This is a genomic window from Qipengyuania oceanensis, from assembly GCF_009827535.1.
GTDB classification, from domain to species: Bacteria; Pseudomonadota; Alphaproteobacteria; order Sphingomonadales; family Sphingomonadaceae; genus Qipengyuania_C; species Qipengyuania_C oceanensis.
Map to the genome: position 1 here is coordinate 963606 of NZ_WTYN01000001.1, position 56830 is coordinate 1020435.

The 56830-nt window shown below is 65.5% G+C and carries 53 protein-coding genes and 1 tRNA gene (2 of these 54 only partly in view); 38 read left to right on the forward strand and 16 right to left on the reverse strand.

Annotated elements, in window-relative coordinates:
- Positions 1 to 236, forward strand: partial view of a DUF2254 domain-containing protein gene (locus GRI48_RS04685; protein WP_160672114.1) — the 3' portion only. Its footprint begins 1084 nt before the window's first position; the window shows 236 of its 1320 coding nt (coding positions 1085-1320); its start codon lies off the left edge, out of view; it ends in the stop codon at positions 234 to 236.
- 33 nt (positions 237 to 269) lie between these two features.
- On the opposite strand, the gene GRI48_RS04690 is transcribed toward GRI48_RS04685, so the two are convergent.
- A complete protein-coding gene (locus GRI48_RS04690; protein WP_160672117.1) occupies positions 270 to 1151 on the reverse strand; it encodes a DMT family transporter in 882 nt (293 codons plus the stop codon).
- A 30-nt stretch (positions 1152 to 1181) separates the two neighbouring features.
- Between GRI48_RS04690 and GRI48_RS04695 the strand changes: the two genes are divergently transcribed.
- Complete coding sequence (locus GRI48_RS04695; RefSeq protein ID WP_419956943.1) at positions 1182 to 2354, forward strand: alkene reductase; 1173 nt, start codon at positions 1182 to 1184, stop codon at positions 2352 to 2354.
- 12 nt (positions 2355 to 2366) lie between these two features.
- The gene (locus tag GRI48_RS04700) at positions 2367 to 3287 is read left to right on the forward strand and encodes an HpcH/HpaI aldolase/citrate lyase family protein (protein WP_160672120.1); all 921 of its coding nucleotides are present in this window, start codon (positions 2367 to 2369) and stop codon (positions 3285 to 3287) included.
- On the opposite strand, the gene GRI48_RS04705 is transcribed toward GRI48_RS04700, so the two are convergent.
- Positions 3284 to 3631 (reverse strand): hypothetical protein, encoded by a 348-nt coding sequence (locus tag GRI48_RS04705; RefSeq protein WP_160672123.1) that lies wholly within the window; start codon positions 3629 to 3631, stop codon positions 3284 to 3286. The two genes, GRI48_RS04700 and GRI48_RS04705, sit on opposite strands and share 4 nt — an antisense overlap.
- Positions 3628 to 4305, reverse strand: a complete 678-nt coding sequence (gene lipB / locus GRI48_RS04710) for a lipoyl(octanoyl) transferase LipB (RefSeq protein WP_160672126.1) — start codon at positions 4303 to 4305, stop codon at positions 3628 to 3630. Before lipB ends, GRI48_RS04705 begins: the two co-directional genes overlap by 4 nt.
- Before the next feature lie 121 nt (positions 4306 to 4426).
- Here lipB and GRI48_RS04715 point away from each other — a divergent pair, with 121 nt between their 5' ends.
- Positions 4427 to 5197, forward strand: coding sequence for a glycerophosphoryl diester phosphodiesterase membrane domain-containing protein (locus GRI48_RS04715; RefSeq protein ID WP_160672129.1), 771 nt, complete (start codon positions 4427 to 4429; stop codon positions 5195 to 5197).
- On the opposite strand, the gene GRI48_RS04720 is transcribed toward GRI48_RS04715, so the two are convergent.
- Entirely contained in the window at positions 5194 to 5823 is a 630-nt protein-coding gene (locus GRI48_RS04720) for a class I SAM-dependent methyltransferase (RefSeq protein ID WP_160672132.1), read from the reverse strand. The genes GRI48_RS04715 and GRI48_RS04720 overlap by 4 nt on opposite strands.
- A gap of 122 nt (positions 5824 to 5945) precedes the next feature.
- On the opposite strand from GRI48_RS04720, the gene GRI48_RS04725 reads away from it, so the two are divergent.
- Positions 5946 to 7316 carry an MFS transporter gene (locus GRI48_RS04725; protein WP_160672135.1) on the forward strand — a complete coding sequence of 457 codons (1371 nt, stop codon included), beginning with the start codon at positions 5946 to 5948 and terminating at the stop codon, positions 7314 to 7316.
- A 13-nt stretch (positions 7317 to 7329) separates the two neighbouring features.
- Here GRI48_RS04725 and arsC read toward each other — a convergent pair whose 3' ends face one another.
- Positions 7330 to 7674, reverse strand: coding sequence for an arsenate reductase (glutaredoxin) (arsC, locus tag GRI48_RS04730; RefSeq protein WP_160672138.1), 345 nt, complete (start codon positions 7672 to 7674; stop codon positions 7330 to 7332).
- 143 nt (positions 7675 to 7817) lie between these two features.
- On the opposite strand from arsC, the gene GRI48_RS04735 reads away from it, so the two are divergent.
- Positions 7818 to 9974, forward strand: a complete 2157-nt coding sequence (locus GRI48_RS04735; protein ID WP_160672141.1) for a TonB-dependent receptor — start codon at positions 7818 to 7820, stop codon at positions 9972 to 9974.
- Positions 9975 to 9996: 22 nt separating this feature from the next.
- Here the strand turns inward: GRI48_RS04735 and GRI48_RS04740 are convergent, their stop codons facing one another.
- Positions 9997 to 10551: a (2Fe-2S)-binding protein gene (locus GRI48_RS04740; protein WP_160672144.1), complete on the reverse strand. Its 555-nt coding sequence runs from the start codon at positions 10549 to 10551 to the stop codon at positions 9997 to 9999.
- A gap of 121 nt (positions 10552 to 10672) precedes the next feature.
- On the opposite strand from GRI48_RS04740, the gene GRI48_RS04745 reads away from it, so the two are divergent.
- The 14 genes from GRI48_RS04745 to GRI48_RS04810 all read left to right on the forward strand — a co-directional run bounded on the left by GRI48_RS04745 (position 10673) and on the right by GRI48_RS04810 (position 29029).
- Positions 10673 to 12034 carry an MATE family efflux transporter gene (locus GRI48_RS04745; RefSeq protein ID WP_160672147.1) on the forward strand — a complete coding sequence of 454 codons (1362 nt, stop codon included), beginning with the start codon at positions 10673 to 10675 and terminating at the stop codon, positions 12032 to 12034.
- 58 nt (positions 12035 to 12092) lie between these two features.
- Entirely contained in the window at positions 12093 to 14444 is a 2352-nt protein-coding gene (locus GRI48_RS04750) for a chemotaxis protein CheA (RefSeq protein ID WP_160672150.1), read from the forward strand.
- The gene (locus GRI48_RS04755; RefSeq protein ID WP_160672153.1) at positions 14441 to 14872 is read left to right on the forward strand and encodes a chemotaxis protein CheW; all 432 of its coding nucleotides are present in this window, start codon (positions 14441 to 14443) and stop codon (positions 14870 to 14872) included. Before GRI48_RS04750 ends, GRI48_RS04755 begins: the two co-directional genes overlap by 4 nt.
- Positions 14873 to 14923: 51 nt before the next feature.
- A complete protein-coding gene (locus GRI48_RS04760; RefSeq protein WP_160672156.1) occupies positions 14924 to 15289 on the forward strand; it encodes a response regulator in 366 nt (121 codons plus the stop codon).
- 10 nt (positions 15290 to 15299) lie between these two features.
- Positions 15300 to 16394 (forward strand): chemotaxis-specific protein-glutamate methyltransferase CheB, encoded by a 1095-nt coding sequence (gene cheB, locus GRI48_RS04765; RefSeq protein ID WP_237451730.1) that lies wholly within the window; start codon positions 15300 to 15302, stop codon positions 16392 to 16394.
- Positions 16385 to 17302, forward strand: a complete 918-nt coding sequence (locus GRI48_RS04770; RefSeq protein ID WP_160672159.1) for a CheR family methyltransferase — start codon at positions 16385 to 16387, stop codon at positions 17300 to 17302. The genes cheB and GRI48_RS04770 overlap by 10 nt, the downstream gene beginning before the upstream one ends.
- A 57-nt stretch (positions 17303 to 17359) precedes the next feature.
- On the forward strand, positions 17360 to 18889 hold the full coding sequence (locus GRI48_RS04775; protein ID WP_337190769.1) for a putative bifunctional diguanylate cyclase/phosphodiesterase: 1530 nt from the start codon (positions 17360 to 17362) through the stop codon (positions 18887 to 18889).
- On the forward strand, positions 18886 to 20232 hold the full coding sequence (locus GRI48_RS04780; RefSeq protein WP_160672162.1) for a methyl-accepting chemotaxis protein: 1347 nt from the start codon (positions 18886 to 18888) through the stop codon (positions 20230 to 20232). The genes GRI48_RS04775 and GRI48_RS04780 overlap by 4 nt, the downstream gene beginning before the upstream one ends.
- A gap of 149 nt (positions 20233 to 20381) precedes the next feature.
- A complete protein-coding gene (locus GRI48_RS04785) occupies positions 20382 to 21593 on the forward strand; it encodes an acyl-CoA dehydrogenase family protein (RefSeq protein ID WP_160672165.1) in 1212 nt (403 codons plus the stop codon).
- Between the two features lie 36 nt (positions 21594 to 21629).
- Positions 21630 to 22700: an acyl-CoA dehydrogenase family protein gene (locus tag GRI48_RS04790; protein ID WP_160672168.1), complete on the forward strand. Its 1071-nt coding sequence runs from the start codon at positions 21630 to 21632 to the stop codon at positions 22698 to 22700.
- Between the two features lie 4 nt (positions 22701 to 22704).
- Complete coding sequence (locus tag GRI48_RS04795) at positions 22705 to 23940, forward strand: serine hydrolase domain-containing protein (RefSeq protein ID WP_160672171.1); 1236 nt, start codon at positions 22705 to 22707, stop codon at positions 23938 to 23940.
- An 11-nt stretch (positions 23941 to 23951) separates the two neighbouring features.
- On the forward strand, positions 23952 to 25988 hold the full coding sequence (locus GRI48_RS04800) for a 3-hydroxyacyl-CoA dehydrogenase NAD-binding domain-containing protein (RefSeq protein WP_160672174.1): 2037 nt from the start codon (positions 23952 to 23954) through the stop codon (positions 25986 to 25988).
- Between the two features lie 95 nt (positions 25989 to 26083).
- The gene (locus GRI48_RS04805; RefSeq protein WP_160672177.1) at positions 26084 to 27316 is read left to right on the forward strand and encodes a TonB-dependent receptor plug domain-containing protein; all 1233 of its coding nucleotides are present in this window, start codon (positions 26084 to 26086) and stop codon (positions 27314 to 27316) included.
- 264 nt (positions 27317 to 27580) lie between these two features.
- Positions 27581 to 29029, forward strand: coding sequence for a TonB-dependent receptor domain-containing protein (locus GRI48_RS04810; RefSeq protein ID WP_160672180.1), 1449 nt, complete (start codon positions 27581 to 27583; stop codon positions 29027 to 29029).
- A gap of 73 nt (positions 29030 to 29102) precedes the next feature.
- Here the strand turns inward: GRI48_RS04810 and GRI48_RS04815 are convergent, their stop codons facing one another.
- The 4 genes from GRI48_RS04815 to GRI48_RS04830 form a co-directional block, all read right to left on the reverse strand.
- Complete coding sequence (locus tag GRI48_RS04815; RefSeq protein ID WP_160672183.1) at positions 29103 to 29657, reverse strand: nucleotidyltransferase family protein; 555 nt, start codon at positions 29655 to 29657, stop codon at positions 29103 to 29105.
- Positions 29650 to 30489, reverse strand: coding sequence for an XdhC family protein (locus tag GRI48_RS04820; protein ID WP_160672186.1), 840 nt, complete (start codon positions 30487 to 30489; stop codon positions 29650 to 29652). The genes GRI48_RS04815 and GRI48_RS04820 overlap by 8 nt, the downstream gene beginning before the upstream one ends.
- Positions 30490 to 30588: 99 nt before the next feature.
- Complete coding sequence (locus tag GRI48_RS04825) at positions 30589 to 31548, reverse strand: winged helix DNA-binding protein (protein ID WP_160672189.1); 960 nt, start codon at positions 31546 to 31548, stop codon at positions 30589 to 30591.
- Between the two features lie 77 nt (positions 31549 to 31625).
- Positions 31626 to 32915, reverse strand: a complete 1290-nt coding sequence (locus tag GRI48_RS04830; RefSeq protein WP_160672192.1) for an adenylosuccinate synthase — start codon at positions 32913 to 32915, stop codon at positions 31626 to 31628.
- A gap of 125 nt (positions 32916 to 33040) precedes the next feature.
- Between GRI48_RS04830 and GRI48_RS04835 the strand changes: the two genes are divergently transcribed.
- From GRI48_RS04835 to GRI48_RS04850, 4 genes are read left to right on the forward strand one after another with little or no spacing between them, the layout of a single operon-like run.
- Positions 33041 to 33856: an aldo/keto reductase gene (locus GRI48_RS04835; RefSeq protein ID WP_160672195.1), complete on the forward strand. Its 816-nt coding sequence runs from the start codon at positions 33041 to 33043 to the stop codon at positions 33854 to 33856.
- A 55-nt stretch (positions 33857 to 33911) separates the two neighbouring features.
- Positions 33912 to 34979 carry a DUF5694 domain-containing protein gene (locus GRI48_RS14485; RefSeq protein WP_160672198.1) on the forward strand — a complete coding sequence of 356 codons (1068 nt, stop codon included), beginning with the start codon at positions 33912 to 33914 and terminating at the stop codon, positions 34977 to 34979.
- A gap of 30 nt (positions 34980 to 35009) precedes the next feature.
- Positions 35010 to 35957 carry an oxygen-dependent tRNA uridine(34) hydroxylase TrhO gene (trhO, locus tag GRI48_RS04845; protein ID WP_160675393.1) on the forward strand — a complete coding sequence of 316 codons (948 nt, stop codon included), beginning with the start codon at positions 35010 to 35012 and terminating at the stop codon, positions 35955 to 35957.
- Positions 35950 to 36555, forward strand: coding sequence for a glutathione S-transferase (locus tag GRI48_RS04850; protein WP_160672201.1), 606 nt, complete (start codon positions 35950 to 35952; stop codon positions 36553 to 36555). Before trhO ends, GRI48_RS04850 begins: the two co-directional genes overlap by 8 nt.
- Here the strand turns inward: GRI48_RS04850 and GRI48_RS04855 are convergent.
- The 3 genes from GRI48_RS04855 to GRI48_RS04865 form a co-directional block, all read right to left on the reverse strand.
- Complete coding sequence (locus tag GRI48_RS04855) at positions 36552 to 37667, reverse strand: ATP phosphoribosyltransferase regulatory subunit (RefSeq protein ID WP_160675396.1); 1116 nt, start codon at positions 37665 to 37667, stop codon at positions 36552 to 36554. The genes GRI48_RS04850 and GRI48_RS04855 overlap by 4 nt on opposite strands.
- A 28-nt stretch (positions 37668 to 37695) precedes the next feature.
- The gene (gene serA, locus GRI48_RS04860; protein ID WP_160672204.1) at positions 37696 to 39282 is read right to left on the reverse strand and encodes a phosphoglycerate dehydrogenase; all 1587 of its coding nucleotides are present in this window, start codon (positions 39280 to 39282) and stop codon (positions 37696 to 37698) included.
- Between the two features lie 88 nt (positions 39283 to 39370).
- Positions 39371 to 40528 carry a phosphoserine transaminase gene (locus GRI48_RS04865; protein WP_160672207.1) on the reverse strand — a complete coding sequence of 386 codons (1158 nt, stop codon included), beginning with the start codon at positions 40526 to 40528 and terminating at the stop codon, positions 39371 to 39373.
- Positions 40529 to 40704: 176 nt separating this feature from the next.
- On the opposite strand from GRI48_RS04865, the gene GRI48_RS04870 reads away from it, so the two are divergent.
- Positions 40705 to 41850 carry a glycosyltransferase family 4 protein gene (locus GRI48_RS04870; protein ID WP_160675399.1) on the forward strand — a complete coding sequence of 382 codons (1146 nt, stop codon included), beginning with the start codon at positions 40705 to 40707 and terminating at the stop codon, positions 41848 to 41850.
- A 1-nt stretch (position 41851) separates the two neighbouring features.
- On the opposite strand, the gene GRI48_RS04875 is transcribed toward GRI48_RS04870, so the two are convergent.
- Positions 41852 to 42283, reverse strand: a complete 432-nt coding sequence (locus GRI48_RS04875) for a hypothetical protein (RefSeq protein ID WP_160672210.1) — start codon at positions 42281 to 42283, stop codon at positions 41852 to 41854.
- A 103-nt stretch (positions 42284 to 42386) separates the two neighbouring features.
- On the opposite strand from GRI48_RS04875, the gene GRI48_RS04880 reads away from it, so the two are divergent.
- The 6 genes from GRI48_RS04880 to GRI48_RS04905 all read left to right on the forward strand — a co-directional run bounded on the left by GRI48_RS04880 (position 42387) and on the right by GRI48_RS04905 (position 48828).
- Positions 42387 to 43715 carry a replication-associated recombination protein A gene (locus GRI48_RS04880; protein WP_160672213.1) on the forward strand — a complete coding sequence of 443 codons (1329 nt, stop codon included), beginning with the start codon at positions 42387 to 42389 and terminating at the stop codon, positions 43713 to 43715.
- Positions 43712 to 44602, forward strand: coding sequence for a hypothetical protein (locus tag GRI48_RS04885; RefSeq protein ID WP_160672216.1), 891 nt, complete (start codon positions 43712 to 43714; stop codon positions 44600 to 44602). Before GRI48_RS04880 ends, GRI48_RS04885 begins: the two co-directional genes overlap by 4 nt.
- A gap of 50 nt (positions 44603 to 44652) precedes the next feature.
- Positions 44653 to 44728: transfer RNA gene (locus tag GRI48_RS04890), tRNA-Thr, on the forward strand.
- Positions 44729 to 44811: 83 nt separating this feature from the next.
- The gene (locus tag GRI48_RS04895; protein WP_160672219.1) at positions 44812 to 46953 is read left to right on the forward strand and encodes an FAD-dependent oxidoreductase; all 2142 of its coding nucleotides are present in this window, start codon (positions 44812 to 44814) and stop codon (positions 46951 to 46953) included.
- Positions 46953 to 48218, forward strand: coding sequence for a NupC/NupG family nucleoside CNT transporter (locus GRI48_RS04900; RefSeq protein WP_160672222.1), 1266 nt, complete (start codon positions 46953 to 46955; stop codon positions 48216 to 48218). The genes GRI48_RS04895 and GRI48_RS04900 overlap by 1 nt, the downstream gene beginning before the upstream one ends.
- Before the next feature lie 7 nt (positions 48219 to 48225).
- Positions 48226 to 48828, forward strand: a complete 603-nt coding sequence (locus GRI48_RS04905; protein ID WP_160672225.1) for a CDP-alcohol phosphatidyltransferase family protein — start codon at positions 48226 to 48228, stop codon at positions 48826 to 48828.
- On the opposite strand, the gene GRI48_RS04910 is transcribed toward GRI48_RS04905, so the two are convergent.
- Both GRI48_RS04910 and queF read right to left on the reverse strand, forming a co-directional pair.
- Complete coding sequence (locus GRI48_RS04910) at positions 48815 to 49606, reverse strand: DUF1499 domain-containing protein (protein WP_160672230.1); 792 nt, start codon at positions 49604 to 49606, stop codon at positions 48815 to 48817. The two genes, GRI48_RS04905 and GRI48_RS04910, sit on opposite strands and share 14 nt — an antisense overlap.
- 34 nt (positions 49607 to 49640) lie before the next feature.
- Positions 49641 to 50099: a preQ(1) synthase gene (gene queF, locus GRI48_RS04915; RefSeq protein WP_160672233.1), complete on the reverse strand. Its 459-nt coding sequence runs from the start codon at positions 50097 to 50099 to the stop codon at positions 49641 to 49643.
- 123 nt (positions 50100 to 50222) lie between these two features.
- On the opposite strand from queF, the gene GRI48_RS04920 reads away from it, so the two are divergent.
- From GRI48_RS04920 to GRI48_RS04950, 7 genes are all read left to right on the forward strand, one after another.
- Positions 50223 to 51380, forward strand: coding sequence for a hypothetical protein (locus GRI48_RS04920; protein ID WP_160672236.1), 1158 nt, complete (start codon positions 50223 to 50225; stop codon positions 51378 to 51380).
- 66 nt (positions 51381 to 51446) lie between these two features.
- Positions 51447 to 52289 carry a sulfurtransferase gene (locus GRI48_RS04925; RefSeq protein WP_160672239.1) on the forward strand — a complete coding sequence of 281 codons (843 nt, stop codon included), beginning with the start codon at positions 51447 to 51449 and terminating at the stop codon, positions 52287 to 52289.
- Complete coding sequence (metC, locus tag GRI48_RS04930; RefSeq protein WP_160672242.1) at positions 52241 to 53509, forward strand: cystathionine beta-lyase; 1269 nt, start codon at positions 52241 to 52243, stop codon at positions 53507 to 53509. The genes GRI48_RS04925 and metC overlap by 49 nt, the downstream gene beginning before the upstream one ends.
- Positions 53506 to 54570, forward strand: coding sequence for a mechanosensitive ion channel family protein (locus tag GRI48_RS04935; protein WP_160672245.1), 1065 nt, complete (start codon positions 53506 to 53508; stop codon positions 54568 to 54570). Before metC ends, GRI48_RS04935 begins: the two co-directional genes overlap by 4 nt.
- Positions 54571 to 54697: 127 nt before the next feature.
- Positions 54698 to 55456: a uroporphyrinogen-III C-methyltransferase gene (cobA, locus tag GRI48_RS04940; RefSeq protein ID WP_160672248.1), complete on the forward strand. Its 759-nt coding sequence runs from the start codon at positions 54698 to 54700 to the stop codon at positions 55454 to 55456.
- Positions 55453 to 55752 carry a DUF2849 domain-containing protein gene (locus GRI48_RS04945; RefSeq protein ID WP_160672251.1) on the forward strand — a complete coding sequence of 100 codons (300 nt, stop codon included), beginning with the start codon at positions 55453 to 55455 and terminating at the stop codon, positions 55750 to 55752. Before cobA ends, GRI48_RS04945 begins: the two co-directional genes overlap by 4 nt.
- On the forward strand, positions 55752 to 56830 hold the 5' portion of the coding sequence (locus GRI48_RS04950; RefSeq protein ID WP_160672254.1) for a nitrite/sulfite reductase. It continues 556 nt past the right edge of the window; only the first 1079 of its 1635 coding nucleotides appear in the window; it begins with the start codon at positions 55752 to 55754; the stop codon falls past the right edge of the window. The genes GRI48_RS04945 and GRI48_RS04950 overlap by 1 nt, the downstream gene beginning before the upstream one ends.

Genomic DNA, 56830 nt, shown 5'->3' on the forward strand with positions numbered 1-56830 from the left:
TGAAGCGCGGTTACGGCGCGATCCGTTCCGGCGTGGCGACCAATCCGATCGCCGCCGAGGTGATGCTCGACACGCTCGCCCATGCCGCCGCCCCGATCGAGGACCGGGACCGGCAGGCACTGCTGCGGCGCGAAGGCCAGCTGCTGGCCGACCAGGCGGCGTTGGCACTGGCCGGGCCGGATCTCGACCGTTTCCAGAAACGGCATGCCGAGTTCGACCGGACCTTCTGGGACTGACGACGGGCCTCGGCGAGCCAGCCGGTCAGCGGATCAGCGGGTCGACGCCCGCGCCAGCACGAGCGCGCCGCCCAGCAGCGCCATGCCGATGATGTCGATCGCGGTCAGGACTTCGCCGAAGATGAGGTAGCCGTAGATCGCTGCGACCGCCGGCTGGGTCAGCAGCGCGAGGCCGATCACCAGCGGCGAGAAGTGCCGCATGGCGAAGACCAGCAGGCCTTGTCCGACCAGCTGGCTCGTGACGAACAGGATCAGCACCGGCGTCCAGTCGGTCGGCCAGAACGGCTCGCCAGCGACGAGCGCGATGGTCAGCAGAGGCACGCAAGCGAAAATGCTCACCCAGGTCAGCAGGCTCCATGCGCCGATGGTCTTTCGCGCGCCTTGCAAGGTGACGAGGTAGACAGCGTAGAGCAATCCCGCAGCGAGGCAGAACAGGTCTCCGACCAGCGTTCTCGTCGAGATTTCGGCGCTCTCGCCCATCAGGATCGCCGCTCCAGCCAGCGCGCTGACGATGGCCAGCCACTCGCTGCCGCGCGGCAGTGTGCGCGCGACCAGAAATCCCCAGAACAGCATTACGATGCTGCCGGCATTCCCGAACAGCGTCGCATTGCCGGCGCGGGTCATCTCGATCCCGGTGTGCCAGCTCGCCAAATCGAGGCCGAAGGCGACCGCGCCCAGCGCGACGAACATCAGCGTGCGCCTCGGTATGCCGGTCAGCGGCTGACCCGTCCCCCGCGCCAACAGTGCAAGGAATGGCAGGGCGAGAAACAAGCGCCAGAAGCCGGCCGAAACAGGCCCCGTATCGGCCAGCCTGACGAGCAGCGGACCGAAGGCCAGGGCGACGTTGCCTGCCAGCAATGCCAGCAGCAGCACCGCTTTTCCCGGTAACGCCCTGTCGCCTGCCGCCATCGTCATGCTTGCGCCCTAGCCCAGCGCACGGCAGGGATGAAACGAATAGTCAATTGCAACGCATTGGGAGACACGACCTTGCACGACAGCCTGTTCCAGCCGCTCGACCTCGGCTCGATTTCGACGAAGAACCGCATCTACATGGCACCGCTTACCCGCGGCCGCTCGACCCAGCCGGGTTCGATCCCGAACGACATGATGGTCGAATATTATCGCCAGCGGGCCGGATCGGGGCTGATCATCAGCGAGGCGACAGGCATATCCGTGGAGGGTCTGGGCTGGCCCGCCGCGCCGGGAATCTGGTCCGAAGAACAGACCGAAGGTTGGAAACCGGTAACCAAAGCCGTTCACGAAGCTGGAGGGGCTATCGTGCTTCAACTGTGGCATATGGGCCGTCTGGTACATCCCGATTTCCTCGGCGGCGAGCCGGGAGTGTCCGCCTCGGCGACGACGGCGCCCGATCACGCGCATACGCGCGAAGGGCGCAAGCCGCACCAGCAGGCCCGTGCGCTCGAAACCGACGAGGTCGCCCGCGTGGTCGACGATTACCGCAAGGCCGCGGCCAATGCGAAGGCTGCCGGTTTCGACGGCGTCCAGCTGCACGGCGCTAATGGGTACCTGGTCGACCAGTTCCTGCGCGATTCGACCAACCTGCGCGAAGACAGGTACGGTGGTTCGCCCGAGAACCGGGCACGCTTCCTGCGCGAAGTGCTCGAGGCGCTGATCGGCGAATGGGGCGCGGACCGCGTCGGAGTGCGGCTGTCGCCGAACGGCGAGACGCAAGGCTGCGACGACAGCAATCCGGCAGCGACCTTCGGCGCGGCTGCCCGGGTCTGCGAAGACCTGAAGCTCGCCTTCCTCGAATTGCGCGAACCCGGCCCGGACGGCACCTTTGGCGCGACCGATGTGCCCAAGCAGAGCCCGATGATCCGCGAGATCTACTCCGGCCCGTTGATTCTCAACAGCGACTACACCGCCGAAGAAGCGGAGGCGGATGTCGCTTCGGGCAAGTGCGACGCGGTCAGCTTCGGCCGGCCCTACATCTCGAATCCCGACCTTGCCGAGCGCATCCGCGCGGGCGCGGAATGGGCCCCGAACAAGGATGCCCCGAAGAGCTGGTATCTGCCCGGACCCGAAGGATACATCGACTACCCCACCATGGAGCAGCAATCGGGGCAGCCGGGCGCGATGCCCGCCGCTGCCGGATAGAAAGGCGAGCGTATGAAATCCTGGCTCATAGTGCGTGCGGACGAGGAGGCGCTGCTGGCTTCGGCAGCGACCTCGGGTGCGGGCGTCGTGGTCGTCGACTGCGGCTTTGCCGCGGGCGACCGGGCCAAGGATGAAGCGCGGCATGCGGCGCGCGACTGGCTGTCCTCGCACCGCCAGCAGGTGCTGGCGCATGGCCGGTTCGCGCGCTGGGTCCGCATCAGCCCGATCCACGATGCCGCCTGGCGCGACGACCTGGAAACCGTGATGGCCGCCGCACCGGAAGGCATTCTGCTGCCCGAATGCAGCGGCCCCGGGCAATTGCAGGAAATCGCGGCGCAGCTTTACGAGGTCGAACAGCGCAACGGGATCCAGCACGGTGCGACCCGGATCGTGCCGCAAGTGGGTTCGCGCGCCGGCGATGCGCTGAACATCCGCTCCTTCGCCGAGGAATCGCATCCACGCCTTGCCGGCCTCACATGGGATGCGCGTGCGCTCGCCCACTCGCTCGGCTCGCGCCGGACCCGCGACGGTTTCGGCGGTTTCACCGATGCCATGCGCCACGTGCGCGCCAGCGTATTGCTGACCGCCCACGCGCGCGGGATCATGGCAATCGAATCGGCCCACGCCGTCGCCAAGGACATCGAGGGCGCGGATGCAGCGGCCAAGGCCGCCCGCGCCGATGGCTTTTCGGCGATGGCCGCGCGCCACCCGGCCCATGTCGGACCGATCAACAAGGCCTTCGAACCCACACCGGAAGAACGCAGCGACGCGCTGTCGATCGTCGCTGCCTTCGCTAGCAATCCCGGCATGGAGACGCTGCCGCACAAGGGGCGGCGGATCGGGGCATCGGAGCTGGCCCGGGCCCGCCGTCTGCTGGGACAGGAAGAAGACGCCGAGCCCGGCGTCCGGCAGGAAGCCCGCTCGCTGGTCTAGTCGTCGGCAGCCGATGCGCCGTCTGCGCCATCGGCCATGTCGCTGGCGAGAGCATCGATCGCCGCATCGGGATCGGTCTCCTCACCGGATTGCGTTCCGGCCGGCGCTACGTCCGCAGCCGAGGCCCCGTCGGAACCCGCGACCGGATCGGCCTCGAGCGGGGGGCTTTGCGACTGGAGCGAATCGAGGGGCAGCATCGCATCGCTGATCGTGCCCCCGCGCACCTCGCCGGCCGCGGTGCGCGCATCGCCCGCGGTATCGCGTTCGACTGCCTCTTCCGAACAACCGGCGAAGGCGGCAACGGCCAGCAAGGGCAATGCAGCGCGCAGAAGGGGACGGATCATGCGGAACAGGCCTTTTCGAGTGCGGCGAGGAAGCCGCCGAAGTTGGCGACCAATGCCTCATCGAAGGCCTCCGGCGCAAGCGCGATGCCCAACCGATCGAGGCTGGTGACGCCGAATTCCTCGATCCCGCACGGCACGATCCCGGCAAAATGCGTCAGGTCGGGCGAGAGGTTTACCGAAAAGCCGTGCATGGTGACCCACTTGCGCACCCGCACGCCGATCGCGCCGATCTTCGCCTCGCGCCCGTCCACGTCCCGTGTCCAGATGCCGACGCGCCCGTCCGCCCGCCAGCTTTCGACACCCAGATCGGCAAGCGTGGCGATCACCCAGCCTTCAAGCGCATGGACGAAACAGCGCACGTCCCGCCCGCGCTTGTTGAGATCGAGCAGGACGTAGCCGACCCGCTGGCCGGGCCCGTGATAGGTGTAGCGACCGCCCCGCCCTGCTTCGACCACTTCGAAGCGCGGATCGAGCAGCTCCGCCTCGGCCGCGCTGGTCCCGGCGGTGTACACGGGCGGGTGCTCGAGCAGCCAGACGAGTTCGCGCGCCTCGCCAGCGGCAATTGCCGCGTTGCGCGCGGTCATCTCCTCGAGCGCGGCGCGATAGCCGACCTGGCCATGCTCGCGGCGAACTTCGATCCCGGTATCGTTTTCGGTGGCGGGAAATTCGACCATGGCGATTGCGTGGCCTTGCCGCCTGCGCTTATCAAGAGGGAACACACGCTTACCGGACGCAGGGGGATCCACGATGGTGGGTAAATTCGATTCAAACGCTGCATGGAACAGCGCCGTTCGCATGCTCAAGGCAAACGGCAACGTCGTGGCCGTGGTCGCCGGCGTGTTCTTCTTCCTGCCCAACCTGGCTGTCGCGCTGGTTGCGCCGGAACTGGCCAACCCGATGGCCGAAGTTCCCCCTGCCGAGACGAGCGAACAGGCAATGGCTCAGCTCTCGCACCTCGGTCCGGGGTTCTTCGTGACGATCGTCGTCCTCGCGCTGATCCAGGCAGTCGGAGTGCTCGCATTGCTGCGCCTGCTGACCGACCGCGAGAAGCCGACCGTGGGCGAAGCGCTCAAGAGCGGGCTCGGCGGGCTCGTGCCCTACCTGCTCGCGCAGATCGTCCAGCTGGTCCTTTCGATCCTGCTGATCGGCATCCCGCTCGGCCTGGTGCTGGCAAGCGGCATGCCCGCGCTGATCCTGATCGGCATAGTGATCGCCCTCGTCGCCTTCATCTTCCTCTTCGTGCGGTTTTCGCTGCTGTCACCTGCCATCGCGATCGACCGGATCCACGGTCCAATCGCTGCGCTGAAGCGCTCGTGGCAACTGACCTCGGGCAAGGTCGGCCGGCTGGCGCTGTTCTTCTTCCTGCTCTTCGTCGCGATCATGGTCGTCTACCTGGTCGGATCGATGATCTTCGGCCTGGTCTTCGCGCTGATGGGCGAGAGCATGGCGCAGGTAGGTCAAGCGCTGATCGGGTCGTTCATCAACGCGCTGTTCGCGACTGTCTTCATGGCGGTAATCGCGGCGGTTCACCGCCAGTTGACCGCAACCGGGGAAGCGGCAGCCTAGGCGGCGTCCTTCCAGCCCCAGAAGAGCTTGACGGGCAGCACGTTCCACAGCTCGAAACCCTGATCGATGCGCGCGAAATGCCGGGCCATGAAGTCCCGCGCCTTGGCGCTGAACTGATAGACCAGGAATGCGCCGCCGGGACGAAGAACTTCGTGCGTGGCCTCGGCGATCGCCGGGCCGATGCCGTCCGGCAGGGTCGAGAACGGGAGGCCCGACAGAACGTAATCGGCATGACCGAAACCATGCGCGCGCACGATCTCCTGCACGTCGGCGGCAGATCCGAGTACCGCGAAGAACCGGCCATCGGTAATCGTGCGCTTGAGATAGTCGATATAGAGCGGGTTCGTGTCGATCACGATCAAGGTCCCGTCGCGGCGCATCCGCTCGAGGACCGGGCGACAGAACGTCCCGACGCCCGGACCGTATTCGACGAACAGCTCGCATTCGGCCCAGTCGACCGGCGCCAGCATCTTCTCGATCGTGAAGCGCGAGGACGGGATGATCGATCCGACCATCCTGGGATGTTCGACGAAGCCGCGAAAGAAGACGCCCCACTGGCCGAACAGCGCGCCGAGCTTGCGGCGCAGGCCGGCGCGCCGGACGATGGCAGTCTCTGAAGTATTCAAGAATTCGGACCCTCAGCCGCGCCCCTCGCCGATCGTGGCGCTTGGGGGCCTGTATCGGCTTCGGAGTGGCAAAGAAGGCATTGCATTGCAAGCGCGCTCGGGTGGGCGTAGCGCGCTGAACGATGTCCGAAGGCGATCCCTCCATCCCGCTCGACAAGGCTGTATCCGCGCCGAGGCGGGCCATTTCGCGCGGGCGCATGGCCTTGCTGTTCATGGTCATGCTGGTCACCGCCGCCGGCAATACCGCGATGCAGTCCGTCATGCCCTCGATCGGGACCGAGCTGGGCGTACAGGACGTCTGGATCAGCCTCGCCTACACCTGGTCGGCGCTCCTGTGGGTGGTCTGCGCGCCGTTCTGGGCCCGGCGATCCGACCAGCGCGGGCGCAAGGCAATGATGGCGCTCGGCCTGGTCGGCTTCATCGTGTCGATGGGCCTGTGCGGGATCGCGCTGTGGCTCGGCCTCTCCGGAGTGCTGGGAGCGGCCGCGGCGCTGGTCGCCTTCGCGCTCGCGCGCAGTCTCTACGGCGGTTTCGGCAGCGCCGCCCCGCCAGCCGTGCAGGCCTATGTTGCGAGCCGCACCCCGCGGGCCGAGCGCACGCAGGCGCTCTCGCTGATCGCTTCGAGCTTCGGCCTCGGTACGGTGATCGGCCCGGCCCTCGCGCCGCTGATGGTCCTCCCCCTGGTCGGACTGACCGGACCGTTCATCATCTTCGCGGCGATCGGAATCGTCACGCTGATCGCGCTGCGAATCCGCCTCCCGAACGACGAACCGCAGTTCCCGGCACGCGGAAGGACCTATGATGCGCCCTATGCCGGCGCCTCGGCCGAATCGCGCGAGAACGATGCCGAAGACGAGGACGACGACGAGGAAGACGACGGGCCTGCCGAGCCGGGACGGCTGCGCTGGTTCGAACCGCGGCTGAGGCCGTGGGTCATCATCGGGCTGGTCGGTGGCCATGCGCAGGCGATGGTACTCGGCATATCGGGCTTCCTGGTGCTCGACCGGCTGGGCCTGCGCGAAACGCCGGAACTGGGCACCGGCCCGGTCGGCCTGGTGCTGATGTGCGGGGCGATCGCCACGCTGCTCGCGCAATGGGGGCTGATCCCGCGGCTCGACCTGGGCCCGCGCGCGGCGAGCCTTTCGGGCATCGCGCTCTCGGCGGTGGGCGTCGCCTATCTCTCTGTAGCCAGCGACCTCCATGCCATCGCGCTCGCCTACGCGATCGCATCGCTCGGCTTCGGCCTGTTCCGCCCGGGCACGACTGCCGGAACCTCGCTTGCGGTTACCCGTGCCGAGCAGGGCCAGGCCTCCGGCATTACCGCCTCGGTCGCGGGGGCCAGCTTCGTCTACGCACCGGCGCTGGGCGTGTGGCTGTACGGCCATTCCGACTTTCTCGGCTTCGGCCTGATCATCGCGTTGTGCGCCGTGGTGCTCATCTACGGATGGTTTGCGCTGCAGAAGGACAGCCAGTTGACGCAGGAGCGCAACTGAGCGCCGACCGGGTTCAGAGGATTTCCTCGACCTTTTCCTTCGGCCGGCACAGGCGCACGCCCTTGTCGGTCTCGACGAGCGGGCGCTCGATCAGGATCGGCTCGGCAACCATCGCATCGAGGACTTCATCGGCGCTCGCATCGGGAAGGCCGCGCTCCTCGGCATCGGTGCCACGCAGGCGCAGACCGTCTTTCGGCGTCATTCCCGCATCGCTGTAGAGTTGCGCAAGCTTATCGCGGCTGGGCGGGTTCTTCAGATACTCGATGACTTCGACTTCGACGCCATCGCGTTCCTCGAGGATCGCGAGCGTATTGCGGGACGTCCCGCATTTCGGGTTATGCCAGATCGTCGCCTTCATCTGCGTATCCTTTTCGATTGCGTGTCGGCGGTCGCCTAGCGGGCGGAAAAAAACATGAAAAGCCGCGATTGAGGTTGCAATTGAGAATTACTCTCAATAGCAGGCCCGAATGCTTTCGAGAATCATTCTCAACTAGGGATCACATGAGCCGCTTCAACACCTCCGCCAGTTTGCTGACACTGGCCGCCGTCGCCTTCGCTTCCCCCGCATTCGCCACCGATGGCTCAGTCGTGCTCGCTGCGAGCGCAGCCGGAGCGGTCGATGCCGCCGCAGCCGATCCCGGCGATCCCGACCGCGATTATCTTTCCAGCGACATCGTCGTGCGCGGCAAGCGTACGGATGGCTACACCAACGACGATGGCTCGAGCGCCACCAAGACGCCCACGCCGATCATCGACGTGCCGCAGGCCGTGACTGCCATCACCAGCGACCAGCTGGAAGACCAGAACATCCGCCAGCTCGGCGAAGCGCTGCGCTATGTCCCCGGCGTGTCGATGGAGAGCGGTGAAGGCCAGCGCGACGAGGTCTTCATCCGCGGCCAGGAGACCACTGCCGATTTCTATCTCGACGGACTGCGCGACGATGCGGAATACTACCGCTCGCTCTACAACATCGACCGGGTGGAAGTGCTCAAGGGCGCTAACGCGCTCATCTTCGGGCGTGGCGCCGGCGGCGGTGCGATCAATCGCGTGAGCAAGAAGGCAAGCCTGGTCGAGGACGTGACCGCAGCCCATCTGACGGTGGACAATTTCGGCGCCTTCTCCCTAACCGGCGACGTCTCTCGTCCGCTCGGCGAGGCCATCGCCTTGCGCGTGAACGCCGCTTACGAGGAGTTCGACAACCAGCGCAATTTCTACGAGGGCCGGTTCATCGGCATCAGTCCGACGGTGACCGCAGCGTTGGGCGAACGCACCACCCTGATTGCCAGCTATACCTATGACGACGACCAGCGGACGACCGATCGCGGTGTTCCGTCTTTCGACGGGCTGCCGCTGGCGGGCTACGACGAAACGCTGTTCGGCGATCCGGACTTTAACTACTCCGATGTCGAGGCGCATATCGCCCGCGCGCGGCTGGAGCATGAATTCTCGGCCGGCCTGTCGGCAAATGTCGCAGTCCAGTACGCCCACTACGACAAGTATTACGGCAATATCGTGCCTTCGGGCGCGGCGGACACCGACAATGACGGCGTGGCAGATGTCGTCAGCATCGGCGGTTACGAAAGCGCCACGGTCCGCGAGAACTTGATCGGCCAGGCGAACCTCGTCTGGGAAGGGCGCACCGGCGCGATTGGCCACACGCTGCTCGCCGGCGTGGAAGTTGCCCGCCAGGATACCGATGCGGTGCGCAATCGGGCTGTCTTCTCCGAATCCACCACCGTCGATCTGGCGGAGATCATCGACATCCCGGCCTTCACGCTCGCCCCGCAGCGCGCCAGCGCATCGACGCTCGACACGATCTCGCTCTACATTCAGGACCAGGTCGAGCTTGCCCCGTGGCTGCAGGTCGTCGCCGGCCTGCGTTACGACGAGTTCGATCTCGATTCGCTGAACATCGCCGACAGTTTCGCGGCACGCCGCAAGGACACTGCCGTATCGCCGCGCTTCGGGGTCATCCTGAAGCCGAGCGAGGCGGTGTCGGTCTATGCCAGCTATGGCGAGAGCTTCCTGCCCGCTTCCGGCAACCAGTTCACGGTGTTGAGCCAGGGTTCGGTTCTGCTCGAGCCCGAAGAGTTCGAGAACATGGAAGTGGGCGTGAAATATGCCCCCAACCCGGGCCTGCTTCTGACTGCGGCCCTGTTCCGGCTCGAGCGATCGAACACGCCGGCGACCGATAACGACGGCCTGACCGTGCTCACCGGCAAGAGCCGGGTCCAGGGCCTGGAACTGTCCGCTGCCGGCGAGCCGATGCCGAACCTCAACGTCAACCTGGGCTACACCTACCTCGACGGCGAGATCCTGTCGGCGATCGACGGTGCAGGTGTCGATACCGAGCTCCAGCAGTTGCCCAAGCACCAGCTCGGCCTGTGGTCGCGCTACGACTTCACCGAACGCTTCGGCCTCGGGCTTGGCGTGGTCCACCAGTCCAAGCAGTTCGCGAGCTATTCCAACAACGTCGAGCTGCCCTCGTACTGGCGGGTGGACGCGGCAGCCTATTTCGACCTGTCGGAGCAGATCGGTCTGCAGCTCAATATCGAGAACCTGTTCGACGAGACCTATTACGCGAGCGCCCACGGCGACAACAACATCCAGCCGGGCAAACCGCTGACCGCCAGCGTGGGCGTGCGGATCGGCTTCTGATCCCGGGACGAGGGCTGCCGGGCTATTCGGTGGGCCCGCGTCTGCCCGGACTGAGCGCGGGGACCGCCGCCCGCGCTTCCTCGATCGTCGTGCCCGGCGGCGGCGGACCGGCGATCGCCTCGCTCCGGCTGGCGACACGTCCGGCCCGCTGGATAGCGCGCACCAGCCGCGGATAGACCCCGCAGCGGCAGATGTTCGGCACCGCCTGCTTGATTTCGTCCTCCGACGGGGACGGATTGCGGCGGAGCAAGGCCGCTGCCGCCATCACGATGCCGGGTGTGCAGAAGCCGCACTGGATAGCCTGTTCGGCGACCAGCGCCTGCTGGACCGGATGCGAGCGGTCACGCGACAGGCCCTCGATGGTGGTGACGACGCGCCCTTCAGCCTCGCCGATCGTGACGAGGCAGCTCCTGAGCGCTTGCCCGTCGACGTCGACCATGCACGATCCGCAGTCGCCGACGCCGCAGCCGTATTTCGTACCGGTCAGGTTCGCCGCGTCGCGCAGCGCCCACAGAAGCGGCGTGTCCGCGTCCATGTCGAAACGCAACGGCCGCCCGTTCACGGTCATGCTGGGCAAGGCTGGGCTCCTGCGATCATTGCAAACCGCCTAGCTCAACGCGCCCCGCACCGGCAAGCGCGCCCGACAGCGTCATCGACAAGGTTGCCAGCGACCGCCAGCTCGGCCACAGGGCTGCGCGATGAGCGACGGTGCGAAACTGACGCGCGGATCGATCCGCGGCCACCTCGTCTCGCAGACCTTGCCGATGATCATCGGGGTCGCAGCGATCATGTCCATCGGGCTGATCGACGCCTATTTCATCGGCCAGCTCGGCAGCGCGCAACTAGCGGCAATCGCCTTCATCTTCCCGGTCAGCGTCGCGGTCGCCAGCCTTGGCGTCGGCATCATGGTCGGCATCAATTCGGTCGTTGCGCGGGCACTGGGCGGCGGCAAGGCAGACCGCGCCAACCAGCTTGCCAGCCTCGGTATCGCATTCGCCCTGGCACTGGGCTGCGTGCTCGGGCTGGCGCTCTATGTGCTGCTCGGCCCGCTGTTCCGCCTGATGCAGGCCGATGCGGAGCTGATGCCGCTGATCCTCGAATACATGCAGCCCTACGCCTTCGGCATTCCGTTGCTGCTGCTGCAGATGGGCCTCAACGGAGTGCTGCGCGGTCAGGGCGAGGCGCGCAAGACATCCTACGTCTCGATCAGCTATGCCGCAGCCAACTGGGTTCTCGATCCGCTGCTCATCACCGGCGCGTTCGGCTTCGAGGGCTTCGGCATCGCCGGCGCAGCCTATGCCACGCTCGCCGGCTGGGCCATCGCGATCCTGCTGGCGCGCTGGCTGATCCGCAAGACACCCATCGAGGTCAGCAGGCGGCATCTGCGGCAGGAGCACTATCTCGATCCGCTCAAGGCAATCGCCCGAGTGGCCACCCCCGCAGCCTTCTCCAACGCCATCAACCCGATCGGCCTGGCCGTGCTGACGAGCCTCGTCGCAATCGAGGGCCAGGCGGCGGTCGCCGGCTTCGGCGCCGCCGGACGCCTGCAGAGTTTCGCGGTGGTCCCCCTGCTCGGCCTGTCGGGGTCAATCGGTGCCATCGTCGGGCAGAACTGGGGTGCCGGGCAGGCGGAGCGTGCGCGCCGCGCATTCTATTATGCCGGGGCCTTCAGCCTGGTATACGGCCTGCTGATCGCCGGTCTGCTGGTCTTCGCATCGGACTGGTTCGCCGGTTTCTTCAGCGACGATCCCCCGGTGATCGAGCAATTCAATCGCTACCTCGCCATCGCCGCGTGGGGCTATGCCGGATACGGCCTGCTCATCATCGGCAACGGCGCGCTCAACGCGATCGATCGATCCGGAATCGCGCTGGCGCAGAGCGTGGCGCGCGTGTTCCTCGTCATGCTGCCCTTCGCCTGGATCCTGCGGGGCCAATGGGGTGCGGACGCCGTCTACGCTGCGGAACTGGCCGCCAATGTCATCGGCGGAGCCGTCGCGGCCTTCCTCGTGTGGCACTTCCTCCATCGCGATGCCGCGGACGCCGGGGAATCCGGCAAGTGACCGTTCGTTAACCATCCTCCTGCATAGACGCACGCTGGATCCAAGGGAGCGTGCAGACATGGACGACCTGCTGGCTGAGTTCGTGGCCGAAACCCGCGAAATGCTACAGGCAAGCGAGGGCGAGCTCGTCGCGTGGGAAGCCGATCCGGCCGACCGCGCGCGGTTGGATACGATCTTCCGCTTTGTCCATACCGTGAAGGGCAATTGCGGCTTCTTCGATTTCCCGCAGCTCGAAGCGCTGAGCCACGCCGCCGAGAGCGCGCTGGCAGAGGTCCGCGCCGGGCATCGTGAAACCGACGCTACGCTGGTCACCGCCGTGCTGTCGGTTATCGACCGCATTTCCGAGATGGTCGACGCGATCGAGGCAGGTGGGCCGATCACCGGCGACGATGCGAAGCTGATCGCATCGCTCGAGGCCGATCCGGGCGATCTCGGCGAAGTCGCGCCGCACAGCAGTCACAAGCAGCGAGAGGACAAGCAGGGGGCAACTCCAGCCACGGCGGCGCAACGCACGATCCGTCTGCCCGTCGAATTGCTCGACCGGGTGATGAGCGGCGTGTCGGACCTCGTTCTTGCTCGCAACGACCTCGCCCGGCGGTTTCGCGAACACGGCGCACCCGCCGAACTCGACAACCCGTTCGAGCGGTTGTCGGCGATCTTGGGCGACGTGCGCGAAGCCGTCTCGCGCATGCGGATGCAGCGGATCGAGCACCTGTTCAACGCGATCCCGCGCATGGTGCGCGACCTGTCGGCCGACCTCGACAAGCAGGTGATGGTGGAAATCGACGGCAATGGCGTCGAACTCGACCGCGAGATGATCGAACTCGTCCGCGATCCGCTCACGCATATCATCCGCAATGCCATCGGCCACGGGATCGAGACCCCGTCGCAGCGTCGCGCGGCGGGCAAGCGCGAGATCGGCCTGCTCAGCGTTGCGGCGAGCCAGTCGGGCAACCGGATCACGATCCGCATCAGCGACGACGGGCGCGGGCTCGATGCCGACAGGATCGCCAGCAAGGCGATCGCCGCCGGTCTGGTCACTTCGTCTGAACTGGCCGCGATGGACAGCGACGAGCGAACCGATCTCATCTTCGAGCCGGGTCTGTCGACCGCCGACAAGGTCGATGCGATTTCCGGACGCGGCGTCGGACTCGATGTCGTGCGCGCCAACGTCGAACGACTGGGCGGTTTGATCCAAGTCGCAAGCGAGGTCGGTGCCGGTACGGTCTTCACGCTCGTCCTTCCACTCACCCTGAGCATCATCGGAAGCCTGACGGTGAAGGCGGCGGGACAGAGCTTCGCGATCCCCCGCGCCTATGTCGACGAGATCGTCCACGGCAGCTCCGCTGCGCTCGAATTCGCGACCATCGGCGATGCGAGCGTGGTGACCTTCCGCGGGGAGCGGATCCGCTACGTCTCGATCCGCGATGCGCTGGGCCTCGAGCCGGATGCAGAGCGGCCAGGTGGTGTAGTGATGCTGCGTCTCGTGACGGGCCAGCGCTTCGCGCTCGGGGTAGAGCGGGTGCTCGATCACGAGGAACTGGTGATCAAACCGGTCTCTCCCGAAATTGCCGGCTGCGGGCTTTATGCCGGCCTCACCCTGCTGGAAGACGGACAACCCATCCTCCTGCTCGACATTCAGGGGATAGCCGCGGCGCGCAAGCTGGTCGACGCCTCGGTCGAGCGCGGCGCTCGCGAAACCGACGACGACCGGACCGACGCAAGCTGGGATCGCAAGCTGATGCTGTTCCACACGCTCGGCGGCCTGGAGCGCGCAATGCCCATGGAACTGGTACGCCGGATCGACACCGTCGATGCATCGGCAATCTTGATCGAGGCCGAACGCGCCACCGTGGTGATGGACGATACGATCTTCGCCCTGACGGGTCACGAAACCGGCCCTCTCCCGGCAAGAAACGTGCGCCTTCTCCGCCTGAGCGACGGAGCGAGCACCATCGTCCACGCGGTATCCGCAATCGCCGATGCCGTGGACATAACCGAGCCGCTCAAGCCCGCGATCGACGACCCGTCCATCGAGGGCCTTGCGCTGGTCGACGGGCGTTCCGTGCCGGTCATCGACGGCCACTGGCTGTTCGCCGCTCATGCGCCAGATGCGACACCCGCCGATGCGCCCCGGTGCTGGCTGCCGGACGACAGCGATTGGGCCAGGACGATCCTCGCTCCGCTGGTGCGCGCTGCCGGCTATCGCGTCACGCAGAGCCACGAAGACGCCGACATTGTCTTCGTCCTTGCAGGAGAGGACGACGGACACGCGCGTGGAGCGCCGAACATCATCACCCTTCGGGATCAGCGTGCTGGTGCACCGCACGGCGAAGAAAGCATTTATCGCTACGACCGCAACGCGATCCTCGGGGCGCTGTCGCGCGCACGCGCAGGAGAAGCCCGATGAGCGATCTCGTCGTCCTCGCCACGATCGCCGGCCGCCAAGTCGCTGTCGCCGCCGCCGAAGTGCAGGCGGTCGTCGACCTGGAAGCGATCGTGCCTGTCCCCGGCGCGCCGCACCACGTGGCCGGCATCACCGCGCTGCGTAGCCGCCCGCTTACCGTCATCGACATGCAAACAGTCGTCGCAAGCGGCTCCTGTGTCCGCGATGAGTGCCGCGCGCTCGTGGTCGAACACCAGGGGCACGGCTATGCCCTGATCGTCGACGAAGTGGCAGACGTGGTCCCGCTCACCGGCGAGCCCAAACCGGTTCCGGGCAAGCTCTCGAGCACCTGGCAGACGCTCGCAAGCGCGCTGGTCGAAACGGACTCCGGCCCCGCCCTCCTCATCGATTTCCGCACGATCCTTGGCGCCAATCACGAGCAGGCCGCTTAATGCTATGGTTACCGGTTGGGCATATGCTTCGTCCCAAACAGAGGGCGCACCATGAAAACTTGTCTTGTCGTTGACGACTCACGAGTGATCCGGAAGGTCTCGAGGCATATCCTCGAGACGCTGGATTTCGACGTGACCGAAGCGGAAAACGGCCAGGAAGGCCTTGCCGCATGCGAAACCGCCATGCCGGACGTGATCCTTCTCGACTGGAACATGCCGGTGATGACCGGGATCGAGTTCATCACCAAGCTGCGGCAGCGACCGGGCGGCGATGCTCCCAAAGTCGTCTTCTGCACCACCGAGAACGATGTCGCCCATATCCGCGAAGCAATCAGCGCCGGGGCGGACGAATACGTGATGAAGCCCTTCGACCACGAAACGCTCCAGATCAAACTCCAGCTCGTCGGGTTCGAATAGGCACGGCTTCATGCGATCGGTGGCCGGGATCGAAGAGCGAGGCGGACTGACGGACGCCGCGAAGCGCGCGGGCATACGCGTGATGCTGGTCGACGATTCGCTGACCGCCCGGACCGCTTTTGCACGCATGATCGAGCAGGAGCCGGACATGGAGACGGTGGCTACGGCTGCCTCCGCCGAGATCGCCATCGCTAACCTCGCGCATACGCCGGTCGATGTCATCCTGCTCGATCTCGAGATGCCCGGCATGGGCGGCCTGCAGGCCCTGCCCAAGCTGATCGAACGCGCTGCGGGCGCGCAGATACTGGTCGTCTCCGCTCTCACGCCCGCGGGCGCGGAGCATACGCTCGCGGCGCTCTCGATGGGCGCTGCCGAAACGATGCTCAAGCCGCTCCCGGGCCAGTTCGACGATGCCTATCGCACGAGCCTGGTCGCGAAGATTCGCGCGCTGAGCGGCACCGAGACTCGCTCTTCCTCCATCACGGCCCGGACCGTTCCGTCCCGTCGCTCGGTCGGCTCGCGCCCGCAGATCGTCGCGATCGGCGCCTCGACCGGGGGGATCCACGCGCTCGGCCAGTACCTGCAGGCCTTGCCGCGCGGTTTCGACATTCCGATCCTCGTCACGCAGCACCTGCCCGACGCGTTCATGTCCGTCTTCGCACGCCAACTCGAGGCGGCTTCCGGTCGCCAGGCGCTCGTTGCCAGACCGGGACTAGAGATCAATCGGCGCGCGATCGTCGTCGCGCCCGGGGACAGCCATCTCGTAGTCCGCGGCCGAGGCGGGCAATTCACCTGCGAGCTCGATACCCGGCCTGCCGCGAGCGGATGCATGCCGTCGGTCGATCCCATGCTAACCAGCCTCGCCGAAGCCAGTGAGGGCGCGGCGCTGGCCGTCGTGCTTTCGGGCATGGGCCGGGACGGGGCGAGCGGTGCACGGGCACTGGTGGACGCAGGCGGAACGGTCTTTGCCCAGGACGCGATCAGCAGCGCGGTCTGGGGCATGCCGCGTGCCGTGATCGAAGCCGGGCTGGCCGCCGAGGTAGGCTCGCCCGATGACCTTGCCGCCAAGACCATCCAGCTGGCGGGAGTGGCATCTTGGACCTAGGCGACGTCTCGCTGCGCTTCATCGCCGACCTGCTCGCAGAGCGGACCGGACAGCAATTGACCGAAGGGCGCGTGTGGCGGGTCGGGACGGCCTTGTCCGGGATCTTCCGCAAGCGCGGAATCTCGAACGTGGAGCAGCTGGTCTGCCTGCTCGACCAGGCCGAGGAAAAGGCGCTGGCCGACGAGGTAGTCGAGGCGCTGCTCAACAACGAGACCTATTTCTTCCGCGATCCGGCCTACTTCAAGGTGCTGGCCGAACTGATTCTGCCCACACTCAGGCGCGCGCGCGCTGGCAAGCGCAAGCTCAAGATCTGGTCGGCGGGCTGCTCTACCGGCCAGGAAGTCCTGTCGCTCGCGATGGTTTTCGCCGAGCAGCAGGAACAATGGGCGGACTGGTCGATCGAGATCCTCGGCACCGATATCTCCGGCCAGGCGATCGATACCGCACGCCGCGGGCGCTACTCGCAATTCGAAATCCAGCGCGGCCTGGGCGTGAACCGCATGCTCAATTTCTTCGAAGAGACCGAGCAGGGCTGGCTTTCCACCGACCGGGTATCGCGGCTGGTCCGCTTCAACCGGCACAATGTGCTCGACCAGACCCCGTCCTCGGGCCCGTTCGACCTCGTCATGTGCCGCAACGTGCTTCTCTATTTCGACGCGGCCACGCGCGAACGCGCGTTCCGCCGGCTGCACGAGGGGCTGTCTCCCGACGGCTGGCTGATGCTGGGCGCAGGGGAGACGGTCGTCGGCCAGACCCGGCAATTCCAGATCGAACCGGGCGTGGGCGGAATCTATCGTCCCGTGCCGCAGGAAGGTCCCGCCTTCGGCGCGCCGCACGAGCCGTCATCGGAGACGGGAGCAGCGCTGCCGAATTCGGTCGAAGGTAAACGCGAATTTACCGTTCCTTAGCCAAATTCGCCTAGCCGACGGGAGTTGACGCTCACTTCAGGGCAATTGGGGGGCTCGGTGATCATCCGGGAAGGTAAATACGGCCTGTCTTCACGTGCGCTGGTTTTCGCGCCGCTGGTCGTACTCACCCTGATTTTCGGATCGGTCGCCATCGTTGCAGCTACCGATGCGGTCGTCTTCAAGAAGCCCGCGCACCTGCTGCTGGCCGGCGCGACCGTCTATCTCGCGGCACTTTACATCCTCGTCCGGATCGGCCTGATCAATGTTCGCAGGCTCGAACAACTCGGCCTCAGCGACAGCCTCACCGGCCTGCCCAACCGCCGGGCGCTTCACGCCGACATGGCCCGCCATGCCAAACCGGGCGAAGAGCGCGCAATGGCTCTCATCGATCTCGACGGGTTCAAGTTCGTCAACGACCACTATGGCCATGCCATCGGCGACCAGTTGATCAAGCAGTGCGCGATCATCTTCCAGAAGGTCTGCGGCGAAGAAGCCCGATGCTACCGGCTGGGCGGCGACGAGTTCGCGCTCGGGATGAACGGGCCGCTTTCCGCGACCATCCTTGAAGGGATCTGCCGGAGCCTCATCGAACGGCTGCAGAAACCGATCTCGATCGACGATCGCCGGATCACGCTGGGCGCAAGCATCGGCCTGTCGCGCTCGACCGGCAGCGACGGGATCGATTCTTCCGAAATGCTGCGCCGTTGCGACGTCGCCACGCTCGCTTCCAAGCGCGGCGGCAAGATGCGCTGCACCTGGTTCAACGAGGCCTTCGACCGCAGCCGGGATGCCCTGCGCGAACTAGACGAGGACTTGCGCCGCGCCCTCGCCCAGGGCGAATTCGTGCTGCATTACCAGCCGCTGGTCGATGCCCGGACGCGCGAAGTCGTCGCGGTGGAATCGCTGATGCGCTGGAACCGCCCGGACGGAAAGGCCATCGGCCCGAACATCTTTATCCCGATCGCCGAGGAATCCGGCCTGATCAACGCGATCGGCCTGTGGGTCCTGCGGCAGGCCTGCACCGACGCGCTGCAATGGAGCGGCATCAAGCTGTCGGTGAACATTTCGGCGGCCCAGCTTCGCAACCCCGAATTCCCGATCCAGCTCGGCGACATCCTGGAAGAAACCGGCTTCCCGTCGGATCGGCTTGAACTCGAAATCACCGAAACCAGCCTCGTCCTGGACCCGGTTATCGCGGAGCGCAGCCTCGACGTCATTCGCGGGTTCGGAGTGAACATCTCGCTCGACGATTTCGGGACCGGATATGCCTCGATCGGCTTCCTGCGCCAGTTCCGCTTCGAAAAGCTCAAGCTCGACCGCTCGCTAGTTGTCCAGGCAAGCGAAGACGACGGCTCGCGCGCCATGATGCTGTCCAGCATCACCGTGGCCCGCGCCATGAAGATGGACGTGACGGCCGAAGGCGTCGAGACCCAGGAGCAGGCAGATATGGTCCGCGCCGCGGGCTGCGACCAGATCCAGGGCTGGCTCTACTTCAAGGCGATGCCACCTGAAGACATTGCGCAATATCTCAGCGGCCCGGCCGAAACCGCCGCGGCGCGCGAAACTGCAAGGAAGAAGTCGGCATGAACATGCAGAGCAGGATCGTAAGCGACGAGATGGCGGAAGAAATCGCCGCCGTGCGTCTCGAGCGGGACGAAATCGTCGAACGCAGTAGCAGCGCGCCGGTCGCCTGGTTCAACGGCCTCTCGTTGCGAGCCAAGCTGCTGATGTGCGCAGGCGGTCCGCTGATCCCGCTCTTCATCGTGACATTCCTGAGCTATCTCGCCGGCAGCGATCCCGAACATGCCGCCAATCTCGGTTACTGGGCGACAATCGCTTGCCTGGTATCCATGCTGATCGGCGCGGTCGTGATCCACCGCATTCTGGTCGACACGGTCGTACCCATCCAGACCTATGCCCGCGACATGAGCCGTCTTGCCGCAGGCGACCGCGACATCCGCGTGAGCGGGACCGCGCGCACGGACGAGATCGGCGATTTCGCCCGCGCCCTGCTGGTGTTCGTGAAGTCCGGCCACAAGCTCGACGAACTGTACAACGATCGCAAGGCCAGCGCCGAGCGCCGCAAGGGAGAGGTGCTCCGGCTCGCCCAGGAGTTTGAAAGCAGGATCGGCGATGTGGTCGGCGGTGTCGCCTCCGCCTCGACGCAATTGCAGAGCACTGCCAGGAGCATGGCGCTGGCTGCCGAGAGCGCGGCGACCCAGACCGAGCGTGTCGCGCGGTCCATGGACGAGGCTTCGTCCGGCGTCACCGCCGCTGCCGCGGCGAGCGACGAATTCGCGATGTCGATCGGCGAGATCAGTCGCCAGGCGGCCAGTTCCGCCGAACTCGCCCGCGAAGCAAGCGAGGCGACGAGCAATGCCGATGGCACGATTTCGGCCCTGTCGACTTCTGCCGAACAGGTCGGCCAGATCGTCGAGCTGATCCATTCGATTGCGCAACGCACCAATCTGCTCGCCCTCAACGCCTCGATCGAGGCGGCCCGTGGTGGCGAAGCGGGCCGCGGATTCGCCGTGGTCGCGTCCGAGGTGAAGGATCTCGCCGCGCAGACGAGCCGGGCGACCGAGGAAGTGGCGGCGCAGATTCGCCGCATCCAGGAATCGACCGGAGCGAGCGTTTCCGCGCTGCGTGCGGTCGGTGACCGGGTGAAGCAGCTCGAGACGACCGCCATCTCGATCGCGTCCGCCGTCGACCAGCAGTCGGTCGCGGGGCAGGATCTAGCGCGCAGCATCGATATCGCCGCGCGCGGAACCGACGAGGTCTCCTCCCATATCGACGAAGTTCGCGAGACCTCGGTTTCGACCGGCGCGGCGGCCAGCCAGCTGCTGAATTCGGCGACCGAGCTCGAAGGGCAGGCATCGACCTTGCGTTCGCAGGTGGACGACTTCCTGTCGCATGTCCGGGCTTCCTGACCAAGCGATCGCCGCCGCCGGCCCTGACCATACCGAGAATTCGATTCGCAACATTGGCTGTGATCGCACGCGCGCAAAACACGCCTTGACGTAACGGGTTTTACGACGGCATCCCCTCGGTCTAAGATAGACCGCGAGAGGAGATACCGATGGCGACGCAGCTCGAACCGGAAGTTCATAGCGACGAGGATGCTTTCCGCACGGAAGTGCAGCAATTCCTGGCGAAGAACTTTCCCGAAGAACTCAAGGGCAAAGGCAACGCGCTTGCCGGAGTCGATGGACCCACCGAAGAAACGGCCCCGCAAAAATCATGGCGCGAAGCCATGGGCGAACGCGGTTGGGGTACCCCCACCTGGCCGAAGGAATACGGCGGCGGCGGCCTGACTAAAAAGCAGGCGCGCATCCTCGACGAAGAGCTGGCGAAAGCGGGTGCCTACAACCCGATCGGCGGCATGGGCGTGATGATGTTCGGCCCGACGCTGCTCGAATACGGCAGCGAGGAACAGAAGCACGAGCATATCCCGGCGATCTGCCGCGGCGAAGTCCGCTGGTGCCAGGGCTACTCCGAACCCAATGCCGGATCGGACCTTGCGAACCTGCAGACCTTCGCCGAGGACAAGGGCGATCACTACCTCGTCAACGGCCAGAAGACCTGGACCAGCGGCGGGCAATGGGCGGACAAGTGCTTCGCCATCGTGCGTACCGACAAGTCCGACAAGCACAACGGCATCAGCTTCATGCTGATCGACATGGACGCCCCCGGAGTGGAAGTCCGCCCCATCACCATGATCAGCGGCACCAGCCCGTTCTGCGAAACCTTCTTCACCGACGTGAAGGTGCCGAAGAAGAACCTGGTCGGCGAGGAAGGCCAGGGCTGGACGATCGGCAAGCGGCTGCTCCAGCACGAACGCACCAATATCTCGGGTGGCGGCAGCATGGCGCGTGCCATGGGGCAGAGCCTGGGCGCGATCGCCAAGAAATACGGCGAGACGAATGCCGATGGCGAACTCGCCGATCCGGTGCTGCGCGACAAGATCGCGGATTTCGAAATCCGCTGGAACAGCTTCCTTCTCACCGCCCGGCGCGCGATGGAAGAAAGCAAGGCGCAAGGTGGTGTTTCCGAAATCAGCTCGGTGCTGAAGAAAGTCGGCACCAAGCTTAGCCAGGAGCGTAGCGAACTGCTGATCGAGATCCGCGGCCTCCAGGGCCTTGGCTGGGACGGCGACGACTTCACCGACGGCGAACTGGAAGCGGTGCGCGGCTGGCTCTTCGGCAAGGCCACGACGATCTACGGCGGCTCGACCGAAATCCAGAACAACATCATCGCCAAGCGCGTGCTCGGCATGCTCGACCACCAGTAAGCGCAAGCCGAAAAAGCACGTTACGGAGAGACAGAAATGGCAGTTCTCAACGAAGAACAGGAAATGCTGCGCGACATGGCGCGCGACTGGGCGACCAACGAAAGCCCGGTGACCGAATTCCGCAAGGTCCGCTCGAACGGCGACGAGAAGGCGTTCGACGCCAACGCATATTCGACCATGGCCCAGATGGGCTGGGCCGGGGTCATCATCCCCGAAGAACATGGCGGGTCGGACTTCGGCTGGCTCAGCGCCGGCCTGGTGGTCGAGGAACTCGGCAAGACCCTCACCGCCAGCCCGCTGGTGATGAACACGGTGGCAGCATCCGCAATCATCCTGGGCGGCAGCGACGAGCAGAAAGCGAAATACCTCCCGAAGCTCGCCAGCGGCGAGATGATCGCCACGCTCGCGGTTGACGAAGGCGCAAGTCACGATCCGGCGAAGATCGAGGCATCGGTGTCCGGCGGCAGGCTGTCGGGCAAGAAGGCCTTCGTCCACGAGGCGCACGGCGCGGACCTGTTCGTGGTCGCGGCTACAGACGGTCTCTACCTGGTCGAAAAGGGCGACGGCGTCACGCTCAAGACCCGCAAGCTCACCGACCAGCGTAGCCATGCGGACATCACCTTTGACGGCGCTGCTGCCGACAAGCTCGCCAATGGCGGGGACAGTCTGCTCGACGACGTGCTCGATCGTGCGCGCATCCTGACCGCGGCGGAAATGCTCGGCATGGCGCAGCAGGTGTTCGACGTGACGCTCGATTATCTGAAGCAGCGCGTGCAGTTCAACCAGGTGCTGGCGACCTTCCAGGCGCTGCAGCATCGCATGGCCGATCTGTTCGCGGACCTGGCGCAGATGCGCTCGGCGGTCGAGGGAGGCCTGCAGGCGCTGGACAGCGGCTTCGGCATCGACCGTGCGGCGACCATCGCCAAGGCGGAAGCCAACCGCGTGCTCCACACCATGAGCAATCAGGGTATCCAGCTGCACGGCGGCATCGGCATGACCGACGAGTACGACGTAGGCTTCTACCTGAAGCGCGCCCGCGTGCTGGAGGCGAGCTTCGGATCGTCGAGCTGGCTCAAGGATCGCTTCGCGACCCTGTCCGGTTACTGAGCCGATGTTCGATTGCGCGCGCCCTCAAGAGCAGGGCTTCGACGGCGAACGGCTCGCCCGCATCCCGACGTTTCTCGCCGACAGCTACGTCGACAGCGGCCGGCTGCCCAACACGCAGCTGGTCGTCGCCCGCAACGGCGTACCGGTCCACTATTCGAAGCTCGGCAAGATGGGCGACGATGGCAGGGACCTGCGCGACGATGCCCTGTTCCGCATCGCCAGCATGACGAAGCCGATCACCTCGATCGCCTTCATGCAGCTGGTCGAGCAGTGCAAGGTCGCGCTGGAGGAACCGGTGACGAAGGTGTTCCCGGAGTTTGCCGGGCTGAAGGTCTATGCCGGGGGCGGCGGATCGATTCCCTTCGCACCCGGCGTGCCTGCGCCGCCGATCCGGTTCGTCGATTTGCTGACGCACATGTCGGGCTTCACCTACGGGCTGCAGAACCGCAACAATCTCGATGCGACCTACCGTGAGAACAACTTCGATTTCGCACGCACACATCTGGATTCCGACAGCTTCATCGAGAAACTGTCCAAGCTGCCGCTCGAGTTCGCACCCGGCACGGGCTGGAATTACTCGGTCTCGACCGATGTCCTGGGCATCGCGGTGGAGCGGATCAGCGGCATGCGGCTGGGCGACTACTTCGCGAAGAACATCTTCGAACCGCTCGGCATGTCCGACACTGCCTTCGGAGTGGCCGAGGGCAAGGGGGACCGGCTGGTCGATGCCTATGCCTATCGCCCCGGCGACACGCCGAGGATGATCGATTCAGGTGCGAAGAGCCGGTTGAACAGTCCCGGCAGTTTCGACAGCGGCGGCGGCGGCCTTGTCGGGACGATCGCCGATTACCAGCGCTTCGTGACCATGCTCGTCAATGGCGGCGAGTTGGGCGGCGTCCGGATCGTCAGCCCCAAGACCTTGCGCCTGATGCGTACCAACCACTTGCCGGGCAACGCCGACCTGACCGAGATGTCGAGCAGCCTCTTTTCCGAGGCGAACAATGCCGGGACCGGCTTCGGGCTCGGCTTCGCAATGGTGATCGACCCGGCGAAGACGCTGATGCCTTCGAGCCCCGGCGAATATTACTGGGGCGGCGCCTATTCGACCGCCTTCTTCGTCGACCCTGTCGAGCAGATAACCTGCGTCTTCATGACGCAGGTCTACCCGTCCTCGACCTATCCGATCCGGCGTCAGCTGAAGACCCTGATCTACTCCGCCCTTGCCGAAAGCTACGCCTGAAGGAATTGCCCATGACGTCCCCCATCCGCACCGAACGCCATGACAATGTGCTCGTGATCGTATCGGACAATCCGCCGGTCAATGCGCTCGGGCAGGCCGTGCGACAGGGCCTTGCCGACGGAATCGACGAGGCGCTGGGCGACGACAGCATTGAGGCGGTGGTGATCCGTTGCGACGGGCGGACCTTCTTCGCCGGGGCCGACATCACCGAGTTCGGCAAGGCCCCGCAAGGGCCGAGCCTGCCGGAAGCGCTGGACCGGCTCGAGGCAAGCGACAAGCCGGTGGTCGCGGCGATCCACGGCACGGCGCTCGGGGGCGGATGCGAGGTCGCCCTTGCCTGTCATTACCGCGTCGCCGTTCCCAGCGCGAAAATCGGCCTGCCGGAAGTCAAGCTCGGCCTGATCCCCGGGGCCGCCGGCACGCAGCGGCTGCCCAGGCTGGTCGGAGCGGAAGCTGCCCTCCCCCTCGTCGCCATCGGGGATCCGATCTCCGCCAGGAAGGCCGAGACAATCGGCCTCGTCGATGCGATCGTGGGCGAAGACAGCCTGGAAGCCGACGCGATCGCTTTCGCCAAGTCGAAGATCGGTCAGCCGGTCCCCCGCGCGAGCGAGGGCACGGCCAATCAGGACGGGGTCAAGAATCCCGACATCTTCGACCAGTTCCGGGCGAAGAACGGCCGCAGGATGCGCGGTTTCGACGCGCCCAATGCCGCGATCGAGGCGGTCAAGGCTGCCGGCGAACTGTCATATGCAGATGGTGTCAGGAAAGAGCGCGAACTCTTCACCCAGCTGATGACCGGTAGCCAGTCGAAGGCCATGCGGCATTATTTCTTCGCCGAACGGGCCGCCAACAAGATCGACGACGTGCCCGCCGACACGCCGCTGATCCCGATCCACAAGGTCGGCGTGATCGGCGCCGGCACGATGGGCGGCGGGATCGCGATGAATTTCCTGTCCGCCGGCCTCCCCGTCACCATCCTCGAGATGCAGCAGGACGCGCTCGATCGCGGGACCGGCGTGATGCGCAAGAATTACGAGAACACCGCCAAGCGCGGCCGGATGACGCCAGAGCAGGTCGAGGGGGCGATGGGCCTGCTCACGCCGACGCTCGATTACGGCGACCTTGCCGACTGCGATCTCGTGATCGAGGCGGTCTACGAGAACATGGACGTCAAGAAGCAGGTATTCGGGAAGCTCGACGAGGTGGTCAAGCAGGGCGCGATCCTGGCGTCTAACACCAGCTATCTGAACATCGACGAAATCGCGCAGGCGACGAAGCGTCCGGGCTACGTGCTCGGCCTGCACTTCTTCTCGCCGGCGAACGTGATGAAGCTGCTCGAGATCGTGCGCGGTGCCGAAACCCGCGACGACGTGCTCGCGACCTGCATGAAGCTCGCCAAGAAGATCGGAAAGGTCGCCGCGGTATCGGGCGTGTGCCCCGGCTTCATCGGCAACCGCATGCTTTCCAAGCGGCAGGAGCAGGCGAACAAGCTCATCATGGAAGGTGCGAACTACTGGGACGTCGACGACGTGCTGCTCGAGTTCGGCTTCCCCATGGGTCCGTTCCAGATGGGCGATCTTGCCGGGATCGACATCGGCTGGCACCGCGATCCGAGCAAGGTGACGACCGTGCGCGAGGCGCTGTGCGCGGCCGGACGCTTCGGCCAGAAGAACGGCAAGGGCTTCTACGATTACGACGAGGCACGCCAGCGCACTCCGTCGGACGAAGTGAAGCAGATCATCGCCGATTTCGCTGCGAAGGAAGGCAACCAGCAGCGCGAAATCTCCAAGGAAGAAATCCGCGAACGGCTGCTCTACCCGATGGTCAACGAAGGCGCCCAGATTCTCGAAGAGGGTATGGCCCAGCGCGCGAGCGACATCGATGTCGTCTGGATAAACGGCTACGGCTGGCCGCTCTACACCGGCGGACCGATGTTCTGGGCCGAGCAGATCGGGCTGGAAACTGTGGTTTCCGGGCTCGAAAAACACGGCCTGCCGGTCAGCGACCGATTGCGCAAAAATGCCACAGGTGGCGCGGGTTTCGACTGAATCTTGCGCGGGTTCGCTTGACAGCTGACAAAAATAATAGTCCAGTTTCGAGCAACGGGTATCCGACGAGATATCCGGGTGGAGAGGAGTACATCATGAGGAAATTTAGCTGGCGCCACAGTTGCGCCCTGGTCGCTCTTGCCGGAGCGGCCGCCGCAACGCCTGCCTTCGCACAAGTCGACGAACCGGGTGACAGCGACGAGCAACCGACAGCCGAAACCATCATCGTTACCGGGTCGCTGATCCGCGGCACGCCTGAAGACGCGGCGCTGCCGGTCAACACCGTATCGGCCGAGGAGCTGTCCCAGAAGGGCATCACCTCGCCGCTCGAACTGATCAAGGAATTGCCTTCGGTCGGTTCGGTTCTGGGCGATACCAACCAGTTCTCCACCGCATCGCAGGGCTTCCAGGGTAACGGCTCGATCAACCTGCGCGGCCTTGGTTTCACCCGCACCCTCGTCCTGCTGAACGGCAAGCGCACGATCCAGGCGCCGGGTGACGGCTTTACCGACACCAACCTGATCCCGCTCTTTGCCCTGCAGCGCGTCGAAATCCTGAAGGACGGTGCCGCGGCAACCTACGGGTCGGACGCGATCGCCGGCGTTGCAAACTTCATCACCCGCGACAATTTCGACGGCGTCGAAGTCGCTGGCGACTGGACCTTCGTGAAGGGCTCGGACGACAATTTCAATGTCAGCGGCCTGATCGGCAAGAACTTCGGCGGGCTCAACCTGCTCGTCGGTGCCGGCTGGCAGCATCGTTCGGAATTGCCGACGACCGCGCGCGATTACACCAGCCTGACCTACGACGTGAACGCATCGGGCTATTCCGCCCTGGCGACACCGGGCCTGTTCGCCGTGACCTATCTTGGTGCTGGCGGGCTCAACACGATCACCGCTCCTGACAAGGGCTGTACCGAACTCGGCGGCTATCTCACCGCGCCTGTCTGCCGCTTCACCTACATTCCCTTCGACAACATCACCGAAGAGGAAGACCGGTACCAGGCATACGCGCAGGCCAACGCCGACCTGAGCGATTCCACCCGCTGGCACGCGAGTGCACTGTGGGCCAAGACCGATCTGGAAAGCATCAACTATTCGCCGTCCTTCCCGCCCACCCAGGGCCCGAAGGGTTCGGGATTCCGTAACGCTTTCACCACGTCGCCGGCCAACCCGGCCGTTGCGGCCTTTCTGGCGCAGCAGGGCCTGCCGGCCAGCGGCGGTGCCAACGGAAATGTCGTTGCGGTAACCAACGTGTTCTACCGCCCGCTCGGCTTCCTCGGAAATCCGCTCGATCCCGATCGCGGCGCCGGTCGCGGCTCGGCCTAGAACAACGCCTGGCGGATCAACACCGGGCTCGAGTTCGACATCGGCGAAAACCTGATCCTGAATGTCGACGGCACCTACTGGCGGTCCAGTCGCCAGTTCTGGGTCGGCGACATCATCGGTTCGCGCCTGCAATCTGCGCTCAACGGTTTCGGCGGCGCGGACTGCACCGGCACGACGCCGGGCGCCAACGGCTGCCAGTTCTTCAATCCGTTCGTTCTTGCCGGGCCGGAAAACCCGACGCTCGACGTCCCCAACCCGTTCTACGTGCCCGGGTTCGAGAACAGTCCCGAGCTTCTCTCGTGGCTGTACATCCCGAACGGCACCTTCCAGCGTGAAGAGCAGTGGATCGGCGATGCCGTTCTTTCTGGCGGCACCGGATTCGAACTGCCGGGCGGCGAAGTTGCCTTCGCTGTGGGCGCACAGTTCCGGAAGAACAACTTCTCGAGCCGTCCGTATCGGAGCGAATCCAACCTGAACGTCAACCCCTGCTTCATCGAGGGCGACACGAGCTGCGTTGGCACCCCGACGGAAGGCGTCGGGCCGTTCATCTTCCTGGGCGGAACCCGGCCGACCAAGCTCGACCAGAGCGTATACGCGCTCTTCACCGAGCTTTCGCTGCCGGTTCTCGACACGCTCGAGGTCTCCCTTGCGCTGCGTTTCGAAGACTACGGAAGCCCGGTCGGTTCGACGCTGAACCCGAAGGCGGCCGCTCGCTTCGAAGCGACCGACTGGCTGACCCTGCGCGGTTCGATCGGCACCACCTTCCGCGGTCCGCTGGCCAGCAACGTGGACGACAACTTCGTCACGGCACTGGCCGGTCTGACGGCGGCGGGCGGCAACTACAAGTCGGTCGACATCTACGGGAACCCGGACCTCGATCCGGAAACCGCGCTGACCTACAACATCGGCTTCATCGTCGACACCGGTCCGTTGACCTTCAGCGCCGACTTCTGGACCTACGAGTTCAAGGACCAGATCGTCACCACGCCGGCCGATGCCATTGCCAGCTTCGTCGGCAACGGGCAGACCACCGGCACCGCTCCGGTCAATTGCTCCAGCTCGCTGGCCTATCTGGTGACCTTCTCCGGTGATACCTGCGTCCAGGGCACCACGACCGGTCTCGACATCGCTCGTGTTCGCACGCAGTTCGTCAACGGGCCCGATGTGACCGTTCGGGGCATCGACTTTGCCGCCAACTACGACATCGATGCCGGTTTCGGCGTGGTGTCGATCGGTGGTAACGCGACCTGGAACCTCAACTACAAGACCGACGAATTCTCCGTCGGTGACGTACTGGTTACCGAGGCCTACGACGCGGTCGGCTTCGGCAACTACTTCCGCGATCCGGGCACGCTGCCCGAATGGCGTGCCAACGGCTACGTCAACGTGAGGACCGGTGGACTCAACTTGCGCTACTCGGTGAACTACATCGACAGCGTCTTCGACGAACGCTGCACCGGCGATCCCTGCTTCGCGATCGCAGGCGTTCCGGCAGGCAGCAACTTCGGCAAGAACAGCGGCAGCTATGTCCAGCAGGACCTCGTTGCCAACTACGAACTGCCGGTCGAGTTCGCCAAGGTTCAGCTGACCGCGGCCGTCCTCAACATCTTCGACGAGGAACCGGCTCAGGCCTACCTGCCGATCGGCTACAACCCGTTCATCGGGAACGCCATCGGTCGGAACTTCCGTGTCGGAATGCGCGTCGGCTTCTGATCCGACCCGCACCGCAGAAAATCAGGCCCGTCACCGCGAGGTGGCGGGCCTTTTTCGCAGCGCACGGAGGTAGTCAGTCGAGTTGCGAAAGGTCGACCGGCGTGTCGACGTCGGCCAGCATACCCGCATCAGGAGGATCGAGTAGAGCGGCATCCGCAAAACTTAGCGATGCGGCACCGCGGTCGCCCTCCAGAGCCAGCAAGCGATCGAAATATCGCGCGGGGAAAGCGGCGGGTACTCCTGCCGAACCGTCTGCCTGCCGGGTGAAGACAGGATCATCGCCCGCTGCAAGCGCTCGCAAATGCGCCGGTGCCACGAGCGGCATGTCTGCAAGCGCGATAACGACCCGGTCGCATTGCCGCACCGAAGCAACTCCGCAGCGAATGGACGAGGCCATTCCCGAGGCCGCGTGACGATTGGGCACCAGAGTCCATTGCGCGGGCACGTCCGCGAAACGAGCGTCCTCTCCGACGACCAGGCAGTATTCGTCGAACCCCGCCTCGGTACAGGCGTCGGCGGCCCAGCGCCACAAGGGTCGGCCGCGAAAATCCGCGACCAGCTTGTCCCCACCGAAGCGCCGCGCCTGACCGGCGCCAAGCAGGAGCACCGCCACGCGGCGGTCAGCCATGATCGCGCAAGCCTTCGTAGAGAGCCGTAACCTGTGCCAGTGCCGACAGGGCCAACGTCTCGGGCGTCTTGCAGATCGGGACCACGCCCACCGGGCTGGTCAACCGTGCCAATGCTTCCTCGGTCACACCGCGCGAGAGGAGTTCGGTGAGGCGGGCGCGCCGCGCACGCTCGCCGCCCTGAGCCCCGATATAGAAGGCATCGCTCGACAAAGCCTCCTCTAGCAGCGCAGCTTCCCACTCGTGGTCGTGAAACAGCAACAGGATCGCCGTCCATTTGTCGGCGGCAGGCAGCCCGCTTTGCGAACCCATGCGCAAGCTATCCTTGTCGACAGCCTCGACCGCGACATGCGCAGCCGCTGCCAGCTGGACGCAAGCGTCGAATTCCGGCCCCTGGCCGAACAGTCGCAAGCGCAGGGCGGGCAAGTAGCGTCGCTGTCGCAGCGGCGACTTGCCGGGCAGCGTTAATCCGGCAGGCCGGCGTTCGCCCAGAGACTCCAGCGCGGCACGGCAGGCGGCACGGTCCGGCGCGGGATCGAGCAGTATATCGAGCCCGCCGCCGCACGGCAGCCGAAAGTCGATGTTGTCCGAACCACGTCCGTAGCGCACGACGCGCGCCCCGTCCGCCTTCCGGACATCGCTGGCGAGTTGGCTTTCGAGACAGCCGTCGGCGAGATCGCCGACCACGCTGCCGTCGGGGCGGACGGCCAACTGAGCGCCGAGAGGGCGCGAAAAGCTCCCCTCGATCCCGACCACCGTACACAGCGCGACGCCCGGCTCGCAAGCGGCAGCCAACGCGCGATGATCGCGATCCACTTCGGTCAGGACGCTCATGAACCGGAATCAAAATTGGCGGGAAGGCTGGTTTCGACCATCATCGATGGCCCTATACACGGCTCTCACCAGCTTAGGAATTCGAACCGGCGAAGGTTTTCAGCCCAGTTCGCCGCCGATTTCCGCGAAGTAGCGCGCCATCGCATCTGCAGCCGCATCGGTCAGCCCGATGAAGGCGCGGCGCCGGTCCGCCTCGTCCTCGACCCGTTCGAACAGGCCGGCTTCGACCAGCTGGGAGATCCAGCGCAGGGCCGTGGTCGCCGGCACGCCCGAAGCGATACATAGGGAGGTGACCGAGACCCGGCGATGTTCCACCCGCGCGGCGGTCAGGTCGAGCAGCATGTCCCACGCCGGATCGGCAAACAACGCGCCGTCGAAATAATCGCGTCGTTTCTGCCGGCGGGCGATGATCTTGCGCACGAGCCGCGGGTCGGGCAGCGGCGGCCTTGCCGCCCGCAGCCGCCCGTCCTGCGTGCCGTCTGCCGGACCGAATTCGCGACGTGAACTCTCGAAACGGAATATCCCGTCCGAACCCGCCCGCGGGAAATCCTCCAGCCGACGCGCGATATCCTCGACCTGTTCGGTCAAGCGCATCAGCGTGACTCGATCATCGGCGGAAAGCTCGCGAACCCTCATGCCCCGATTTCTGGTCAACGCACGCCCGACTGCCAATACGCGTTCACCCCTAGTCGCATCGACCAGTATCTGTGCATCGGCCTGACCCATGCAGGCGTAGATGTCCTCAAGCGCGTCCATCCGCGTCAGCACGATCATCTGGCTGCCAGCCTGGGCGACCCGCGCATCCACGCGCAGCAGGACACCGATCGTGTCCCCGCGCACCTCGGGGCAATCGAGAATGACTATGTCGCCGAGCGAGAGAACGCTGCCGGTCAGCAAGTGTTCGAGCGGGTAGGACTGGCGAACGTGCAACCCAGCAGCAGCCGCATCCTCGGCCAGCCGCGCGCGGGTCAGTTCGCAGTCGGAGAAAACCGTCAGGGAATACAGCGCGCCCGGACCGTCGGCCTCGCGCGATGGGTAAACCAGATCTGCGTGCGCCATCTCGCGCCTCCCCTTTGCGAATCTACGCGAACACACGTAGAACAAAAAGGGAGCAAGTCAAGAATTCGTGTTGAAGACTAATCCTGGAAGGGATCGCGGACGAGGATTGTGTCCTCGCGTTCGGGACTGGTCGAAACCAGCGCCACCGGGGTCTCGATCAGTTCCTGCACGCGCTGGATATATTTGATCGCCTGCGCCGGAAGATCGGCCCAGCTGCGCGCGCCGGCGGTGGTTTCCTGCCAGCCGTCCATCTCTTCGTAGATCGGCTCGACACGCGCCTGGTCGGCCGCATGGGCGGGCAGATAATCGAGGATCTTGCCGTTGAGCCGATAGCCCGTGCAGATCTTCACAGTCTCGAAGCCATCGAGCACGTCTAGCTTGGTCAGCGCGATGCCGGTCACGCCCGAAATCGCGCAACTCTGCCGTACGAGCACTGCATCGAACCAGCCGCAGCGCCGCTGGCGTCCGGTCACCGTGCCGAATTCGTGTCCTCGTTCGCCCAGCCGCTGGCCGACTTCATCTTCCAGTTCGGTCGGGAACGGGCCGCTGCCGACGCGCGTGGTGTAGGCCTTCACAATGCCGAGCACGAAGCCCGTCGCGTTGGGGCCGAGGCCGCTGCCCGCCGCGGCCGTGCCGCTGACCGTGTTGGAGCTGGTGACGAAGGGATAGGTCCCGTGATCGATGTCGAGCAGCACCCCTTGCGCGCCCTCGAACAGGATCTTGGCACCTGCCTTGCGCACCTTCTTGAGCCGTTTCCACACCGGTTGTGCGAATTGCAGCACGAAGGGCGCGATCTCGCGCAGCTGTTCGAGCAGCGCAGCGCGATCGATCGGCGGCTGGTCGAAGCCGGCCCGCAACGCATCGTGATGCGCGCACAGGCGATCGAGTTGCGGCTCCAGGTCGTCGAGATGGGCCAGGTCGCACACGCGGATCGCGCGGCGGCCGACCTTGTCCTCGTAGGCGGGGCCGATGCCGCGCCCGGTCGTGCCGATCTTTCCGGAGCCTGCCGCCGCTTCGCGCAGGCCGTCGAGGTCTCGGTGGATCGGCAGGATCAGCGGGCAATTGTCCGCGATCGCGAAGTTGTCAGGATTGATCTCGACGCCCTGCCCTTCGAGCTTCTCGACCTCGCTCTTCAGGTGCCACGGATCGAGAACGACGCCATTGCCGACAATGCTCAGCGTGCCGGTGACGATCCCGCTCGGCAGGAGAGAGAGCTTGTAGGTCGTATCGCCGACCACCAGCGTATGCCCTGCATTGTGGCCGCCCTGGAACCGGACGACGGCATCTGCGCGGCTGGCGAGCCAGTCGACGATCTTGCCCTTGCCTTCATCGCCCCATTGGGCACCGATCACGGTAACATTGGCCATCTGGAAAAAGCTGCCTCGCGTGGCTGGAACAAACGCCGCGGGGGTTAGGCGCGCGCAGGCCACGGGGCAAGGCGTTTGCAGGAAACTTCGCCGCCCTTTTCCATTGGGTAGGCAAAGGAGACTTTATGACCGACTACCCTACCCTCACTCTCAACGACGACCGCCAGATTCCCCAACTCGGATACGGGACCTACCAGATCGACGACGGCGATGCGGCTGAAGCCGTTTCGATGGCACTCGATGTCGGGTACTGGTTGGTCGATACCGCGGCGATCTACCAGAACGAGAATGGCGTGGGCGAAGGCATCGGCGATTGGGCCGACATATTCCTCCAGACCAAGATCTGGAACGCGAGTCAGGGATACGACCGGACGCTGAAGGCGGCCGACAAATGCCTGGAGCGGCTCGGTCGCGACCATGTCGACATGCTGCTGATCCACTGGCCCTGCCCGGAGAACAACCTTTTCGTCGACACGTGGAAGGCGCTGATCGAACTGCGCGAACAGGGAAAGGCGAAGTCGATCGGAGTGTCGAACTTCCGGGTGGAAGACCTGCAGCGGATCGTCGACGAAACCGGCGTCGTTCCCGCTCTCAACCAGATCGAGCTGCACCCCAGCTTCCAGCAGGAGGAGCTGCGCGAGGCGCATCAACAAATGGGCATCGTCACCCAGTGCTGGTCACCGCTCGGCCAGGGCGACGGGCTTTCCGACGCGACCATCAAGGCCATCGCCGAAGAAACCGGCAAGCCGGCAAGCGCGGTGATCCTCGCCTGGCATCTGCAGCACGGGCTGTGCCCGATTCCGAAGGCTTCGAGCCGCGAACACGCGGAAGCGAATTTCGAAGCCTTGCAGACCGAACTCGACGGCGACCAGATGGCGCGGATCGATGCTCTCGACAGTGCGGGCGGTCGCATGGGACCGGACCCGGCGACTTACTCCTGAGCTTGACTGTATTGCAGGCCTATGACAGCAGGGCGGCTTCCGTGGGAGTCGCCCTGTGTCGTTTCTTCTCGCCATTCTTGCCGCTGCTGCCGCTCCTGCCGTGAGCGCATCGGACCCTGTGACCATCGTCGACGAGGCCGCACGCAAGCGTGGCGATCGCTCCCAGGTCCTGGTGCTCGGCACCAGTCACTTGCGCAGCCTGCCGCGGGACTACGACCGGACCGCATTCGATCCGCTGATCGAGCGGCTGGCCGAATGGAACCCCGAAGCCATCGCGATCGAGTCGCTGTCCGGTGCGCAGTGCGATTACCTGCGCGAATACGATTTCGCCTATGACGGAACTGCGGACGGATATTGTCCGGATCCGACGGCAGCGCGCGCGGTCCTGGGCGTGACCAACGCCCAGGCGGAACAGCTGGTCGAGACTATGCTCGCCGCCCCTTTTGCCGAGCGGCCCGCCGAGCAGCGGCGACACCTCGCCGCGCTGTTCCTGGCGATGGGCGATCCCGTTTCCGCGCTGGTCCAGTGGCTCCGCCTGCCAAAAAGCGAGCGCCGCGCCGACGAGAGCCTGACGGACCCGCTGGTGGTGGAGTTGCAACGGCGCGCCGACAGCCGGAGCGAAGACAGTATCATCGCCGCGCGGGTGGCTGCCAGGCTCGGGCTCGAGCGGGTCTATGCGGTGGACGATCACACGGGCGACCGTGCGAGCGGCGACACGGACACGCCGGTCTTCGCACAGGAAATGGCACAAATCTGGGACAACGACGCCGCGAAGCGAACTCCAGCGCGTTTCGATGCCTTGCAGGCGAAATTCCTCGCCGATGGGGATGTGCTGGGCTGGTATCGCGCCATCAACGACGAAGATCACTTGCGCGACGACACAATGACCGGCGATTTTGCCGCCGCGGCAGCGTCCACCCTGCCGGGAAACACGGGTCGCAAATACCTCGCCTATTGGGAGACGCGCAACTTGCGCATGGTCGCCAACCTGCGCGAAGTCATCGGACCGGGCCGCCGGGTGCTGGCCATCGTCGGCGTGTCGCACTCCCCCTATTATCACCGCTATCTCGGCATGACGAGCGATGTCGAGCTGAGCGATCTCGGGCCGGTCCTGCGCGATTGATCGCCGGGCGGCGCGCCTGCTAGGGGCCGCCTGGTGATTGCCTCCCAGCCTGTCCGCGTTGCCGCGCTCTATCATTTCACGCGTTTCGAAGACCCGAGTGCGCTGAAACCCGGCCTGCTCGACCTGTGCGAACGGGAAGGCGTTCGCGGGACATTGCTGCTGGCACAGGAAGGCATCAACGGCACGATCGCGGGGAACGAGGCCGCGATCGACACGGTGCTTGCCCACATCCGCTCGCTATCCGGCTGCGAGGCGCTCGAAGCCAAGTTTTCACCTGCCGGGACGATGCCGTTCTACCGGATGAAAGTGCGGGTAAAGCGCGAGATCGTCACCATGGGCCAGCCCGATCTCGATCCGGTGCGGTACGTCGGCACCTATGTCGATCCGCACGACTGGAACGCGCTTATCGCGGATCCCGACACGATCCTGATCGATACCCGCAACGATTACGAGGTCGCAATCGGCACCTTCGACGGCGCGATCGACCCGCAGACCAGCAGTTTCCGCGAATTCCCGGAATGGTTTCGCGCCCGCCGCGCGGAATTCGAGGCAGAGGGCCGAACGCCCAGGATCGCCATGTTCTGCACCGGCGGCATCCGCTGCGAGAAATCGACTGCTTTCGTGCGGGCCGAAGGGATCGAAGAGGTCTATCACCTCAGGGGCGGGATCCTGAAATACCTGGAAGAAGTGCCGGAACGCGACAGCCGCTGGCACGGCGAATGCTTCGTTTTCGACGAGCGTGTCAGCGTCGGCCACGGGCTGGAACCGGGCACGCACAGCCTGTGCCGTGCCTGTCGCAGGCCGCTGAGCGAAGCCGACCTGGCGCACGAACATTACGAGGAAGGCGTCTCCTGCCACAGGTGCCACGACGAGCGCGACGACGAGCAGCGCGCCCGTTACCGCGAGCGTCACCGGCAGACCAAACTGGCCGAGAAGCGCGGCGAGGATCACATCGGCCGCAAGGAAGAGCATGGCTGAGCCGATCCTCTACAGCTTCCGACGCTGCCCCTACGCCATGCGGGCGCGCATGGCCCTCGCGATCAGCGGCGCGCCGCACGAGCACCGCGAAGTGGTGCTGCGCGAAAAGCCGCCCGAAATGGTCGAAGCCTCGCCCAAGGGGACCGTGCCCGTGCTCGTCGTCGAGGACGGGACGGTGCTCGAGGAAAGCCTGGACATCATGCACTGGGCGCTCTGCAGAAACGACCCGGAAAACTGGCTGGATCGGCAGGACGAGGCACTGCTCGCAGCGAACGACGGGCCGTTCAAGCACCACTTGGATCGATACAAGTATGCGACCCGCTACGACGATGTGGATCCGGTCGAACACGGTGCTGCGGCAGTTGCCCACCTGGGGAAGCTCGACGAACGACTGGCCGTCTCCCCCTATCTGTGCGGCGAGCGTCGCGGGTACGCAGACATCGCGATCTTTCCGTTCGTCCGGCAATTCGCGAATGCCGACCGCGAGTGGTTTGCAAACCAGCAGCTTGAAAACGTGGCCGCGTGGCTGGACGGATTGACCGGATCCGACCTGTTCGCCGCGATCATGACCAGGCACGAACCCTGGAAGGCAACCTAGAGCAGCTTGGGTTGGCCGCTTTCGAGGCGGTGGGTACAGCCGAGCGCCGCAGGATCGTCGCCATCTGAAAGCGCGGCCACCGTCCGCCAGCCGTCTGCGCGCAGGCGTTCCGCAACGCCCGCATCGTGGTCCAGCGGCAGAAACACCGACTTGCGCTTCTCGAGCGGCGGCAGCGCGCCAGCCGCCTCGACCAGCGGATCGAGATAGAGCGAAAAGCCCGTCGCCGGCTCGTCTGCCCCGCGGATGGCATAGGTGCCGCCGCGTCCCAGCGCGCCGCGCACACCATCGGCGTAGAGCGTGAAGCCGAACCAGCTCTGGTATTCGAAACCGTGCCGCTCGGTCGGGTCGAGCGTCACGCGGGCCTTGTCGCCCACGCTCGCCGCGATCTGCCGCAGGCCTTGAATGCGGCTCGCCAGCGCGCCGCCTGCATCGATTGCGGACAGCTGTTCGATCGCGGTGTCGAACGCGCCGGTGGCATAGAGCAGCGGCAGGTATGCCTCGCCGCCAGCCGCGCGCAGCCCGCCCGCATCCTTCGTGTCGAGCTCGCGCCGAACGGCGGCAATGCGATCGTCCGGCAGGGGAAAGGCCTTGTCAGCCAAAGTATCGACGAGGTCCGGCAGCGTGAAGTCGACCGAGATGCCGCTCGCCCCGGCAGCGGCCAGCGCCTCGATCGCCAGGACTACGATTTCGGAAGCCGCGGCCACGGTATCGCTGCCGATCAGTTCGGCTCCCAGTTGCAGCTTCTGCCGCGCGGGATCGAGCTGGTCCGCCTTGATGCGTGCGACCTCGCCGCCGTAGCACAGGCGCAACGGCCTGGCGGTCTCGGCCATGCTGGTCGAGGCGATGCGCCCGACCTGCACGGTAATGTCCGAGCGCAGCGCCATCGTGCCGAGGCTCACCGGGTCCACGAAGCGGAACATGGTGCGTGGCTGCACCCCGTCCATCCGCTCCGCCATCGAGCGCTCGAACTCGACCAGCGGCGGACGTACGCGATCGTAGCCGCGCGCATCCATTGCAGCGAGCGCGCCGCGCATGGCCCGCGTGAGCAGGGCCGCTTCCCTGGGCAAGCGGTCCTGCAAACCTTCGGGCAGGAGATCGTCGGGCGGTGTCATCACGCGCGTGCCTGTGCCGCAGCCCGGCCTAGAAGGAAAGCGCCTTGACCACCTTGACCCCCTCGAGCTCGCACGCCTTGCGCTCGACCTCTGGCGGGATCGGCTGGTCGACACTCAGCAGCAGCACCGCTTCGCCCCCCGCCTCGCGACGGCCGAGGTGGAAGGTACCGATGTTGATGCCGTTCTCGCCCAGCAGGGTACCGATCCGGCCGATGAATCCGGGCGCATCCTCGTTGACGATATAGAGCATGTGTCCGGCCAGCTCTGCCTCGATGCCGACGCCGAAGATCTCGACGAGGCGCGGTGCTTCGTTGCCGAACAGCGTGCCCGCGACCGAACGGTCCCCCTGGCTGGTCGCGACCGTCACGCGCAGCAGCGTGTGATAGACGCCCTCGCGATCGTGGCGCACTTCGCGCACGTCGAGACCGCGATCCTTCGCCATGTAGGGCGCGTTGACCATGTTCACGCTGTCCGAATAGCGGCGCATGAAACCGGCCAGCACGGCAGCGGTGATCGGCTTGCCCTGCAGATCGGCCGCAGCCCCTTCGCGCTCGATGCTGATCTGCGTCAGATTGCCGTGCGCCAGCTGGCTGACCAGCGAGCCCAGATTCTCCGCGAGCGCCATGTAGGGCCGCAGCTTGGGCGCTTCCTCGGCGCTCAGCGAAGGCATGTTGAGTGCATTCGTCACACCGCCGTTGACCAGGTAATCGGCCATCTGCTCGGCAACCTGGAGCGCGACATTGACCTGCGCCTCCGTGGTCGAGGCGCCGAGGTGCGGCGTGCAGATGAAGTTCTTGGTGCCGAACAGCGGATGGTCGGGCGCGGGCGGCTCGGTCTCGAACACGTCGAGCGCCGCACCCGCCACCTGGCCGCTTTCCAGCAGGTCCTTGAGCGCCGCCTCATCGACGAGGCCGCCGCGTGCGCAATTGACGATGCGCACACCGGGCTTGGCCGCTTCCATCCGCTCGCGGCTGAGGATGTTGCGGGTCTGGTCGGTCAGCGGCGTGTGCAGGCTGATGAAATCGGCCTTGCTCAGCAGCGTGTCCAGGTCCGCCTTCTCGACGCCGAGTTCGATCGCGCGATCTTCCGTCAGGAAGGGATCGTAGGCGACCACTTTCATGCGCAGGCCAAGAGCGCGGCTGGCGACGATCGAGCCGATGTTGCCCGCGCCGATCAGCCCCAGCGTCTTGCCGGTGACCTCGACGCCCATGAACGCGCTTTTGGGCCATTTGCCGGCCTGCGTCTGATCGTTCGCCTCGGGGATTTGCCGCGCCAGCGCCATCATCAGCGCGATCGCATGTTCGGCGGTGGTGATCGAATTGCCAAACGGCGTGTTCATCACGACCACGCCCTTGCTGCTGGCATAGGGAATGTCGACGTTGTCCACGCCGATCCCTGCGCGGCCGATCACCTTGAGATTGGTCGCAGCATCGATGATCTCGGCCGTAACTTTCGTCGACGACCGAATGGCGAGACCGTCGTAGTCGGCGATCCGGGCCTTCAGTTCTTCGGGGGTTTCGCCGGTTATGACGTCGACGTCGCAGCCGCGCTCTTCGAAAATCTTTGCGGCATTGGGGTCCATCTTGTCGCTGATGAGGACTTTGGGTTTGCTCATGACGGAATATTCCTGTCGTTCTTCCGGCTTTGCGCCGAGGCATTGATAGGGGAGAGGCGGCGGCCCGATGCGCGGGCCGCCAGCCGGATCAGCCGTTCTTGACGGTCTCGTAGGCCCATTCGATCCACGGCAGGAGACGCTTGAGGTCGTCCTGCTCGACCGTGCCGCCGCACCAGATGCGCAGGGACGGGGGCGCATCGCGATAACCGTTGAAGTCGTAACCCACGTCACGATCTTCGAGCAGCTTCACGATCTTCTTGGGAACGCCTGCCTTGTCCTCGTCGGAAAGGCTGTCGTACCAGTCGCCCTGGAAGACGAAGCATACGCCCGTGTTCGTCTGCTTGGCAGGGTCGGAGACCATGTTGCGCAGCCACGGGGTCGCCTCGATCCAGTCTTTCACGATCTTCGCATTGGCATCGGCGCGTTCGAACATCGCCTTGCGACCGCCCATCGCCTGCGCCCATTCGAGCGCCTCGATGTAATCTTCGGTCGCCAGCATCGACGGCGTGTTGATCGTCTCGCCGCGGAAGATCCCTTCGTTGATCTTGCCGCCCTTCTTCATGCGGAAGAGCTTGGGCAGCGGCCATTCGGGATCGTATTCCTCGATCCGCTGCACCGCCTTGGGGCTGAGGATCAGCATGCCGTGCTGGGCTTCGCTGCCCATCACCTTCTGCCAGCTATAAGTCGTGGCATCGAGCTTGGCCCAGTCCATCTCCATCGCGAAGACGGCGCTGGTGGCATCGTTGATGGTCACGCCTTCGCGCCCTTCGGCCAGCCAGTCTGTGTTCGGGATTTTCGCACCGCTCGTCGTGCCGTTCCAAGTGAAGACGACGTCGTTGTCCTGCGGGATCGACGCGAGATCGGGAATTTCGCCGTAATCGGCATCCAGCGCGGTCAACTGCGGCAGCTTGAGCTGCTTCACCGCATCCTGGATCCAGACGTTGCCGAAGCTTTCCCAGGCCGCGACGGTCGCAGGGCGATCGGGGCGCAGCATCGTCCACATCGCGCATTCCAGCGCACCGGTGTCCGACGCGGGCATGATGCCGACGAGGTAGTCGTCCGGCACGCCAAGCATCTCCTTCGACAGGTCGATGGCATATTTCAGCCGCGACTTGCCGAGGGCGCTGCGGTGCGAGCGTCCAAGCGATTCGGTCTTGAGATTGGAGGCGGACCAGCCCTTGTGCTTGGCAGTCGGTCCGGACGAAAAGAAAGGCCGCTCAGGCTTGAGCGTCGGTTCGGCAGTCATGTATTCTCTCCTTGCAGAGAGCTCGCGCGGCGTTGGGACCGCGTGGCCCGTCGGCGGCTCTAGGCGTGGCAGGATTATAGTCAAGCGCGATGATGCGCCGGTTCGACGACCAAACGGGCGGCAGGCTCGACCGGTTCCTCTCGCCAACCCGCAATCAAGGCACTATGGCGCAGCGCATGAAGACCGCCGAGCTTCGGATCGCCCTCTTCAGTGGCAATTACAACATCACCGTCGATGGGGCGAACAAGGCGCTCAATCGGCTGATGGAGTTCATGTTGCGCAAGGGGGCGGCGGTGCGGGTATATGCGCCGCAAGTCGCCGATCCGGCGTTCGCGCCGACCGGCGAGCTCGTCGGCGTGCCGAGCGTGGCGATCCCCACCCGGAGCGAGTATCGCTTCCCGCTCGGCCTGTCGGCAGCCAATCGGGCCGACCTGGAAAGCTTCGCGCCCAACATCGTCCACATCGCCTCGCCCGACATTACCGCGCACCGGGCGGTAAGCTGGGCGCGCGCGAAGGACATACCGGTATTGGCGAGCGTCCATACCCGCTTCGAAACCTATCCGCGCTATTACAACCTCGGCTTCACCGAACCCCTCATCGAGAGCGGGCTGCGCCGCCTCTATCGCCGGTGCGACGCGCTCGTCACGCCGAGCCAGTCGATGGTCGACGTGCTGCGCGAGCAGGGCATGAACCGGGATATCTCGATCTGGTCGCGCGGTGTCGATCGCGGTGTCTTCTCCTCCGACCGGCGGGACCTCGAATGGCGCCGCTCGCTGGGCATCGCCGATAGCGATGTCGCCATCGTGTTCCTGGGGCGGCTGGTGATGGAGAAGGGGCTGGACGTCTTTGCCGAGAGCATCGTCGCCCTGCGCCGCAGCCAGATGCCGCACAAGGTGCTGGTGATCGGCGACGGTCCGGCGCGAAAGTGGTTCGAACAGAACCTGCCCGGCGGCATCTTTGCCGGTTTCCAGTCAGGCCCGGACCTCGGCCGCGCCCTCGCCAGCGGGGACGTATTCTTCAACCCTTCCATCACCGAGACCTTCGGCAACGTCACTCTCGAAGCGATGGCCTGCGGCTTGCCGGTGGTGGCGGCAGGCGCGACCGGGAGCACCAGCCTGGTCGAGGACGGCGTGACCGGAACACTCGTCGGCACGCTCGATCCAAAGGCCTTCGCCGATGCGCTGGCGCCCTATTGCACAGACCCCGCCCTGCGCGAGCGTCACGGGGCGGCAGGCGAAACGCGCAGCAGGCAGTACGACTGGGATTCGATCAACCAGGCAGTGGCGGACACCTATACCCGGCTGGTCGAAGCGCGCCGCTGACCTAGCGCAGCACGCCTGCTCGGCGTTGGCGAGCCGCGTAATAGAGCAGCAGGATCTGCACCGCCCAGATGACCGCGTTGAACAAGTGCACACCGGGCATGTCGATGCTTGCAGGCCATGGCTGGGTGTACTGAACGACCGTCACCACTGCGAGGCCCACCAGCGAAATCGCCGCCGCCGGAATTGCGAAGCGGCTGCGCAGCAGGAGCAGGACGCTGGCGGCGAAGGCTCCCCAGACACCGAGCGCCCAGAAAAAGACCTGCCATGCCGGGAAGTTCATGAAATACTCGCGGGCGTCCGCTTCGAAACCTGCCAGGTAGCTGTCCGGGAAGGCATGGGTTCCGACATAGTCGACCACGCCCCCAAGGTTGAACAGCAAGGTCACGATACCCACTGCCCAAAGGTGCCACGGCGCTTTCACTGATTTGCTCATTGCACGTCTCCCCCGATCCACGATCGTCGCGCAACCCTTCGCGGATCATAACCGTGTCGGCGGTGATGGCAAATCGGGATGCGAGCACTTATCTTGGCCGGCGATGCCCGATCTGTTTGCCGAAGACCCTCCTCAACCCGGCCGCGAGCGCCTGCGCGAAGATGCCCCGCTGGCCGACCGGCTTCGTCCGCGCGCGCTCGGCGAGGTCGTCGGCCAGGAACATCTGACCGGCCCGGAAGGGGCGATCGGACGGATGGTGGCCGCAGGCAAACTCTCCAGCATGATCCTGTGGGGTCCGCCCGGCACGGGCAAGACCAGCATCGCGCGCCTGCTCGCCGATGCCGTGGGAATGCGGTTCGAGGCGGTCAGCGCGGTCTTTTCAGGCGTCGCGGACCTCAAGAAAGCCTTTGCCGCGGCCGACAGGGCTGCCGAAGCCGGTCAACGCACGCTGCTGTTCGTCGACGAGATTCACCGCTTTAATCGCGCACAGCAGGACGGTTTTCTGCCATTCGTGGAGCGCGGGACGGTGACGCTCGTCGGCGCGACGACCGAGAACCCCAGCTTCGAACTGAACGCCGCGTTGCTCAGCCGCGCGCAGGTTCTGATCCTCCACCGGCTCGATGCGGCCGCGCTCGGACAATTGCTCGACAAAGCCGAGGAACTCGAAGGCCCCCTGCCCCTGACGGACACCGCGCGCGAGGCTCTCGTAGCCAGCGCGGATGGCGACGGGCGTTTCCTGCTCAACCAGGCCGAAACGCTTTACGCCGCGCAGATCGGTGTCGATGGTTCCGGGCCGCTCGATCCCGAGGGGCTGGGCAAGTTCCTGCAGCGCCGCGTCGCGGTCTACGACAAGGATCGCGAGGGCCACTACAATCTCATCAGCGCGCTGCATAAATCGGTTCGCGGCTCGGACCCGCAGGCAGCCCTGTACTATCTCGCGCGGATGATGGTCGCCGGCGAGGAGCCGCTCTATCTCCTGCGCCGGCTGGTGCGCATGGCGGTCGAGGACATCGGCCTTGCCGATCCCAATGCGCTGACCCAGTGCCTCGCGGCCAAGGACGCCTACGAATTCCTGGGCTCTCCCGAGGGCGAACTCGCGATCGCGCAGGCCTGCATCTACCTTGCCACCGCACCCAAATCGGTCGCCGCGTACAAGGCGCAGAAGGCCGCGTGGCGCAGCGCGAAGGAAACCGGCAGCCTGATGCCGCCGATGAACATCGTCAACGCGCCGACGAAGCTGATGAAGGATGTGGGGTACGGCAAGGGTTACCAGTACGACCCCGATGTGGCCGACGGTTTTTCCGGTGCCAACTACTGGCCCGACGAGATGGAGCCGCAGACCTACTACCAGCCGGTCGAGCGCGGATTTGAGCGCGAGATAGCTAAACGCCTCGATTATTGGGACAAGCTGCGGCGCGAGAAGCAGGGTTGAAGCCGGGGCGTTTCCGCCACTTTCTCGCGATCGACTGGTCGGGCGCCGCAGGCGAACGGCACAAGGGAATCGCGATGGCGCTGGCCGATGCGGGGGGCGGCCCGCCGGTGCTGGTCGATCCGCCGAAGCGCGGCTGGTCGCGTAGCGAGATCCTCGCCCTCCTTCGTGACGATCTTCCGCCCGAAACGCTGGTCGGCATGGATCTCGGCATCGCGCTGCCGCATGCAGATTGCGGCGCGTACTTTCCCGAAAGCGACGTCCTGCTGCCGGACGCGCCCGCGCTGTGGGCGCTGATCGACGATATCTGCGAAGCGGACGAGCATCTCGCGGCGAGCGCCTTCACCGACCACTGCGATTACGCTCCCTATTTCCGCCGCCACGGCGGCCGACAGGGCGAGCATTTCGGGTGTGACGGGGCTGCGCATGGCCGCGGCCGTTTTCGCGTCACCGAGCACGCGCAGTCCCGGCAGGGTTGCAAGCCCTATTCGAACTTCAATCTGGTCGGCGCGGCACAGGTCGGCAAATCGAGCCTCACGGGGATGCGGATGCTCAACCGCTTGCGCGGCCGTTTGCCAGTCTGGCCGATCGACCCGCTGCCGACGCAGGGCTCGGTCGTGGTCGAGATCTACACCACGCTCGCCGCGATGGAGGCCGGGCGCAGTGCCGGCCGTGCGAAGATGCGAAACGTCGCAGAACTGAACGACGCGCTGGCAGCGCTCGGCTCCCCGATCGTCAAAGGCGATGGGGCGATCGACGATCACTCGTCCGATGCGCTGCTGACCGCTGCCTGGTTACGAGTGGTCGCGCACGAGCCGCAGCGCTGGGCGCCGCAGGGCCTCACACCGCAGGTCGCACGCACGGAAGGGTGGACTTTCGGCGCGTTCTGAACGAAGGGGCTGGCCGCCTCGATGACGTTCGGCATCGGGGCCGAGGGAATGCCGGTTTAGCTCAGTTGGTAGAGCAGTTGATTTGTAATCATCAGGCCGGGGGTTCGAATCCTCCAACCGGCACCACCTTTCCGACTATTCGCACCCTCGCCAAGCGGACTGCTGCTGTGTAACCGTTCCCTTCAAGGGACCGCGCGACGGGAGGACGCATGAAGAAGCTGGCATTGCTGGTGCTGATCGTGAGCGCGATCGCGGCGTTCTTCGCGTTCGGCGGCAGCGAATATCTCTCGCTCGAATACGTGAAGTCGCAGCGCGAGGCTTTCGACGCCTTTTACGAGGCCCGGCCCGTCCTCGCGATCGGCGTGTTCTTCCTGATTTACGTCGCGGTAACGGCGCTGTCTCTGCCGGGTGCGGCGATCATGACGCTGGCGGCGGGATATCTCTTCGGCCTCATCGTCGGGACGATTCTCGTCAGCTTCGCATCCACTATCGGCGCGACGCTGGCTTTCCTTTCCGCCCGTTTCATCCTGCGCGACTGGGTGCAGGCAAGGTTCGGCGAGCGGCTGCGCGCTATCAACCGCGGCGTGGAGAAGGACGGCGCGCTCTACCTGTTCTCGCTGCGGCTGGTCCCCGCCTTCCCCTTCTTCGTCGTCAACATGCTGATGGGCCTCACGCCGATCCGCGTATGGACGTATTTCTGGGCGAGCCAGCTGGGCATGTTTCTGGGCACGGTGGTCTACGTCAATGCGGGTACGCAGTTGGCCGAGGTCGAGAGACTTGGCGATATCGTTACACCCGCGCTGATCGGCAGCTTCGTCGCGCTCGGCCTGCTGCCCTGGGTCGGCAAGGCGATCATGGCCGCGATCAAGCGGCGCAAGGTCTATCCGGGATATCGCAAGCCGAAGAAGTTCGATCGCAATCTCGTCGTTATCGGAGCAGGATCGGCGGGTCTCGTCAGCTCGCTGATCGCGGCGACCGTCAATGCGAAGGTCACGCTGGTGGAGGCAAGGCAGATGGGAGGCGATTGCCTCAACACTGGCTGCGTGCCGTCGAAGGCGATCCTGGCGAGCGCGCATGTCGCATACGCCATGAAGACCGCGGATGCCTACGGTATCGCCCCGGTCAGGCCCGAGGTTGACTTTCCCGCCGTCATGGCGCGCGTGCGCGCTGTGATCGCGGCAATCGAGCCGAACGACAGCGTCGAACGCTACACGGGCCTCGGGGTCGACGTGCTCGAAGGTTATGCGACAATCATCGACCCGTGGACCGTCGAGGTCGCCTTGAACGAGGGCGGGACCAGGCGGCTGACGACGCGCGGTATCGTGATCGCTGCCGGGGCCGAGCCGGTCGTGCCGCCGATCCCGGGGATCGAGAATAGCGGCTACCTCACCAGCGAGACGCTGTGGGACGAGTTTTCGAAGCTGAGCGAAATGCCATCGCGCATCGCCGTGCTCGGCGGCGGGCCGATCGGGTGCGAGCTGGCGCAGGCTATGGCGCGGCTCGGAGCGCAGGTTTCCCTAGTCGAGATGGGCGATCGCATCCTGCCGAACGAGGATGAAGACGCGGCTTCGGTGGCCCGGCAGGCGCTCGAACGATCGGGCGTTTCGGTCCTGACCGGTCACAAGGCGGTACGAATCGACGGGTCAGACACGCTCGTCGCCGAGGCGGGCGGGCTGGAACGCGAAATCGGCTACGATGCGCTGATCGTGGCGGTCGGGCGCAAGGCGCGACTGTCTGGCTACGGCCTCGAGAGCATCGGCATCGACACCGACAGGACCGTCGTGACCGACGACTTCCTCGCGACGAAATTCCCGAACATCTTTGCTGCGGGCGATGTCGCCGGACCCTATCAGTTCACCCATGTCGCAAGCCATCAGGCGTGGTACGCCACGGTCAACGCACTGTTCGGCACCTTCCGCAAGTTCCGCGCCGATTACAGGGTGATACCCCACGTCACCTACCTCGATCCCGAGATCGCGCGCGTCGGACTGAGCGAGGCCGAGGCGAGCGCGCAAGGCATCGAGCACGAAGTCTCCCGCTACGAACTTGCGGAAAGCGACCGCGCACTGGCCGAAGGCGCGAGCGCCGGCTTCGTGAAGGTCCTCACACCGCCCGGCAAGGACACGATCCTGGGCGTCACCATCGTCGGCGCGCATGCCGGAGAGCTGCTGGCTGAATATGCGCTGGCGATGCGCCACAAGCTCGGCCTCAACGCGATCCTGCAGACCGTCCACGCCTATCCGACACTGGCCGAGGCCAACAAGTTCGCCGCCGGCGAATGGCGCAAGGCCAACAAGCCCGACAGGCTGCTGGATTTCGCGGGTAAGTACTTCGCCTGGCGGCGCGGTTGATGGACTGGCTCGTGAACCTGCAGGGCCTGCTCGGCCTGCCCGTGCTGCTCGCCATAGGCTGGGCCTTCAGCGAAAACCGTGCCGAGCGGCCGGGCTGGCTGTGGATCGGCGGCGCGCTGGTGCTGCAACTGGTGCTGGCCCTGGTGATCCTGCGCGTGCCGATCGTCTGGAGCATCATCACGCTCGCCAACGAAGGCGTCACCGCGATCGAGCGGGCCACGCTCGAAGGCTCGAGCTACATGTTCGGCTATCTCGGCGGGGCCGACCTGCCCTTCGCGCTGAAGGATGGCGCGAGCGCACCGGTGATCATCGCTTTCCAGATCCTGCCGCTGGTCATCGTGCTGTCGGCGCTCGCTGCGCTGCTATGGCACTGGGGGGTGCTGCAATTCTTCGTGCGCGGGCTGTCATGGGCGCTGCAGCGCACGCTCGGCGTGAGCGGGGTGGTCGGCCTTGCCGGCGGGGCGAACATGTTCCTCGGCGTCGTCGAGAGCCCACTGGCGGTGCGCGGCTATTTCGCGAAAATGAGCAGGGCGGAGCTGTTCGCGGTCATGGTGCTGGCGATGGCGACGATCAGCGGCGCGATCCTCATTCTCTATGCCACCACGCTGTCGAAGACCGTGCCCGATGCGGTCGGCCACATGATCGCGGCCAGCCTGATCTCGCTGCCGGCGGCCGTGCTGCTCGCCAGGATCATGGTCCCGGGGGACGGCAGGACGGAGGAGGACCGCGAGGATCCCGGCCTCACCTACGACAGTTCCATCGACGCGATCACCCGTGGCACGATGGACGGGATGCAACTGTTCCTCGCCGTGATCGCGGTTATCATCGTGATCTTTGCGCTGGTCGCGCTGGTCGACCAGGTGCTCGCGCTGCTGCCGTTGATCGGCGGCGAGGAGCTGAGCCTTAAGCGCTTGTTCGGCTGGTTGTTCGCGCCGCTCATGTGGCTTGTCGGCGTACCGTGGGGCGAGGCGCAGGCGGCCGGAGGGCTGATGGGGACCAAGGCGATCCTCAACGAATACGTCGCCTATCTCGAACTGGCCGCGCTTCCCGCCGACACCTTCAGCCCGCGCACCCTGCTGATCGTGACCTATGCGCTGTGCGGCGTCGCCAATCTCGCCAGCGTCGGCCTGCTTGTCTCGACGATCGGGACGCTCTGCCCCGAGCGGCGAGCGGAGGTAGCGCAGCTGGGCATGAAGAGCTGGATCGCGGGCAATCTCGCGACGCTGATGACCGGGGCGATGATCGGCCTCGTCACCTGGAGCTGAGGCGGCGATGCTCGATGCCCGGCTGCGCCCGCTGATCGATCCGCCATTGAACGCGATGGGCCGGACGCTGGCGCGAGCAGGCGTGAGTGCGAACTGGCTGACGTTCTGCGGGCTCGCCATCGGGCTTGCCGGCGCCGCGGCGATAGCTTCTGGACATTTCGGCTGGGGCCTTGCCTTGGCGCTCGCCAACCGCGTGCTCGACGGGCTGGACGGGGCGGTCGCGCGGGCGAGCCAGCCGACCGACCTCGGCGGATATTTCGATATCGTCGCCGATTTCGCCTTCTACGTCAGCGTGCCGGTCGCTTTCGGAATTCTCGACCCAGCAAACCTCCTGCCCGCACTCGTACTGGCGGCCAGCTTCGTGCTGACCGGTACCAGCTTCCTCGCCTTCGCCGTCATCGCCGCCAAGCGCGGGGAAGAAACCGAGGCGCACGGCCGCAAGAGCTTCTTCTACTCGACCGGGCTTGCCGAGGGGACGGAAACCGTAGTCATCTTCGCGTTGATGGCGCTTGTCCCGGCGTGGTTCGTCCCGCTCGCCTGGGGGTATGCGGCGCTGTGCGTGCTGACTGTCATCCAGCGCAGCGCGCTGGCCTGGATCACGTTTCGGTGAACTTTGCCGCCACTGCCGCGCGCAATTCGCGGACGCGGTCGGCATTGGCGCCCAGGTCCGACTTGCCGACCCGGCTGACCGATCGGAAATCGATCCGCGTGCCGTTGTCGACGCCACGCACCCGCGCCACGACATCGTCCTTGAAGCCGAACCAGAAAGTTTCGGCCACGCCCTCTACCCGGTTGTCCTGCGGTATCGCGCGCACATCCGCGAGGCCGAATTCCATCATCGCGGCCTGAACCTTGGGCAGAACCTCGGCCGGGGGCGCGGCGACGAGCAGCGGATCGAGGTCGGGATAAAGCTGCGGCAGCAGGCTGGCGTAGGTTTCTTCCGCGATATCGGGCATGCCACCATCGCCGATCGGCTCGCCATAGTTGCGGATCGGGTTCATGTCCTCGGCCGCGCGCGCATCGATCACCCCTTGCGAGAAGGTCGGCGGATCGCGGAAATCGGTCGCCACGTCATGGATCGGATTGCCCATCGCCCGCTCGCGCATCCCGCCCAGCGTGACGAAAGCGAGCACCGGGACTGCCAGCGCGACCAAAGCCATCGCCCAGCCCTTTCGCGGTGCGCGAACCAGGCACCAGACGAGCGCGACCAGCGCCACCAGCGCAACGATACCAAGGATGATAGGCCCGGCAGTCACGGTCAGCAGGCCGAGGCCCGTCTGCCAGCCCCACAGGCCGAATTTCGTGCCGAGCGCCGCGATAGCGAAATAGACCGGAGTCAGCAGCGCCAGGATCAGCGCGATCCGCGCCAGCTTGTAACTCTTGCTCATGCTGCTTCGTCCCCCTTGGTGTGCCGGAGCAATCCTAGCCTCTTCCGCGATAAGATGCCACGCCCTGATCCGGCACCCACAGGCCTGCGGGCGGCGGACCGCTCTGCCAGAAAACATCGATCGGTATGCCGCCACGCGGATACCAGTAGCCGCCGATGCGCAGCCACTCTGGCTTCATTTCGGCGGTGAGGCGCTGGCCGATGCCGACCGTCACGTCCTCGTGAAAGCCGCAGTGATTGCGAAAACTGCCGAGGAACAGCTTGAGAGACTTCGATTCCACGATCGTCTTGCCCGGCGCGTAATCGATCACGAGATGCGCGAAATCGGGCTGGCCGGTGACCGGGCACAGCGAGGTGAATTCGGGCGCGGCGAAGCGAACGAGATACTGCGTCCCTTCGCGCGGATTGGCCACGTAATCGAGCTGCGCCAGATCCGGGCTGTCGGGGAGCTCGCTCTGCTTGCCGAGCTGGGTCGTCTGGGGTGTGTCTGCCATGCCGCGCTGATGCAACGAAGTTGGCGAGCGCACAAGCGCGGGGGTTCATTCCCGAGGATTAAGTGCCTATTCAGCGCGGCGCGGCAAGAGGCCGCTCCTTCGCGACAAACAGCCAAGAAAACGATGCGCCGAAATATCGCAGCACTGCCGCTATCCGCCCTTGCCCTGGCTCTTGCCTGGTCAACTCCGGCGGCTGCTCAAAGCGTGCAGGACTTCCGACTGCCCACGCCCACGCCGACGCCAACCGGCCCGGCGGTGCAGGGCCCGGTGGACGATTCGGGGATCATCCCGCGCGCGCCGCGGGCGGTGAACACGCCGCGTCCCACGCCGACCGCGACACCGGCACCGACGCCGACACCGCGCGCGACTGCTGTAGCCACGCCCACGCCTCGGCCCACGGCTAGCGCCAGCCCGGCGCCCGGTTCGCTCGATCGCCCGCGCCCGGCGCCGCGCGTCACCACCGAGCCAAGCCCGCTGCCCAGCAGGGGAATACCTCCAACGATCCCCGGGAATGCGGCCGGAACACCCGACGCGACGCTACCGCAGGCCGAGGCGCTGCCGACCGGCGCGCCCTTGCCCCTGCCACAGACGCGCGCCACGCAGGCTCCCATAGCGAGCGAGGAATTGCCCGCCGACGACGGTGCATGGCCGTGGCCCTGGCTGCTGCTCGCGGTCGTCGCCGCCCTCGGCGCCGGGTATTTCCTGCGCCGCAGGAAATCGGTCGACGCGCCGCCGCCAGTGATCGAGCGTCCCCTGGTCGCAGCCAGCGACAGCGAGGTTCGCCCCGCCGGCGCTCCGGCCAGCGGCAAGCCGATCGCGATCAAGGCCGAAGCGCTCAAGCTCAGTCGCAGCCTGATGAATGCCACGCTCCACTACCGCCTCACGCTGACCAACCGGACCACTTCGGTGCTGACCAATCTCTCCGTCGCTGGGGACATGATCGGGGCCCGCAACGGCACACCGATCGACCAGCAGAAGGCCGATGCGTCTTTCGAGATGCCGCAAAGGCACGAGATCAAGCGGATGGCGCCGGGCCAGACGCTCGACCTCACGGGCACGATCCAACTCCCGCTGCACGCCATCGAGCCGATCCGGCGCGGCAGCACGCCGCTGTTCGTGCCACTGATGCGGTGGCGCGCCGCCAGTGGCGCGATCGACCCGGTCGCGCGAACCTTCGTGGTCGGGATGCTACCAGGCGAAACTGGCGGCAAGCTTCAGCCGTTCCGGCTCGACGAACACCCGCAGACCTATTCGCAGATCGGCCAGCGCCCACTCGACTGACCGGCGGCCGCCAGCCGTCCGACAGGCCACTCGACGGGGCCGCATCGGCGGGCTAACCCCCGCATCATGGACTTGCTCGTTTCGACCGACTGGCTCGCCGATGAACTCGGCGCCGCAGACCTCGTGGTGTTGGATGCTTCCGCACACCTGCCCGCCGCGAACCGCGACCCTGCCGCCGACTTCGCCGAGGCACATGTGCCCGGCGCACGTTTCCTCGACCTGCCGAGCCTCAAGGATCCGCAGTCTCCCGTGCCGAACGCCATCCCGACCCGCGACCAGCTGGAAAAGAGGTTGCGCGATCTCGGCGTGAACGCCGGCGACCGTATCGTGCTGTACGACGACAGCATGGTGAAGACCTCTGCGCGAGCATGGTTCATGCTGCGCCATTACGATTACCCGCATGTCGCAATCCTCGACGGGGGACTGGGCAAATGGAAAGCCGAGGGTCGCCCTCTCGAGAGCGGATCGGCTGCCTGTGAGAAGGGCGACATCACGCTCAAAACGGCGCGCGACGACGTGCGCAGCAAGGCGGACATGCTCGCCAATATCGGCAGTGGGCAAGAGCAGGTGATCGACGCACGCGATGCTGGCCGCTTCACCGGCGAAACGGTCGATGCCGTGCACGACCTTCCCGGCGGCCACATTCCCGGTGCGCGCAACCTGTTCTTTGGCGATCTCTTCGCAGCCGACGGGACTTTCCTCCCGCGTGACGAACTGGCGGCGAGGTTCGAGGCCGCGGGCGTCGATACGGGACGTCCGATCGCGGCGAGTTGCGGTAGCGGCGTGACGGCTTCGGTCGTGCTGTTCGCGCTGCAGATGCTGGGAGAGGACGGCGCGCTCTACGATGGCAGCTGGAGCGAATGGGGCGCCGACCCCGTAACTCCGAAGGCGACCGGGCCGGCCGCGTGAGCGACAGCGTGAAACCTCGCGGCGATGCGACCCGCGCAGTCGAGGTCGGGCGCAAGCGGCAGTGGACCTCGCTCCCCGATCAGGCCGGCAGCGTGGTCAATCCACCGGTCTGGCGCGCAAGCACGCATCTTTATGACGATGCGGACGACCATGCCGGCGGCAGGCCGAACGAGGACGGCCATTTCTTCTACGGCCGGCGCGGCGGACCGACGCAATGGGCGCTCGCCGAAGCGCTCACCGAACTCGAACCGGGGGCCGATAGTACCTTGCTGTTTCCCAGCGGCGTCGCGGCCATCGCCACGACGCTGCTCGCGCTGACGCGTCCGGGCGACGAGATACTTTTCACCGACAACGCCTACGAGCCGACCCGCAATATCGCGATGGGCCTGCTCAAGGCGCACGGAGTCTCTCCCGTCGCGTTCGATCCGCTGGATCTCGACGGCTTTCCCGCGCTGTTCACCGACAGGACCAGGGCCGTGATGCTGGAAAGCCCCGGCAGCCTGACGATGGAAGTGTGCGACGTCCCTGCGCTCGCCGCCATCGCACGCGAGCATGGCGCGACCACCGTTCTCGACAACACTTGGGCCAGCCCGCTGGGCTTCGCCGCGATCGAGCATGGCTGCGACGTCAGCGTCATGTCGCTGACAAAGCACGTCGGCGGCCATTCCGACCTGATGATGGGATCGGCAAGCGGCACTGCCAGGGCAATGGCGCGCATCCGCCGCCATGCGCAGTTCCTCGGCCAGGTCGTCTCGCCGGACGATGCATCGCTCGCGCTGCGGGGTCTCAGGACCATGCCGCTGCGGCTTGGGCGCTCGACCGCCTCGGCAACCGCGGTCGCTCGCTGGCTCGCCGATCGCAAGGAAGTGTCTGCGGTGCTCTGCCCGATGCTGCCGGGAGCCACCGGCCACGAGCTCTGGCTGCGCGATTTCACGGGTGGCTGCGGCCTGTTCAGCTTCATCCTCGCCGATGGTGCGGACGAGGCGGCACGACGCCGCCTGCTCGACGGAGCCGAGTTGTTCGGCATCGGCTTCAGCTGGGGCGGCTTCGAAAGCCTCGTCACTCCGTTCGATCCCGCTCCGATCCATGGCTTGCGCGCCTGGCCGCCGGGGATCGACACCGGTTCGGGGCTAGGCGTGCGGCTCTCGATCGGGCTAGAAGATCCCGACGATCTGATCGCGGACCTCGATGCCGCCTTTGCAGCCATGGGACGGGCATGAGCGCCAGCGCAACACCACAGCCGACCGCCACGCCGACGGAAGAACCGCCGATCCAGCAGGCGTGGAGCCTGGCCAAGGACGCGCCCGCAGAAGAGGGCGTTCGCGCATCCGAAGGGCTGAAGGAAGCGGTCTCGGCCAAGAGCGATACAGCCGGTTCGGTGATCCAGTCGCTCGACGATTTCGCCCTCGATTTCGGCGATTTCCACGTGTCCCTGTGGGATATCATCGTCGTCCTCGGCGTCATCGCACTGGTGCTGCTGGCCGCCTACCTGCTCAGCAAGTTCAGCCATTACATGCTCGGGCGCTTCACCAAGCTCGACAGCACGCAGCGGCTGCTGGGCGAAAAGCTGCTTACCATCGCGATCTGGGGCATGGCCTTCTTCCTGGGCATCGACCTGCTCGGGATCGACCTGACCGCGCTGGCGGTGTTCTCGGGCGCCTTCGGCCTTGCGATCGGTTTCGGCTTGCAGAAGACGTTCGGTAACCTGATCGCCGGGATCATCCTGCTGATGGACAAGTCGATCAAGCCGGGCGATGTCATCGCGGTGGCGGACACCGCGGGTAACGAGACGTTCGGCCAGATCCGCAAGATCGGTATCCGCGCCGTTTCGGTGACCACCCGCGACCAGCGCGAATACCTGATCCCGAACGAAAACCTGATGATCAATCAGGTCGAAAACTGGTCCTATTCCTCGAAGAACGTGCGGATGCAGGTGCCCGTCGGCATCAGCTATTCGTGTGACCTTGGAAAGGCCGAGGAACTCATGCTGGAAGCGGCCAAGGCCTGTTCGCGAGTTCTAAAGTCACCCCCGCCCACGGTCTGGCTCAGCGGCTACGGCGATAGCTCGGTCGACTTCATCATCCACTGCTGGATCCGCGATCCCGAGGATGGTGTGGGCAATGTCCGGTCCGAAGTGCTCAAGAAGCTATGGTACCTGTTCCAGGAAGCGGGGATCGAGATCCCCTTCCCGCAGCGCGACCTCAACCTGCGCAACAACCAGCAGTTCGAGCAGCTGATCGCGGCGATCTCGCAACGGATGGACCAGCGCAAGGACGGCTGATCGCCCGCGCCGGCAAGTACAAAGCTGAGCTTCCCGCTCTGGTAGCGTCGATTTCAAAATATCTGCTTACGCCCCGCGCACCCATTCTGGTTGGCGCAACCCGTTTGCCTTCGCCATCTGGCCTCCCATGGCAAAAAGCGGAACCATCTATCTTGTCGGCGCCGGGCCGGGCGATCCGGACCTGCTGACGCTGCGCGCAGCACGGCTCATCGAGCATGCGGAGCTGATCGTGCACGACGGGCTGGTCGACCGGGCGATCCTCGCCATGGCGCGGCCCGATGCCGAGCTTGTCTCGGTCGCCAAGAGCCGGGCACGGCACACCCTTCCCCAGGACGACATCTGCGCGCTGCTGGTACGCGAGGCGCTCGCCGGTCGCGACGTCGTGCGCCTCAAGGGCGGCGATCCGCTGGTCTTCGGTCGCGGAGGCGAGGAGGCCGAAGCCGCCCACGCCGCCGGAATCCGGGTCGAAATCGTCCCCGGCATATCCGCAGCCAACGGCGCTGCGGCAGCAGCACAAATCGCGCTCACCCACCGCGACGCGGCAAGCGTGGTCAGCTTCGTCGCCGGCCAATGCAAGGGGCTGGCGGAGCAGGATTGGGCCGGCCTTGCCGGCAAGGGCCGCACCCTCGTCATCTACATGGGCGTAAAGACCGCGCCGCAGATCGCCGAAAAGCTCATGGCGGATGGCCTTGCCCCCGACATGCCGCTCGCCGTGATCGAGAACGCCTGCCGTCCCGACATGCGGGTGCTGCGCGGGCCGCTCGCCGCCCTGCCCGACGTCGTCGAAGCGGAGGCCGTGAAAAGCCCGGCACTGATCGTGATCGGCGAGGTCACGGCACGCGACACGGTCGCACTGGCACAGCTCGCGCAGGAGGTCGCGCAATGAAGATCGTCACCGGCAACGACCTGAAGTCGGGCGCCGTCACCTGGTGGACCGGCGTCGACTGGTCGATCCACATCGAAGACGCGGTCGACGCGGGCGAACAGGCGGAAGCCATCGCCAAGCGCGAGGAGGCCGCGCGCCGCGTCAACGCACCCTATGTGATCGATGGCGAGAAGGATGCCGACGGCACCCCTCGCCCGACGCACATCAAGGACCGCATCCGAGCGCTGGGACCGACCGTGCGCCCCGATCTCACCCTCAAGCCCGCCGATCCCGACCACCGCGACTGGGTAATCTGATGTATCTCTACGACCAATACGACCAGGAAATGGTCGACACGCGCGTCGCGGAATTCCGCGACCAGTGCCGCCGCCGCCTCGAAGGCAAGCTGACCGAAGACCAGTTCAAGCCGCTTCGGCTGATGAACGGCCTCTATCTGCAGCTGCACGCCTACATGCTGCGCGTGGCAGTGCCCTACGGCACGCTCAATTCCGCGCAGATGCATGCGCTGGCCGACATTGCAGACAAGTACGATCGCGGCTACGGCCACTTCACCACCAGGCAGAATATCCAGTACAACTGGATCAAGCTGGAGGAAGCGCCCGACCTGCTCGCGGACCTGGCGAAGGTCGAGATGCATGCGATCCAGACGAGCGGCAATTGCATCCGCAACATCAGTTCCGATCATTTCGCCGGCGCAGCGGCAGACGAGCTGGTCGATCCGCGCCCCTATGCCGAGCTGATGCGCCAGTGGTCGAGCTTCCATCCCGAATTCAGCTATCTGCCGCGCAAGTTCAAGATCGCGGTGATCGCCAGCGACACCGATCGCGCAGCCATGCGGTTGCACGATATCGGCATCCAGATCGTCAGGAATGATGCGGGCGAGCTTGGCGCTGCCTTCTACGTGGGTGGCGGCATGGGCCGGACCCCGATGATCGCGCCTTGCATCAACGAGTTCGTGCCGCTCGATCGGCTGATCACCTATGCCGAGGCGTGCTTGCGCGTCTACAATCGCTACGGAAGGCGCGACAACAAGTACAAGGCACGGATCAAGATCCTCGTCCACGAACTGGGCAAGGACGAATACACGCGCCAGGTCGAGGAAGAGTACCAGCACCTGCTCGATGCCGGTGTAGAACCGCCTTTCGCCGAGCTGGAGCGGATCCGCACCTTCTTCGAAGACCCGGCTTTCGAAGCCGATGCACCCGCGGACATCGACCGCTCGGACCCCGATTTCGCCTTGTGGGTCGATCGCAACACGCATCCGCACAAGGCGCCGGGCTATGTCAGCGCGGTCATCTCGCTCAAGCCCGTCGGCGGCATTCCGGGCGATGCCAGCACCGAGCAGATGCACCTGATGGCGGAGCTCGCAAAGGA

Bases quoted from the DNA above. Each gene is read 5' to 3' on its own strand.
- GRI48_RS04690 (WP_160672117.1), bottom strand. From the start codon at position 1,151: ATGACGATGGCGGCAGGCGACAGGGCGTTACCGGGAAAAGCGGTGCTG.
- GRI48_RS04695 (WP_419956943.1), top strand. From the start codon at position 1,182: ATGAAACGAATAGTCAATTGCAACGCATTGGGAGACACGACCTTGCAC.
- GRI48_RS04700 (WP_160672120.1), top strand. From the start codon at position 2,367: ATGAAATCCTGGCTCATAGTGCGTGCGGACGAGGAGGCGCTGCTGGCT.
- GRI48_RS04705 (WP_160672123.1), bottom strand. From the start codon at position 3,631: ATGATCCGTCCCCTTCTGCGCGCTGCATTGCCCTTGCTGGCCGTTGCC.
- lipB (WP_160672126.1), bottom strand. From the start codon at position 4,305: ATGGTCGAATTTCCCGCCACCGAAAACGATACCGGGATCGAAGTTCGC.
- GRI48_RS04715 (WP_160672129.1), top strand. From the start codon at position 4,427: ATGCTCAAGGCAAACGGCAACGTCGTGGCCGTGGTCGCCGGCGTGTTC.
- GRI48_RS04725 (WP_160672135.1), top strand. From the start codon at position 5,946: ATGTCCGAAGGCGATCCCTCCATCCCGCTCGACAAGGCTGTATCCGCG.
- arsC (WP_160672138.1), bottom strand. From the start codon at position 7,674: ATGAAGGCGACGATCTGGCATAACCCGAAATGCGGGACGTCCCGCAAT.
- GRI48_RS04735 (WP_160672141.1), top strand. From the start codon at position 7,818: ATGAGCCGCTTCAACACCTCCGCCAGTTTGCTGACACTGGCCGCCGTC.
- GRI48_RS04745 (WP_160672147.1), top strand. From the start codon at position 10,673: ATGAGCGACGGTGCGAAACTGACGCGCGGATCGATCCGCGGCCACCTC.
- GRI48_RS04750 (WP_160672150.1), top strand. From the start codon at position 12,093: ATGGACGACCTGCTGGCTGAGTTCGTGGCCGAAACCCGCGAAATGCTA.
- GRI48_RS04755 (WP_160672153.1), top strand. From the start codon at position 14,441: ATGAGCGATCTCGTCGTCCTCGCCACGATCGCCGGCCGCCAAGTCGCT.
- GRI48_RS04760 (WP_160672156.1), top strand. From the start codon at position 14,924: ATGAAAACTTGTCTTGTCGTTGACGACTCACGAGTGATCCGGAAGGTC.
- cheB (WP_237451730.1), top strand. From the start codon at position 15,300: ATGCGATCGGTGGCCGGGATCGAAGAGCGAGGCGGACTGACGGACGCC.
- GRI48_RS04780 (WP_160672162.1), top strand. From the start codon at position 18,886: ATGAACATGCAGAGCAGGATCGTAAGCGACGAGATGGCGGAAGAAATC.
- GRI48_RS04785 (WP_160672165.1), top strand. From the start codon at position 20,382: ATGGCGACGCAGCTCGAACCGGAAGTTCATAGCGACGAGGATGCTTTC.
- GRI48_RS04790 (WP_160672168.1), top strand. From the start codon at position 21,630: ATGGCAGTTCTCAACGAAGAACAGGAAATGCTGCGCGACATGGCGCGC.
- GRI48_RS04795 (WP_160672171.1), top strand. From the start codon at position 22,705: ATGTTCGATTGCGCGCGCCCTCAAGAGCAGGGCTTCGACGGCGAACGG.
- GRI48_RS04800 (WP_160672174.1), top strand. From the start codon at position 23,952: ATGACGTCCCCCATCCGCACCGAACGCCATGACAATGTGCTCGTGATC.
- GRI48_RS04805 (WP_160672177.1), top strand. From the start codon at position 26,084: ATGAGGAAATTTAGCTGGCGCCACAGTTGCGCCCTGGTCGCTCTTGCC.
- GRI48_RS04815 (WP_160672183.1), bottom strand. From the start codon at position 29,657: ATGGCTGACCGCCGCGTGGCGGTGCTCCTGCTTGGCGCCGGTCAGGCG.
- GRI48_RS04820 (WP_160672186.1), bottom strand. From the start codon at position 30,489: ATGAGCGTCCTGACCGAAGTGGATCGCGATCATCGCGCGTTGGCTGCC.
- GRI48_RS04825 (WP_160672189.1), bottom strand. From the start codon at position 31,548: ATGGCGCACGCAGATCTGGTTTACCCATCGCGCGAGGCCGACGGTCCG.
- GRI48_RS04830 (WP_160672192.1), bottom strand. From the start codon at position 32,915: ATGGCCAATGTTACCGTGATCGGTGCCCAATGGGGCGATGAAGGCAAG.
- GRI48_RS04835 (WP_160672195.1), top strand. From the start codon at position 33,041: ATGACCGACTACCCTACCCTCACTCTCAACGACGACCGCCAGATTCCC.
- GRI48_RS04850 (WP_160672201.1), top strand. From the start codon at position 35,950: ATGGCTGAGCCGATCCTCTACAGCTTCCGACGCTGCCCCTACGCCATG.
- GRI48_RS04855 (WP_160675396.1), bottom strand. From the start codon at position 37,667: ATGACACCGCCCGACGATCTCCTGCCCGAAGGTTTGCAGGACCGCTTG.
- serA (WP_160672204.1), bottom strand. From the start codon at position 39,282: ATGAGCAAACCCAAAGTCCTCATCAGCGACAAGATGGACCCCAATGCC.
- GRI48_RS04865 (WP_160672207.1), bottom strand. From the start codon at position 40,528: ATGACTGCCGAACCGACGCTCAAGCCTGAGCGGCCTTTCTTTTCGTCC.
- GRI48_RS04870 (WP_160675399.1), top strand. From the start codon at position 40,705: ATGAAGACCGCCGAGCTTCGGATCGCCCTCTTCAGTGGCAATTACAAC.
- GRI48_RS04875 (WP_160672210.1), bottom strand. From the start codon at position 42,283: ATGAGCAAATCAGTGAAAGCGCCGTGGCACCTTTGGGCAGTGGGTATC.
- GRI48_RS04880 (WP_160672213.1), top strand. From the start codon at position 42,387: ATGCCCGATCTGTTTGCCGAAGACCCTCCTCAACCCGGCCGCGAGCGC.
- GRI48_RS04895 (WP_160672219.1), top strand. From the start codon at position 44,812: ATGAAGAAGCTGGCATTGCTGGTGCTGATCGTGAGCGCGATCGCGGCG.
- GRI48_RS04900 (WP_160672222.1), top strand. From the start codon at position 46,953: ATGGACTGGCTCGTGAACCTGCAGGGCCTGCTCGGCCTGCCCGTGCTG.
- GRI48_RS04905 (WP_160672225.1), top strand. From the start codon at position 48,226: ATGCTCGATGCCCGGCTGCGCCCGCTGATCGATCCGCCATTGAACGCG.
- GRI48_RS04910 (WP_160672230.1), bottom strand. From the start codon at position 49,606: ATGAGCAAGAGTTACAAGCTGGCGCGGATCGCGCTGATCCTGGCGCTG.
- queF (WP_160672233.1), bottom strand. From the start codon at position 50,099: ATGGCAGACACACCCCAGACGACCCAGCTCGGCAAGCAGAGCGAGCTC.
- GRI48_RS04920 (WP_160672236.1), top strand. From the start codon at position 50,223: ATGCGCCGAAATATCGCAGCACTGCCGCTATCCGCCCTTGCCCTGGCT.
- GRI48_RS04925 (WP_160672239.1), top strand. From the start codon at position 51,447: ATGGACTTGCTCGTTTCGACCGACTGGCTCGCCGATGAACTCGGCGCC.
- metC (WP_160672242.1), top strand. From the start codon at position 52,241: ATGGGGCGCCGACCCCGTAACTCCGAAGGCGACCGGGCCGGCCGCGTG.
- GRI48_RS04935 (WP_160672245.1), top strand. From the start codon at position 53,506: ATGAGCGCCAGCGCAACACCACAGCCGACCGCCACGCCGACGGAAGAA.
- cobA (WP_160672248.1), top strand. From the start codon at position 54,698: ATGGCAAAAAGCGGAACCATCTATCTTGTCGGCGCCGGGCCGGGCGAT.
- GRI48_RS04945 (WP_160672251.1), top strand. From the start codon at position 55,453: ATGAAGATCGTCACCGGCAACGACCTGAAGTCGGGCGCCGTCACCTGG.